A 57,671-nucleotide genomic window follows, 5' to 3' on the forward strand; every position below is an offset into this window, starting at 1 on the left:
GCTTCGCTTGGTGACGCCGGAAGAGAGCTAGGCAGTTCCGGACGGGCTGGCGCTTTGCCGGCCCGTCCGGGAACTCAGCGTTTTTTGGGGGCTCCCTATGGCGGGACTGAATCTCAACCCGCCTTCATGCACCGGATGGCCAAGACTTTCTTATGCTCAGGCCATTCTTGGATTAGCAACGCTTTTTGCTTGCTACGCTCTGCCCAGAAGCAAACACCTCTTCGAAAGGGCCGGGCTCCATGACCACTATCACCACCACTATCCTGCCGCGTGTCACCGCCGACAACGCCGAATGGATGACCCTGAAGGCTGCAGCCACAGCACTGCAGGCACTCCAGGAGCAGGACGGCTCCATTGCCGATTCCGCAGCCCACTCCGAGGCGGCAAGCCTCGTTGCCACAGTGACTGACGCCATCGCAGCCCTGTCACCGCACTTCCCCCACGATGCCCGGTACCTGGAACTCCTGGTGGAAGACTTCGGCCGATGGGTCGAGGGCGGCTTCGGGGTGCCGGACTTCCTGGACTCCCTCCAGGCGTTCCAGCCCCAGGAGCAGCGCATTGACGGCCTCCAGCACCTGGTGGTTTTCCCCATGTACACGCAGAACGGCAGCACCAACAGGTTGGTCGAAGCCGTCCTGATCGAGGTTATCTGGCCGGAGTTCATTGGCGGCCTGGAGGCCGGCGAGTACTCCAATAAGCTCTTCGTCCCCATCCGCTTCGTGGATTTCACTCCCGGGTACGACACGAACTCGGCTGTACTCTTCCCCGAGACGGTGGCCGTCCGCGAGACCCCTACCTTTACTTGGGGTGCCATCTTCGCCGACCGCGAGGCCGCTCGTTTCCGCCGCGTCCTCAAGGCAGCTGCGGCCACCACGTCGCTGGAACTTCCCGAGGATGCAGCGCAGCTCATCGAGGACCAGGAACTGACTCAGCGAACCTTTGTCATGTGGGACCTGATCCACGACCGCACCCACATGCGCGGGGACCTTCCCTTCGATCCGTTCATGATCAAGCAGCGGATGCCGTTTTTCCTTTACTCGCTGGAGGAACTGCGCTGCGATCTGACCGCGTTCCGTGAGTCCGTACGCATTGAAAAAGACGAAGAAGCCGACCCCGATGCCCGCAAACATGCAAAGCTCGTCCAGTACGCAGTGATCTTCGACCGGATTTTCCGTTTCGCCATCACGGGCAGCCGCGTCCGTAACTACGACGGCCTGGGCGGCCAGCTCCTGTTCGCATGGATGCACCAGCACCACGTGCTCCACTGGACAGACAGCAAGCTCTCCATCGACTGGGACGAAGCTGCCTCGGTTGTAGTGGAACTCGGTGCCAAAATCGAGGAGCTCTACTGGCGCTCGATCGACCGCCCGAAGGCTGCCCACTGGCTGGCAGCGTACGAGCTCATTTCGAGCACCGTGACTCCCCACCCGGCGTCGGTATGGGCCAAGGGCCCGGACGCGCTGCCCTTGGACGGTCCGCCCCGCGGCCTCACGGACCAGGTGCTGGATGACGAGTTCCCCCTGTCCATGTTCTACGAAGCACTGGAGAAGAAGATGCGCCCTGTCATCGAGTCCACCACCGGAATTACTGGCTCGACGGCGGCCTGATGACCACACTGACTATCCTTGTGACCGGCGGAAGCAGCGCATCGGGCATCGCCGTGGCGCGTGCGTTGGGGGCCGCCGGTCACAAGGTGCTCACCGTGGGTTCGGACGATGTCCGGATCAAAGCGGCCGCGGCTGAGGCCGGCAATGGGGCAACTCCCCTGGTTTCCGATCTCTCCAGCCTGGATTCCGTACGCGAACTTGCTGCCAGCTTCCGTAACCTCGGGATCGAGGGCATCGATGGCGTGATCCACTTGGTGGGCGGCTGGCGGGGCGCCAAGGGCATCGAAGACCAAACGGATGAGGACTGGGACTCGATGGAACGGAGCGCTGTGACCACACTCCGCAACGTCTCCCGGGTCTTCTACGGCCAGATTGAAGCATCCCCGCACGGCCGTTTTGCCATGGTGTCGTCAACCACCGCCGCTGCTCCAACAGCTGCAGCCGCCAGCTACGCGGCGGCAAAAGCAGCTGCAGAAGCTTGGACCTTGGCGGTAGCGGATGGTTTCCGGCGGGCGCAATCCGGAACAGCCGGGAACGCGGAAGCCCCCACCGGGCAGCACAGCGCGGCAGTAATTTTCGTGGTCAAAGCCCTCGTGGATCCAGCCATGCGGGAAGCCCATCCGGAAAGGCGATTCCCCGGCTTCACGGACGTTGAAGAACTGGCGGCTGCCGCCGTCGGACTCTTTGAACAACCCGCCGCCACCCTCAACGGCCAGCGCATCCTGCTGGCCCCATAGAATCCTGCCGGCCAAATAGACTTGAAAGCGTGAATGAACAAGTGACGAGCACAACAGAGGCAATCCACAGCGCCAACGAAACCCCCGGCGCGGGTCAACTGCATAACCCTGCGGTTCGTGGGTTCGCATCGGACAACTACTCCGGCGTACATCCGGAGATCCTCTCAGCACTGGCAACCGCCAACGGCGGGCATCAGGTGTCCTACGGTGAGGACGTCTACACGGCACGGCTGCAGGAGGTCCTGGAGCAGCAATTCGGCCCGGGCATCGAGACCTTCCCGGTCTTCAACGGAACCGGCGCCAACGTCCTTGCCCTGCAATCCCTCCTTCCCCGGTGGGGCGCGGTGATTTGCGCCTCCACAGCACACATCAATATGGACGAGAACGGTGCGCCGGAACGGGTGGGCGGGATCAAGCTCCTGCAAGTGCCCACCGAGGACGGCAAGCTCACGCCCGAGCTGATTGACCGTGAAGCCTGGGGCTGGGGCGACGAGCACCGCGCCCAGCCGCTGGTGGTGTCCATTACCCAAACCACTGAGCTCGGCACCTGCTACACGCCGGAAGAAGTGCGGGCCATCGCCGACCACGCTCACGCCAAAGGCATGAAGCTGCACATGGATGGCGCCCGGCTTGCGAACGCCGCAGCGCACCTGGACGTTCCCCTCCGCGCGTTCACCCGCGACGCCGGCGTGGACATCCTGTCCTTTGGCGGCACCAAGAATGGACTACTTTTTGGTGAAGTCGTGGTGGCCCTGAACCCGGAGGCGGCTGACGGCCTGAAGTTCCTGCGCAAGATGAACATGCAATTGGCATCGAAGATGCGCTTCATCTCGGCCCAGTTCATTGCCCTGCTGGAGGATGGCCTCTGGCTGCGTTCCGCCGCCCACGCCAACGCCATGGCCGCCCGCCTGCGAACGGCAGTGGAAGGACTCGACGGCGTGAAGCCAACCCAGGCAACACAGTCCAACGGCGTCTTCGCCATCCTTCCCGAAGGCGTGGCAGACAAGCTGCGTGAATCCTTTGCCTTCTACGACTGGGATGCCGCCCGCCGCGAAGTTCGGTGGATGTGTTCGTTCGATACCACGGAGGAAGACATTGACGCTTTCGTGGCAGCAATTAAGCGCGAACTGGCCTAACGCGTAACAGGTGCAATCCGGGGCGGCGAGCCTGCACAGATTCGCTGCCCCGGACGCATAATCTGCGATGGTGAACGCCCTCGCACAGGTTCCCTCGGAATTTCTCTCCGCCTTGGGATCGCTACGAAAAGCACAATGCCGCAGCGAACTGCGGCTTGACGAGATCCCCGCTCCTGCCCGCCTGGCTCCCTACGCAGTCGCCCTGGGCGCCGAAGTTTTCAGCCCCACTGCGGCCACCCGCCAGGTTCCCGTCCATGGACCGGCCGCCAAGGCCTTCGCCGCAAACCAAGGCAGCAGTTCCTCCAGCGAAGAGGACGACGAACTGGCCACTGGCCGCTTCATCCTCCTTTATGACCCCGACGGTTCTGCTGTCTGGGAGGGGGAGTTCCGAATCGTCACTTACATTCGGGCTCAAATGGACGCAGAGATGGGGAACGACTCCATGCTCGGCTCTGTTGCCTGGACCTGGCTCGTTGACGCCTTGGAGAACCGCGCCGCGCCCTATCGGGCTGCCGGCGGCACTGCCACCAGGATCCTGTCCGAAAGCTTCGGCACCTTGGCCGAACGGCCGGACACCATAGACATCGAGCTCCGGGCGTCCTGGACACCGGCCAGCCAGGATGTACAAGCCCACCTCGAAGCCTGGTCCGACATGGTATGCACCTTCGCAGGCCTGCCGCCCCTGCCGCCAGGGGTCACCGGACTACCCAACAGGAGACTCAATTGAGTGTGAGAAACGCGTCGGCGGGTACCCGCAAAGGACCTGAAACACCCCGCTGCGGCCGGAATCGGTAAGCTTAACTCACCATGACCCCTGAAAATCCGGAAAACACCACGGCCGGCGATCCGGTTGCTGATCCCACCACCCACATCAAGGTAGACGGCTTCGATAGCCACGTCCCTGAAATCATCGATCTCGATACTCCCCGCGAAGGCGTACCCCTGGTCATCGACACCCCGTCCGGGCTGGAGCGGTGCGCAACCGCAATCGCCGCCGGAACAGGACCTGCCGGAGTGGACGCAGAACGCGCTTCCGGCTTCCGCTACGGGCAGCGGGCTTTCCTGGTACAGATCCGCCGCGAGGGCGCCGGAACCTGGCTGATCGATCCCGAACCATTCGAGAACCTGGACATCATCAATGACGCCCTCCGCGGCGTCGAATGGATCCTTCACGCGGCGTCACAGGACCTCCCTTGCCTTTCGGAGCTCGGCATGTGGCCGGACAAGCTCTTCGATACCGAACTTGCCGCCCGCCTCGCGGGACTCCCCCGCGTGGGTCTTGCGGCCGTCATTGAACAACTCCTCGGATTCGGCCTCGCGAAAGAACACTCCGCTGCCGACTGGTCCACACGCCCCCTGCCGGAACCCTGGCTGCGATACGCAGCGCTCGACGTCGAAGTCCTCGCAGAACTCCGCGAGGAACTCATCGAGTTGCTGGAGGCTGACGGCAAGCTTGAATACGCCGAACAGGAGTTTGCAGGCATCCTCGCGGCAGGCCTTTCCGCCCCGCGTGTGGATCCCTGGCGGAAGACCTCCGGACTCCACCAGATACGCGACCGCCGCCAATTGGCAGCTGTACGTGAGCTGTGGCTTGAGCGGGACCAATTGGCTCGCAAACGGGACGTAGCTCCCGGCCGGCTCATCCCCGACTCGGCGCTGGTGGCTGCAGCCAAAGCCATGCCCACCACCGTGCCGCAGCTCCTGGCCACCAAGGGATTCCACGGCCGGTCCGCCCAGAGGGAAGCCCCGCGCTGGCTCCGCTGCATCACCAACGCCAGGACACTCACGGATCTCCCACCCCTGCACTTACCCACCAACGCCCCGCCTCCGCCACGGGTCTGGGCGGACAGGGATCCCGAGGCCGCAGCACGCCTTGCCACCGCCAGGCCGGCCCTGCAGGCAAAGGCAGATGAGCTGAAGCTGCCAGTGGAGAACCTGCTGACACCGGATTATTTGCGACGAGTTGCCTGGCGCCCTCCGGCTGATGTTTCCCTGGAGTCCGTCGCTGCAGAGTTGCGGTCCCTGGGTGCGCGTGAGTGGCAAATCTCCTTCGCCGCCCCGATACTCACCGAAGCATGCTTGAACCCGGCCCCGCTTCCCGGCAAGGAGTCCAAGGGGAAGGAAGTCCAAGCGTCCAAGGACGCGCTACCTTCCGGTAATGCCGGCTGAGCTCCCGCCCGCCTTGAGGCCTGTCACCCGAACTGAGGTTCGTGGGGCAGGCCTTTCGCGTCCCCGGGGACAGGTGGGTAACGCCTCCGCGGGCCTTGCAAGCTAAGTTACCCACGAGTAACATTGGACCCAATGCCAGCCGAAGCCCCCGCGACGCGGGACTCGGCGCCATGTCTCAACGAGGAGTTATTACATGAGTCCATCACGCAGTGCTCAGAGGAACGTCCGCGACGTCGTCTTCGTGGACGGTGTGCGCACCCCCTTCGGAAAGGCCGGCGAAAAAGGCATATATGCGGGCACCCGCGCCGATGACCTCGTGGTGAAGTGCATCCGCGAACTGATGCGCCGGAATCCCTCACTGCCCGCGGACCGGATCGACGAAGTTGCCATCGCTGCCACCACCCAGACCGGGGATCAAGGCCTCACCATCGGCCGCACCGCGGCGCTGTTGGCCGGGCTCCCCCGCACGGTACCCGGCTTCGCCATCGACCGCATGTGCGCTGGCGCCATGACGGCAGTAACGACGACGGCGAGCGGCATCGGTTTCGGTGCCTACGACGTCGTCATTGCAGGCGGCGTGGAGCACATGGGCAACCACCCCATGGGTGCAGGCGCCGATCCCAATCCGCGGTTCATGTCGGAAAGACTGGTGGACCCCGCGGCCCTGAACATGGGCAACACGGCAGAGAACCTGCACGACCGCTTCCCCGCGATCACCAAGGACCGCACGGACACCTATGCAGCGGCCTCCCAGGCCAAGCTCGCCGCAGCTTACTCCAACGAACAAATCCAGCATGACCTGGTCCCCGTAGCCACCATGAAGCCCGGCCAGGGCTGGGCACTGCACACCGCGGACGAGCCGCCGCGGCCTGGCACCACTGTTGCCGACCTGGCCGAATTGCGGACACCGTTCCGCGCCCATGGTCGCGTCACCGCCGGCAACGCTGCGGGATTGAACGACGGCGCCACAGCCGCGGTTCTCGCTTCGGCCGAAGCTGCTGAAGAACTTGGCCTCTCAGTCAAGATGCGCTTGGTCTCCTACGCTTTCGCCGGCGTCGAACCCGAGGTCATGGGAATCGGACCGGTTCCCGCCACGGAAAAGGCCCTGAAGAACGCGGGACTGGGTATCGAGGACATTGGACTCTTCGAAATCAACGAGGGCTTCGCCGTCCAGGTCCTCAGTTTCCTGGACCACTTCGGCATCGCAGATGACGATCCCCGGGTCAACCGCTATGGCGGTGCGATCGCCGTCGGACACCCACTTGCTTCCTCGGGCGTCCGCCTGATGAACCAGCTCGCGCGGCAGTTCGAGGAAGACCACTCTGTTCGTTACGGCATTACCACCATGTGCATTGGATTGGGCATGGGCGCCACGGTGATCTGGGAAAACCCGCACCATGCAGCCTACGAAGTGTTCGCCAATGACCAGGGCACCACCGAAGCCACCACCGAAGGAGCCGCCGCATGAGCGCCGCCGAATTCCAGAAGCTCGCCGCACTTTTCCCTGATGAGGTTGTCACGCACTCCTATGTGCAGGACATCAAGCTGCCGGGGGGCGCCGGGACCTTCGCGCTGATCACCTTGGATAATGGCCTTGACCACTCCAAGCCCACCACACTGGGGCCCAATACGCTCGTTGAACTCGGCGGGGTCTTGGAGAAGCTCAAGGAGCGGGCCTCGCGGGGAGAAATCGTCGGCGTCGGCGTCACCGGAAAGCCTTACTTCCTGGTGGCCGGGGCCGACCTTTCGGCCGTAAAGACACTCAAGGAACGCGAGCACGGGCTCTGGATGGCACAGCTTGGCCACGCCGTCTACAGCACGCTCGCCGACCTGGGTGTTCCGAGCTTCGCCTTCATCAATGGCCTGGCCTTGGGCGGCGGGCTGGAGATCGCCCTGCAGTCCACGTATCGGACCGTCTCCACGGGTGCCGGCGCGCTGGCCTTGCCTGAAGCGTTCATCGGCCTCGTACCGGGTTGGGGCGGCGTCTACATCCTGCCCCGCCTCATCGGTCCCGAGAATGCCGTCAAGGTGATGATCGAGAATCCCCTCAGCAACAACCGCACGCTGACCGGACCCCAGGCGTTCGAACTCGGCGTGGCTGATGCCATGTTCGAACCTGCCGACTTTGTGGAGCAGTCGCTAGCGTGGGCGGCCCGGGTCATTTCCGGCGAGGTGACGCCTGAGCGGAAGAACTCCGTTGATGCCACCGATGACGCAGTCACCGCCCGTTGGGCAGCTGCGGTAGCCGCAGGTCGGGCTTTCGTGGAGTCCAAGACCTCCAACGCCTCCCCTGCCCCGGGCAAGGTCCTGGACGTCATGGAGGCCAACCGCACCATGACCCAAGCCGAGTCGGCTGAACTCGAGTGCGAGACCCTCGCCGGGCTCATGCAAACCGACGAGTTCCGCTCCACCGTGTACGCGTTCCTGGACCTCGTCCAAAAGCGCTCCAAGCGTCCCGCGGGCGCCCCCGATCGCAAGCTTGCCCGCCCCGTCACCAAGATCGGCGTTGTGGGTGCAGGGCTCATGGCAAGCCAGCTGGCATTGTTGTTCGCCCGGCAGCTGAAAGTCCCGGTGGTCATGACCGATATCGATCAGGCACGGGTGGACAAGGGCGTCGCATACGTCCACGCCGAAGTCGACAAAATGCTTGCCAAGAAGCGGATCAAGCAGGACGCCGCCAACAGGACCAAAGCGCTCATTACGGGTTCCGTCTCCAAGGAAGCCTTCGCCGATGCCGACTTCGTCATCGAAGCCGTCTTCGAAGAACTGCACATCAAGAAGCAGGTCTTCGCCGAGGTGGAAGCGATAGTTTCTCCCGAGTGCATTCTGGCCACGAACACGTCCTCACTGTCCGTCACTGCCATGGCCGAAGATTTGAAGCACCCCGAACGCCTGGTGGGCTTCCACTTCTTCAACCCGGTGGCTGTCATGCCGTTGTTGGAGATCGTTCGGGCACCAAAGACCGACGACGCCGTCCTGGCCACCGCATTCGAACTCGCCAAGGGACTCAAGAAGACCGCCGTCCTGGTCAAGGACGCCGCAGCCTTCGTGGTAAACCGCATCCTGCTTCGCCTCATGGGCGAGGTTATCGCGGCGTTCGACGAAGGAACCCCGGCGGAGGTGGCAGACAGCGCGCTGCGTCCCATGGGGCTGCCAATGTCGCCGTTCACCTTGAGTGCAATGGTTGGCCTGCCGGTCGCCCAGCATGTCCAGGAGTCCCTGCACGCCGCGTTCGGCCACCGGTTCCCGGTCTCGCAAAACCTGCAGAAACTCATCGACAACGGAGTGAAGAGCCTCTGGGTCCCCGGGCCTGACGGAACTCCCGTCATCCCGGCGGAGACGCTGGCCATCATGTCCTTCGGCAACACCCCGTCCACTGGCGAAGAAGTCCTCCGGCGCACCCAGGATGCACTGGCCGAGGAGATAGGACTGATGCTCGAAGAAGGTGTCGTGGCCGGACCCGAAGACATCGACCTTTGCGTCATCATGGGCGCAGGGTGGCCGATGTTCCTGGGCGGCATTACGCCGTACCTGGACCGGGTGGGCGCATCGGAGCGTGTCAACGGCAAGAGGTTTCTCGCCCCTGGCGTTGCATCAGCGCCTGCTTAACTCATCCCTCTCTCAGATCCCGCCGCCTAAACCGGAACGCTCTCTCATATCCGCCGCTTAAACCGGAACGCTCTCTCACCTTGGTGGGAGAGCGTTTGCGCTCGTCAAGTTTTTGAGACAGGTTTCGTCGTTGTTGGTTAGGCTGCCAGGGGTTGCTGGCGGCCGGGGTTGTAGGTGGTGTGGGCGGTTAGTGGGGCTGCGCCGCCGGCCCTTCTGTTGGGTCGGCGGCGGTTGTACCAGCCCTCGATGTATTCCATTACTCCGGTCCGGGCGGCGAGCCGGGATGTGAAGCGTTGGTGGTGGTAGAACTCGGTTTTCAGGTGCGAGAAGAAGTTCTCCGCGACTGCGTTGTCCCAACAGACGCCGACTTTGCCCATGGACTGGGTGACGCTGTTGCTGCCGCACCAGTTCTGAAATTCGTCGGAGGTGTACTGGGTACCGCGGTCGGAGTGGAAGATGACCGAGGGCCCGCTGAGGTGTCCGTGGTTCCGGGCCATCTGCAATGCCGCGGTGCACAGGCTTGCCCGCATGTGGGCAGCCATGGACCAGCCGATGACCATGCCGGAAAACAGGTCGATGACGGTGGCCAGGTAGAGCCAGCCCTCACCGGTGCGCAGGTAGGTGATGTCACCGACCAGTCGGGTCCCGGGCACTGTGGAGGTGAAGTCGCGTTTTCCCTGGTCATCGAGCATGTGGTTCTCGATATGGGCGGTCTTGGCCTGCGGGTCCTGAACCGTGGTCTGTTTCCAGGCCTGGGTTCGGATGGCCCGCAGGCCCTTTTCGCGCATGATGGCCCCCACGGTGGGGGCGGAGACTTTGGTCCCGGCCGCGTTCAGCAAAAGAGTCAGCTGATCACGGCCGGCACGGCCTTCTTCCTTCTCGTACAGGCCGCTGACCGCCGTGACCAGATTCTCATGCCGCACCGTACGCGGTGAGGGCCCGGCAGGGTTGCGCCAGCGGTAGAACGAGGCCCGGGAGACCTTCAGCGCCCGGCATAGCCACACCACGGAATGGTTGGCCTTCTCCGCTTCGATGAACTCGTAGAAGTCCTCTACTTTTGCTTCGCGGCAAAGAAGGCGCTGACTTTTCCCAGGAACTCGACCTCGGCCTTCAACCGCTCATTCTCGGCCAAAGCCTTCCGGTGTTCCTCCCACGCCACGGGCCCACGATCGGGCACCGGGACCGGGACAGGCCCGTCCGAGGAACGCGCACGAGCCCGAGCGAGCCAGTTCCCCAACGTGCTTTCCTTTACCCCGATCTCCTCGGCGACCTGCTTCACCGACCGATCCGCGGACAAAACCAACCGCACTGCTTCCTCACGGAACGCGGCATCATATTTTCTTCTGGGCGTGCTCATCCGAAACGCAATCTCCCATCAAGCTGTCTCAGAAAACCATACGGCCGCAGTTCCGGTTTAAGGGCTGTTATGTGAGAGAGGGACACCTGTAAGAGTGGGTGGGATGTGGGAGAGGGTTAGAAGAGTGCCACCTTCGGCGCCCGCGGGAAGATCTCGTCCAGTTCCTCGCGATCCTCCTGCGTGGGGACCCAGCACACGGCTTCGGCGTTCTCACGGATCTGCTCCGGACGGGTGGCACCCGCGATGACGCTGCTGACCCCGGGCTGCGCGGCCAACCAGGAGAACGCCAACTGAAGCTCGCTGATGTCCCGTTCCTTGGCGAACTGGCCGAAGCGGCCAAGCTGCTCCCAGTCGGCGTCGTGTACGAGGTTGGTGCGGGTGTGGCTCAATCGTGAGCCTTCCGGGGCTTTCCCTGCGGAGTACTTTCCGGTGAGCAGCCCGTTGGCCAAGGGGAAGTACGGCAGGACACCCAAGGAGAAGGCCCCGGCTGCGGGAAGCACTTCGAGTTCGGCGCGCCGATCCAGGAGGTTGTAATGGTTCTGCGTCGAGATGAAGCGGACGCCACCTGATGGTGATTGTCGTGCTACATACTCAGCCTCGGCTATCTGCCAGCCGGCAAAGTTGGAATGGCCGATGTACCGCACCTTGCCGCTGGACACCAGGTCATCCAGGGCTGCCAAGGTCTCCTCGATGGGAGTCCGCGGATCCGGGGTGTGGAACTGGTAGAGGTCGATCCAGTCGGTGTCCAAGCGGCGGAGTGAAGCTTCGACGGCTTTGACAATGTATCGACGCGAACCCCGGGCGTCGAAGTCCCTGCCGTTGGCTCCGCGCATGTCCATACCGAACTTGGTTCCGATGACCACGTCATCACGGCGGCCTTTCAGCGCCTTGCCCAGCATGACCTCACTCAGGCCTGGCTCACGACCGTAAACATCGGCGACGTCGAAGAACGTTACCCCGGCGTCAATCGCGGCGTGGACAACAGCGTCCGTGCCTTCCTGGGACTCAGTGGGAGTATTGGCGCGGCCCAGGTTGTTGCAGCCCAGCCCCACAGCTGAGACGGTCAGTCCAGAACGGCCAAGGCGTCGGTATTCAGTCATGAATTCAGCCTATACGGGGCGCGGGGACCAGTTGGTCACCCGAGGCAACAAAAGCACTCCAAGCTAACGGGCGCCGTAGGAGATCCCTGATTCCTCCATGGCATCCTCAAGCTGCGCTATGGCTACCGGGCCCATGCCGTGGAGCTTGGAAAGTTTCAGCTCGCCGAACTCGGCCAGCTGCTCCAGCGTCTCTATCCCTTCGTGGGCCAGGGCGCGTTTCGCCGGCGCAGCGAGACCTTTGGGCAGCGGCGTATGTCCGGGCCAGTTGCTCTTGGACGACATGGAGATCCCTCCTGATGCGTTGGGTGCTACTTAGAGAGTAAAGCCCACACCCTGCTTGGGCGAGTGCTTCACCCGGAATGCCGTGGGGTCGCTGTGTGGCGCTGCTGCGACCGTGAGCTTGGTGAAGTCCAGATCCTCACCGCGGACGCAGATCTTGATGGCGTTCACAGCCTTATTGACGTCCGGGCAGAGGCAGAAAATGTTCAGATGGCCGTTGCCGATTTCCGAACGGTCCACCACGCCCAGCCCACGCCACGCCAGCTCACCGGTGAGGGCGGCTTTGGCTTTCCGCTCAAGATGCCGGTCACGTTCGGTGCCGTCCTTGGTTTTCAAGGCAATTTGGGCAACTACCCAGAACTGCTCGGACTCGGGAATCTCGGCGTAGCCGTCTTCCTCGCATTGCGCGGCAAAAGCGGCCATCAGGCCTTCCACGGCAGATTCGTCGTCAACGTTTGCTTCGTCGGTCTTGCTCTGGTGGCCCACTACACCGTGATTGACCACGAACTGCTGGTCTTCGTCGTCGTACCAGGCCTCCCGGAAGTGAAGTACTCCTTCGTCGTCGCGCTTGTACGCGCGGATGATGCCGCTCATGCTCGTCCTTTCCTGAACCACTCGGCGCTGGTGCTGGTGGCCCCATTGACGTCGAAAGGTGCTTTCATGGTGTCCACTGCCTCGAAGAGGGCTGCGCATTCTGCGCGCATTGCGTCCACCGTCTGTTGCGGATAGCCCATGGCCATCCGATGCTGCTCAAACTCGTCTTCATCGTCCACGAATACCCCGTGCCTGGTGGAACGGATGACGTCCAGATCCATGTCGATCATGTGGAACTCTGTTACACCCGGCTTGAGGGGGTTCCAAGCGTGGGCTGTGGCGAGGTCGACGTAGATCCTGAAGTCGCCCGGATAGCTGTCGTCATAGAACGTCGCAACAAACTCACCGGTCCGCGGGACCAACAAGACAGCATCAGACGCCGTATAGAAAGCCGCGCCCGGGCGTGCGCAAAACTCCCCCGCTCCCTGAAATATCCACCAACCGTGAATGTCCTCACCAAGGTAGCGGCCAGGCACCACCCAGTGGGCTTTGCCGTCCCACTTCCTGTTCCTCGACACCACGAGGTCGCCGGGCTGCAATGCGCCCGGCACGCGCTCGTCCGTCACAGGGTTGGCAGGCTGCCGGTGGTGGGGTGTTCCTGGCCCGGGAGGGGCCTGGCAAACGGGACCTTCGTCCCCAAAACCTGGGCTACGACGTCGTGGGTTATTTTCTGGGCGGTGAGGCCCACGCGTTCCAGTACCTGGCTGCGGGAGCCGTGTACCAGGAATTCAACGGGCAAGCCCACCTCGTTCAGTGCGGTGTCTACACCGGCAGCCCGCATTTCCTGCCGTATACGCGAGCCCACGCCACCTGCCCGGACGCCGTCTTCGATGCAGATCACCAAGCGGTGACGGGCGGCAAGGGCGATGATCGATTTCCGGACAGGGAGGACCCACCGGGGATCCACCACAGTGGAGCTGATGCCCTGGGCACCCAAGCGGGTAGCAACATCGAGTGCGAGCTCGGACATGGCACCGACGCTGACAATCAACACATCGTTCTCGGTAGAGCCCTCCGGGCGCCGCGCGAGAATGTCAACGCCGTCATGAAGCCTCTCGATAGCTTCAACCTCGGAACCGACGCTGCCCTTGGAGAACCGCACCACAGTGGGAGCATCGTTGATCGCCACCGCCTCACGCAGTTCTTCGCGGAGCCGGGTGGCATCGCGGGGAGCAGCCAGATGGAGCCCGGGCACGATCTGGACCATCGCCATATCCCACATCCCGTGATGGCTGGGTCCGTCCGGGCCTGTCACACCGGCACGGTCCAGGACTATAGTGACACCGGCTTTGTGGAGCGCGACATCCATGAGGAGCTGGTCAAACGCGCGGTTCAAGAAGGTTGCGTAAACGGCCACCACCGGGTGCAGGCCACCGAACGCCATTCCTGCGGCGGACGTCAGCGCATGCTGCTCCGCAATGCCGACGTCGATCACCCGCTCCGGATGGCGCTCAGCGAACTTGTGCAATCCCACAGGGATGAGCATGGCGCCGGTGATGCCCACGATGTCGGGGCGCTCATCAGCAATATCCGCGATTTCTTCAGCGAATACCGAGGTCCAGGACCGCGCGCCAGGCATTTCGGTGGGCTCGCCCGTTTCAGGGTCGATGATTCCTACGGCGTGGAATTGGTCTGCTTCATTGGCCAGGGCCGGAGCATAGCCGTGGCCCTTTTCCGTCATGGCATGAACAATGACGGGTCCGCCGTAAGCCTTGGCCGTGTTGAGGGCATGCTCCATGGCTTGGAGGTTATGCCCGTCAACCGGGCCGATGTACTTCATGCCAAGGTCCTCGAACATGCCCTGCGGGGCCCACCAGTCCTTGATGCCCTTCTTCATGGCATGCAGGCTCTTATAGGTGAACTGGCCGGCGGGGCCGCCGTTCTGGAGCTTCTTCTTCCACCAGTCCAGCATCCGCTCGTAGGCCGGGGTGGTGCGGAGGGAGTCGATGGTGGGACGCAGTGAGGCAAGGTAGTCAGCAAAACCGCCCACAGTGGGAGCATAGGAGCGTCCATTGTCGTTGACAACTATCACGACGCGACGCCGCTTATCCGCGGCAATGTTGTTGATGGCTTCCCATGCCATTCCACCGGTCAGCGCCCCATCGCCAACAACGGCGACGACGAACCGGTCGCCCTCGCCGGTCAACTGCCGGGCACGCGAAATGCCATCTGCCCAGGACAAGGAGGAGGACGCATGTGAACTTTCCACGATGTCGTGCTCGGACTCCGCGCGGTCCGGATAACCGGACAGGCCTCCTTGCTGGCGAAGCGTGGTGAAGTCCTTGCGTCCCGTAAGCAGCTTATGGACATAGGACTGGTGCCCGGTATCGAACACCACGCTGTCCCGCGGGGATTCGAAATTCCGGTGGACAGCGAGCGTGAGTTCAACAACGCCCAGGTTGGGACCAAGGTGTCCACCCGTTGCGGCTACGTTGGTGATCAGGAATTCCCTGATTTCGCCGGCCAGTTGTTCCAGCTCCGTGCCGGACAGTTTGGCCAGGTCCCGTGGATCCTTGACGGTTTCCAAAAGTCCCAACGGCCCTCCTTAGGGTGAATGACGTGCTTGTTAACTCTAGCGCGTGCCCGGGCCCACGCGTTGCGCCCTCGATCCGGGCCCCGGCATCGTTCTTCCTGGCAGGGTCCCGGGACGCCAACAGCCCCGGCTGGTCAGGCGACCAGCCGGGGCTGTCCGGCTTCTGGATCAGCTGGAGACCAGCCGGTCCGTTATGCCGAGATCTGGCGCAGGACGTACTGCAGGATGCCGCCGTTGCGGTAGTAGTCCGCTTCACCCGGTGTATCGATGCGCAGAACGGCATCGAAGGACTTGGCGGTACCGTCTTCAGCCGTGGCCGTTACCTTGAGCGTCTTCGGCGTGGTGCCGTTGTTGAGCTCGGTGACGCCTTCCACCGCGAAGGTCTCCGTACCCGTCAGCCCCAGCGTTGCTGCGGACTCTCCGGCAGGGTACTGCAACGGAAGGACGCCCATGCCAATGAGGTTGGAGCGGTGGATGCGCTCGTAGCTTTCAGCGACGACGGCCTTGACGCCCAGGAGCGCGGTGCCCTTGGCCGCCCAGTCACGGGACGAACCCGAACCGTATTCCTTGCCTGCCAGGACAACCAGGGGCGTTCCCGCTGCCTGGTAGTTCTGGGCTGCATCGTAGACGTAAGCCTGGGGCGCACCTTCCTGGCTGAAGTCGCGGGTGAAGCCACCCTCTACGTTGTCCAGGAGCTGGTTCTTGATGCGGATGTTGGCAAACGTACCGCGGATCATGACTTCGTGGTTGCCACGGCGTGAACCGTAGGAGTTGAAGTCCTTGCGCTCCACACCGTTGGCCAGGAGGTACTGGCCCGCGGGGGTGTCCGACTTGAAGGAACCGGCCGGGGAGATGTGGTCCGTGGTGACGGAATCGCCGAGCTTCAAGAGCACACGGGCGCCCGAGATGTCCTTGACGGGATCCGGCTGGGCCTTCATGCCCTCGAAGTATGGGGGCTTCCGCACGTAGGTGGAATCTTCGGCCCACGCGAAGGTGTCACCGGCAGGGGTGTCGAGTGCCTTCCAGCGCTCGTCGCCGTCGAAGACGCCCTCGTAACCCTTGGCGAACATAGCCTCGTCGATGGAGGAGTCGATGACTTCCTGCACCTCGATGGGGTTCGGCCAGATGTCCTTCAGGAAGACTTCGTTGCCTTCGGAGTCGGTGCCCAGGGCATCGGTATCGAAGTCGAAGTCCATGGTGCCGGCCAGTGCGTAGGCGATGACCAGTGGCGGCGAGGCCAGGTAGTTCATCTTCACGTCCGGGTTGATGCGGCCTTCGAAGTTGCGGTTACCCGAGAGGACAGCGGTGACGGAGAGGTCGTTGGCCTGGATGGCCTCGGAGATTTCCGGCTCCAGCGGTCCGGAGTTACCGATGCAGGTGGCGCAGCCGTAACCCACGATGTAGAAGCCAAGCTTCTCCAGGTAAGGGGTCAGACCGGACTTTTCGTAGTAGTCCGTGACGACCTTCGAACCCGGGGCAACAGAGGTCTTGACCCACGGCTTGGAGGTCAGGCCCTTGTCCACGGCGTTGCGTGCAAGGAGGGCCGCAGCCAGCATGACGGACGGGTTGGACGTGTTGGTGCAGGACGTGATCGAAGCGATCGACACTGCTCCGTGGTCCAGCTCGAACTCGCGGCCGTCGGCCGTGGTGACCTTGACCGGCGACGAGGGGCGGCCATGCGCACCGTTGGCGGCGGATGCAACGCGTGCCGTCTCCGTGGTGTGCGAATCAGCATGTGTGAAGGACGGCGAATCGGAAGCCGGGAACGACTCATCCAGGGCCTCGTCCACGCTGCCGTCTTCGATGGCGACGTAGTTGTGGATGTCCTTGCGGAACTGTTCCTTGGCATCCGTGAGCTCAATGCGGTCCTGGGGACGCTTGGGGCCTGAGATGGAGGGAACAACGGTGGACAGGTCCAGCTCGAGGAACTCGGAGAACCGCAGTTCGCGGGAGGGATCGTGCCAGAGGCCCTGTTCCTTGCTGTATGCCTCCACGAGGGCGACATTTGCTTCGGAGCGGCCGGTCAGGCGCAAGTAGTCCAGGGTGACGTCGTCGATCGGGAACATGGCAGCCGTGGAACCGAACTCCGGGCTCATGTTGCCGATGGTTGCACGGTTGGCCAGCGGCACAGCGGCGACGCCCTCACCGTAGAACTCAACGAACTTGCCAACAACACCGTGCTTGCGCAGCATTTCGGTGATGGTCAGCACCACGTCAGTCGCGGTAGCGCCTGCGGGGATGCTGCCCTTGAGCTTGAAGCCGACAACGCGGGGAATCAGCATGGAAACGGGCTGGCCGAGCATTGCAGCTTCGGCTTCGATACCGCCAACGCCCCAACCCAGGATGCCCAGGCCGTTGACCATGGTGGTGTGCGAGTCGGTGCCAACACAAGTGTCGGGGTAGGCGCGGACAACACCGTCTACCTCGCGGGTCATGACCGTGCGTGCCAGGTACTCGATGTTGACCTGGTGTACGATGCCGGTTCCCGGGGGAACAACCTTGAAGTCATCGAATGCGGTCTGGCCCCAGCGAAGGAACTGGTAGCGCTCACCGTTGCGCTGGTATTCGATCTCCATGTTGCGCTCCAGTGCGCCGGAGTTTCCGAAGGCATCGATCTGGACGGAGTGGTCGATGACCATTTCCGCAGGCGCCAACGGGTTGACGCGCTTGGGGTCACCGCCGAGCTCCTTGACGGCTTCACGCATGGTAGCCAGGTCCACGACGCAGGGAACGCCGGTGAAGTCCTGCATGATGACGCGGGCGGGGGTGAACTGGATTTCCGTGTCGGGCTCCGCATTGGGATCCCAACCGGCCAGGGCGCGGACATGGTCAGCCGTAATATTGGCGCCATCCTCAGTCCGCAGGAGGTTTTCAAGCAATACCTTAAGGCTGAACGGAAGGCTGTCTGCGCCCTCTACGGAGTTCAACCGGAAAATTTCATAGTCGGTGCCGGCTACATTCAGTACGCCTTTGGAACCGAAGCTGTCCACAGTGCTCATGGCAGGACTCCTCTCGCAACAGTTTCATCTTTGTCGCGTGGTTGGCCGCTAGCCAGTTAGGCGCACCTTACTTAGCCGGGCGGCATCTCTCGTGGTCACCCCGGTCCGCGGCGTTGAATACTGCGGACCGGGGCTACTACAGCCATCGTAGTGGCATACTCCGGCGTTGCGTCACTGATCAAGCTTCGCGACGGAAACAGGCTGTTCCTCCTTCTGCACCATGGCAGTCGGGCGGTCCGTCGTCTAAGCGGCGGGGACGATCAGCCCTACCGTTTCCAAATGATGGGTGTTCGGGTACAAATCGAAGGCGCGCAGCGACTCGAGTCGCCAACCACCTTCATGGAAGTAACCCAGATCACGTGCGAAGGATGCCGGATCACACGACACATAGGCGATTGCGCGGGGCCCGGTGGCCATCAGTTGCTTGACCACAGCCTTGCCGGCTCCGGCGCGGGGTGGATCCAGCACCAGCGAGTCGAAGCTGCGGGAGCGTTGGTGCAGGACCCGCTCAACACGTCCCTGAACGATTTCCACCTGGGCTTCACCGTGCAGGTTTTTGCGGGCGTCGCGGCTGGTGCCCGGGGCGCCCTCCACGGAAAGTACCGAACCGGTCACTCCGACGGCGTCCGCCAGAGGTGCCGTAAACAGGCCCGCACCGGCGTAGAGGTCGGCAACTGCGGCGCCGGGCTGCAGGTACCCGCCGTTGGAAAGATAGCCCGTTACAGCGTCCACCAGCGTGTCCGGGGCGTCCTTGTGGATCTGCCAAAAACCCTCACCGGTCACACGGTATTCATGCCCTGCCGCACTCTCCTGCACCCAGGTTCTCCCCCGCAGCTGCAGGACCTCGCCCTTGCTGGGATCGAAGCTCGCAACCGAGACGTCGTGCGGCAACTGCGACAGGATGCTGTGCAATCTCTTGGGGCTCGTGGATTCTTCCGGAGCCAGCAGGATCAGGGGCCGCGAACCGTTGGCGGGCACCGCGACCTCCACGCGGGCAATGCCGGACAAGTCAAGGTCCCACAGCTTCAGCTCGTTGACTCCTGCAAGCGCCAACGGCATCTCCTTGATGGGAAGCACGACGTCTGAACGGTGCGCATGCATCCCCAACCGACCCTTGGGGGTCACCGCGAAGCTGGCGCGCGTACGCCAGCCGAGTCCGCCGTCGTGATTGTCTCCCACAGCTTCCACCTCTGTGGCCAGGTCCAAACCGGCAAGCCGCTTGAGCTGTTCGGCAAGCACCTCGGCTTTCAGGGCCCGTTGGCGCTGCAGGGAAATGTGTCCGAGCTCGGCGCCGCCCACCGGCGGAGCCCCGCGGCTCCATGAGCCCAGCGAATCGGCCTGCTTCCAAAAGTGCGGAACGCGGTCAGGTGAGGCCTCCAGGACCTCGACGACGTCGGCACGCCAGAAGCGCGACGAGTCGCCGGAGTCAGTCAACCGGACACGGACCTTCTCCCCCGGGATCGCATGCCGGACGAAGATGACGCGCCCTTCGTGCCTGGCGACGAAGTGCCCTCCATGGGCTATGGGGCCGACATCGACCACCAGTTCAGTGGGGGCTGCACCCTGGTCTCCGGTGCGTTGGGGTTGGGGGGTATTGCTGTGGGAAGTCATTAAGTATCCTGCAGTGCCTTTGCTTCTTCGGAGGACTTCAGCTGCCAAGGAACACTGGCAACCATGACTCCGGATTCGAAATGGAGCCTTGTCTTTATTCTGAGTGCTGTTTGGTTGTGGACGAGTTGTTCCCACCATTTACCCACCACATATTCGGGGATGTACACCACGATCAGGTCCCGCGGGGAGTCGCGGCGCACGTTCTTGATGTAGTCCATGATGGGGGTCACGGTTTCGCGGTACGGGCTGGCCAGTACGGTCAGGGGGACGGGAATTTCCAGCTTTTCCCAATCCCGGACAGTTTGCTCGGTCTCTTCCGTGTTGATGTCCACCGTCACTGCATCCAGGCGCGATGGCCGGGACGCCCGAGCATAGGCCAGCGCACGAAGCACCGGTTTGCGGACGTGCGAGACAAGAAGTACCGCGTGCACCCGCGTGGGAAGTGCCCGCGGTGACGAATCCTCGTCCACGGCCAATTCCTTGGCCACATTGTCATAGTGGGCGCGGATGCTCCACATGATGAGGAAGAGGACAAACATGGCCAGCAACGCTATCCAGGCGCCCTGCTCAAATTTGGTGATGAGGACGATGACGAGGACCAGCGCCGTCATGCCAAATCCCACCATGTTGATAGTGCGCGACTTGAAGATCCGGCGACGGACAGCTTTATCCCTGGCCAGTTTCAGCTCTCGCCCCCAGTGCCGGACCATGCCGAGCTGGCTGGCCGTGAAAGAGATGAAGACGCCCACAATGTACAGCTGGATCAACTTGGTGACATCTGCGTTGAACGCGAGAATCAGGACCAGCGCCCCGGCTGCCAACGCGAGGACGCCGTTGCTGAACGCAAGCCTGTCACCGCGAGTGCGGAGCTGGCGTGGAAGGTAGCCGTCCTGGGCAAGGATCGAGCCCAGCACGGGGAAACCGTTGAAAGCTGTGTTGGAAGCGAACACCAGGATGATGCCGGTGGCCGCAACCACGATATAGAAAAGGATGGAGCCGGAACCGAAAATGGTGTCGGCTATCTGGCTGATGGCCGGGGTCTGGATGTAGTCCTCCGGAAGCGGCTTGCCGTCAACCAGGAATTCCCGGGCCGGATCGAGGACGATGTGGACCTTTGTAGCGTTAGCCAGATAAATGATGCCCGCAAGCATGGCCGAGGCAATAACGCCCAGAAGCAGCAGCGTGGTGGCGGCGTTCTTGCTCTTCGGCTTCTTGAAATTCGGCACCCCGTTGCTGATGGCTTCGACGCCGGTCAGCGCCGCCGCCCCCGATGAAAAGGCACGCAGAAGCAGGAAGGCCCCGGCCAGCCCTACCAGGCCCTCATCGAAGCCAGGCTCAGGAACGATGGTGAAGTTGGCGGAAGGCGCCTCCCCCAAGGTGCCGGTGGCAGCCTGGAAGATGCCCACCGCGGTCATTCCAAGGATGGACGCCATGAAGATGTACGTAGGGACAGCGAAGAGCGTCCCGGCTTCCTTGACCCCGCGAAGATTGACCAGGGCCAGGATGATCACGCCAATAGTGGCGATCATTGCCTGCTGGCCATGCAGTGCCGGGATGGCGGTAGTCAGGTATGTCGCCGCTGATGACATGGACACTGCAACAGTGAGGACGTAGTCCACCAGCAGCGCAGAAGCGACCGTGAGACCGGCGTACTTACCGAGGTTGACGTTGGCAATCTCGTAGTCGCCGCCGCCGGAGGGATAGGCGTGCACGTTCTGGCGGTAGGAAGCCACGACTGTGAGCAAAACCACCATGACGGCGAGGCCCACCAACGGGGAGAACGCCACTGCGCTCACGCCCGCAAGGGCAAGCGTCAGGAGGATTTCATCCGGGGCGTATGCCACCGAGGACAAAGCGTCCGAGGCGAAGACGGGCAAAGCGATGCGTTTAGGCAACAAGGTGTGGGACAGGCGGTCGTTCCGGAATGGCCGGCCCACCAGCACCCGCTTCGCGGCATTCAAAATTGTCAGCACTCCGCAAAGCTACTCTGAATCCACAGGGATGTCATGACGGTTGTCGCCGGCTTACCCGCGCTGCACCGGTAAAGTCATACCGAGCGGGATGGACAACACACATAAGGAGACACGGTGGCTCACTTCGTGATCATGGGTTGCGGCCGTGTTGGCGCAACCCTGGCACACACTTTGGAGGATGCAGGCCACTCAGTGGCCATCATCGACCAGGACGAGCGGGCCTTCCGCCGGCTTCGCAACACCTTCACGGGTCGCAAAGTCACCGGGGTCGGCTTCGACCGGGACACCCTGAAGCAAGCAGGAGTGGAGGAGGCCTACGCCTTCGCCGCCGTTTCCAGCGGCGACAACTCCAACATCCTCGCCACACGCGTAGCCCGCGAAACATTCCATGTTGCCCATGTGGTGGCACGCATCTATGATCCCGGCCGCGCCGAAATCTACCAGCGGCTCGGCATCCCCACCGTCGCAGCCGTCCGCTGGAGTGCCGACCAGGTCCTGCGCCGAATACTCCCCGAGCAGCACCTCGCCGGTGACTATCGCGAGCCCTCAGGCCGCCTGGTACTGGCCGAAGTGGATCTGCACGAGGATTGGATCGGACACAGCATGGAGTCCATCGAATCCGCCGCCGGGATCCGTATCGCGTACCTCACCAGGTTTGGTGAAGGCCTGTTGCCGCAAGCCGGCACCGCATACCAGGAGGGCGATACCGTCCACGCGATGGTGAGCCTGGACAGAACCTCCGAGATCAGCCGGATTCTCGCCAAAGCACCCGCCAAGGAGTCTTAGTGAAAGTTGTCATTGTTGGCGCAGGCAGCGTCGGCTCGTCCATCGCGCGTGAATTGCTCGCCCACAAACACGAGATTCTCCTCATTGACCTGAAGCCCGAAGTCATTGGGCGCAGCGGGCTTCGAGGTGCCCGCTGGCTGGTGGGCGACGCCTGCGAACTCAGCACCCTGCAGGACGCCAAACTCGAGGATGCCGACGTCGTGGTTTCTGCCACAGGTGACGACAAAGTGAATCTGGTGGTATCCCTGCTTGCCAAGACCGAATTCGGCGTGGGGCGGACCGTGGGGCGCGTCAACAACCCCAAGAACGACTGGATGTTCAATGACTCCTGGGGCGTAGACGTGGCCGTCAACACCCCGCAGCTCATGACGGCCCTCGTAGAAGAGGCTGTTGAGATTGGCGACATCGTGCGCCTGTTGACCCTGCAGACAGGGGTGGCCTCAATCGTTGAGTTTACTGTTCCGCATGATTCCCACGTCATTGGCAGCACGGTAGGCGGCATCGACTGGCCGGAAGACGCCACGTTGGTGGCAATCCTGCGCGACCACGCCCCCATCACGCCTACGCGTGATGATGTCCTGGATGGCGGCGACGAACTCTTCTTCGTCACCACCATCGTGGCCGAGGACGGCCTGAGGGCGCTGTTGTCACCCGGTTCCGACGACGGCCGGGAACCCCGTGACGATGCTGCCGAAGCAGCCGATCAATCAGCCGAGGACGACGGTTTCGACGGCTGAGGTGCCGGCTCGCCAACAGCAGGCTTAGTGACAAGCCACGCCACCCAGAGGCCCAGGATGTACAGCGGAGCTCCCATCAACAGCCTGGTGGTTGCCAACGCCGTCAGTCCTGGCTCCCCCATGAAGTACAACGGCACCTGAACCACCAGGCGGAGGGCAAGCACCGCCACTACGATCCACGTACCCAGGCTGTAGGCGCGAAGCCTTTCGGGGTCCTTTCGCCACTCAAGTCCCTCGTTGCGCACGAAACCGAACAAAAGCCCCGCAACCGGCCACTTGAGCACGATGGAAAGCACCATGCCCGCGATATAAGCAATGTTGGTGAAGAATCCGAGGACGTAGAAGTCCTCTGCCTTGCCTGTGGTGTTGGCCAGCCAAGCGGAAATGCCCACGCCCACTACGCCTGCCAGCGCCTGCGTCAAAGGACGCCGCTGGATCAGGCGCACCACGGTGAAGACGGCGGCGGTAGCCAGCGCTGCGATGAGCGACAGTGTGAGATCGCGGGTGATGGTGAAGGCGACCAGGAAGACAAGTCCGGGGAGGATGCTCTCGGCGATACCCTGGACCCCGCCCGCTGACTTCAGCATATCCACGTGCCCCGCGCTGTTCCGGTGCAGACCGGCTTTTTCGGCATAACCCGCAGCGAGTTCAGACACACTCGGTGAGTCAGCACCGGGGCTGGCAGCACCTGGCTTGGCCTCCCCTGGCTTGGCCGCCCCTGGGTTGGCCTCTCCGGGCAGCGAAACTTCTTCCTGCGGCGGCGTCGGGCGCCCTGTGTCCTTCGGTTCTGATCCGTTGGCCACGGTCATAGGTGCTCCTGACGGGAAAGTATTTCGTATCGGGGATTGAACATGGCCGGAAGGCCATCAACCTGGGTTACCATGCCGTTCAAGCGAAGTTCCACACCGGCTTCAATGCCGGGGACCCGCGTCCTGCCCAGCCAGATCACGCGGAGACGGTCATAGGGCTTTTTTCCCCCGGAAGCGCGCTGGTCTCCCTGCCTCAGGGTATCCACCACCACAGCAGAGAAGAACGGCTGTTCGCTGGGCGGCTGATGAGTCACGGACTCGATGAAACCGGTACAAACGGCCCTGCCCCGCGCAGGAAGATCCCGAACTCCCTGCTCAGGGGGCCTCTGACCGGATGTTCCGCTGTGCCCGGAGGAATCAACCAATCTGGGTAATCTCCGGCCCTCGCTCCGGCTGCTGCATTGCGGGCTCTTCCGGGGGAACGGCGCCTTGGGGAGCGCCGGCCTGGCCCGGTACCGCAGCATCCTTGGGCAGGCGCAGCTGCAGCAATTCGCGGGGAGGCATCGGATTATCGCCACGGACCACCACGACCTTGCGGAACAGATCTTCCAGACCTGCTGCGGCATCGCGTTCCAAGGCAGCCTGCCCGCCAAGGACACCACGGAGGAACCATCGTGGCCCGTCCACGCCCATGAAGCGGGCAGCACGGAAGCCACGGCTGCCGTCAGTAGCTTCAGCGGGTAGTTTGGCTACCAGTTCCGTGCCGAAAGCTCCGGAAACCTCTTCGGTTTCTCCGCCTTGGCTCGCTACAGACTGATTAATCTGTTCGCGGATCTCGTCCCAAAGGCCTTCGGAACGCGGTGCCGCAAACGCCTGGAGCTGCAAGCTGGAGCCGTTGAGGTCCATGGTCACAGCGACCACGCGTTGGGTGGCTTCTTCCACCTCAAGCCGCAACTGGAGACCTTCGGCCGGTGCGATCAGCAGTGCACCGAGGTCAACGTAGCCATCGCGGCTTTCGATCTCGTCTATGTCCAAGGGACCTTTGCCGAGCCGGAAGTCACCGGGTGTGCCGGACCCGCCTGATACGGAGTCGTGTGCCTCGGCACCCGACTCATCGACGGTGCCGGCGGTTTCCGACCGCTCGTCCTTGGACTTCTTGCCGCGCCCAAAAAGCATTGGGTTTTCTCCTTAGTAGTGGTCTATCCCCAAGTAAACCGCAACCACGTTAAACCGCGCTAAACCGCGCCAATGCGTCAGGCGTTGGTCTGCGGCACACGCCGGGTCCAGTAGTTTCTTAGGCCTTCGGTGCGTTGAAGCCGCCCGTGGACCCGAAGCCGCCGGTTCCCCGAACGGAATCGGACAGTTGGTCAACAGATACGAACCGCGCGTACTCGACGCGCTGAATCACCATTTGTGCAATTCTATCGCCGCGTTTGAGGTCAATCGCATTTTTTTGGTCGGTGTTCAGGAGCGTGACCGCGATCTCGCCGCGGTAACCGGCGTCCACAGTGCCAGGAGCATTGACCACCGTGAGGCCATGCTTGGTTGCCAGTCCGGACCGGGGATGGATCAGGGCCACGAATCCGTCCGGCAGCGCTATGGAGACACCGGTTGGAACCAGTTTTCTTTCGCCGGGGGCAAGGTGCACGTCCTCGCGGGCACGGAGATCGGCACCCGCATCGCCAGGGTGTGCGTAGGACGGTGCTTCCAACCCGGCGTCGAGCATTTTCAGCTGCACCTCCAAAGTGGGGGCGCCGTACGCTGCCGTGCTTTCGCCATTATCCGCGACTGCGGAGGTTGCCTCTGTACTGAATACTGCGGTCTCGTTGCTCACAGTGATTCATTCTACTGGGACCTTCCGGTACAAGGCCCGGTCGGTCCGGGGCGAAGCCCGTTGCCGATGCCCGATAAGCTGGACCCATGCCTACGCCTGACCAGTCTTCCCCTGTGCCTGCCCGGAACACCCCTTCGGCCTCAGAGGTCCTGTACACCGAGAAGCTGTGGCCGTCCGTTTGGATCTGGGTTGTGGTTGTGGGCCTCTCCGGCGCAGGCGTCCTGATGTTTGGTCCCATCAGCGCGGCAGCCGGCATCACCGCCGCCTTGGTGCTGCTGGCCATCATGACCATCATGTTGGTGCTCTCTACGCCAACCATCACGGTCACCGCTGACACCGTCAGGGTGGGTCGTGCGAGCATCGACCGGAAGTACGTAGGTTCCGTCCAGGCGTTCAAAAAAGGCGAAGCCACCGCTGAGCGAGGTCCACGCCTGAATGGACTTGCCTACATGTGCTTCCGCGGCTGGATCGATCCGGTCGTCAAGATTGAAATCACGGACCCTGCAGACCGGACCCCCTACTGGCTGGCATCCTCGCGCCGGCCCGATGAGCTCGTTTCGGCACTCACCACGCCACGGGTCTGACACCGGGACGCTGCGCCTAGCTTTCGCACTCGGTGCAGTACTGGTGCCCGTCCCGTTCAGCGGCTATTTGGGACCTGTGCTTCACCAGGAAACAGTTGAAACACGTAAATTCGTCAGGCTGGGGTGGCATGACCTGAATGAGTAGCTCTTCACCGGAAAGATCCGCGCCCGGCAACTCGAAGCCATCGGCAAGGTCGGTCTCATCGACGTCCACAGCGGAGGACTGCTTCCCCGACTGGCGCGTCTTGAGCTCTTCCAGCGAATCCTCGCTGACGTCTTCCTCGGTCTTTCGAGGGGCATCGTAGTCCGTGGCCATGGTCCTTCTTCGTCCTCCGTACCTTTTCCGGGATGAAAACCCGGCCGCAGGAACTTCCCTGTCGCCGGCTTATGGGTGCAAACGCCGGACGCCCCGGATTTGTGCCCGATCTCGGCCAGATTGTCCTCCCGCAGGTCCGAAAAGTCCATAGATGCACTTTTGCTGTGGATTCGGTTGAAAAGCCTTCCGGAATGAACCCGGTTTCAGCGGAATATCACGGCACGCCCTTTGCCCTAGTAGGAAAAGCCCCCCGCGAGTGGCAGAGTTTCGAATGTCAGTTATGCCATGTGGTGGAGGGTGTTATGCAGGATCTACGACTGGTAGGCGTCCACGACGACGGCGGGCATCTGCTCTTGAGCGGCCCCGGTGGTGCGATGTTCCAGCTTCCGATCGACGAGGCCTTGAGGGCCGCGGCGAGCCGTACCCCTGCCCAGGTGGCCGCTCGCGCCTCCAACACGCCGATTTCCATGTCGCCCCGCGATATTCAGGCCCGGATCCGCAGCGGAGCCACGGCCATGGAAGTTGCAGAGCTTTCCGGCCTCCCCCTTGCCAACGTCCAACGTTATGAGGGCCCTGTGCTTGCAGAGCGTGAGTACGTAGTGCGACAGGCCCGAAACATCGAGGTTGCCGCCCCTGCTCCCGGGCATGACATCTACCGCTCCGCTTTCGGCGACAACCCGGCCACACTTGGCGAGATGGTTGATTACCGGCTTTCAGCGCACGGTATTGATTCCTCCTCCGTGGATTGGGATTCCTGGCGCCGCCCGGACGGTACCTGGACCGTCGTCGCACGTTTCGAAGCTGTCCCCGGCGCTCACGGAAGCATTGGCGAAGAACCGCCTGCCATGTGGACCTTCAGCCCCCAGCGCAAGTCGCTGCAGAATGCCAACCGTTGGGCCCAGCAACTCAGCGAACTTGAGCCGATGGACGGCCCGGTCCCGGCCCGGCGGCTTGCTGCCGTCTCGGACAGGCCGTTCGATTTCGAGAACGACGCCGAAACAGCAGCACGCGCGTCCGCGAAAGAATCCGACAGCCTGCTGGAAATGCTCCGTTCGCGGCGCGGACAGCGCCTTGGCGTGGATGAAGACGGCGACGACGCCTTGGCAGTCCTCTTGAGCAACGTTCCCGCAGCACACCCGCGACCCGGTGAGGAAATAGACGAGGCCGAGGCACCTGGTGTTACGGATGTCGAGCCGGTGGCTCCTGCTGCGGAAGAGCCCACACGTAAAGACGGGCGTCCTTCGATGATGTCCAGGCTAAGCCTCGCTCCGCGGCACTTCGAGTCGCCCGACGACGGCGACGACTCCCTGAAGCTCCACAACGGAGTCAGCACAGACACGCGTGAAATAACGGTGGTAGCCAGCCCGCTTCGACCTGTGACTTCACTGGCAGGACGCAAGCCTGCAGGACTTGACGAACTCCTCGGCGGCAGCGGTAACCCGCAACCCCGCGCAGAAGACGAAGCCGACCGTGCGCAATCTTCCCAGGACGCCCATCAGGACGAAGTGCCTGCAGAGGACCAGAAAGACGCTGACGTGCGTAAGGATGTGGATGCCCCTGCGGAACGCCAGCCGTCCCGCCCCAAGCGGTCCAGCATCCCGAGCTGGGACGAGATAGTTTTTGGGGCCCGCGGCGACTAGCCGCGCCTAAGGGCCCCTGCACCGGGCCAGAGGCACGCATCGACGTCGAACGGCAGCGGCTGGTCTGCGCCGGCCATCAGGTTGGCGCCATGAGCCGTGACACGCCTCATGTAGTGCCGGCGGCACAACGTCTCGTAGCCCACTGCGTCAGCAGGACCTGCTTCTGCGGGCGGACTCCCGGCGGATGCACCCTCCGCAGGCCCGGCTTCGTCGCCGCTGTTTTGCGGGGCAACGTCGCCCACCATCACCTGGTCGCCCTCCACCACCATGATGCCGTTTACGGTGCGGGCGTTCTGCGTTGCCCGGCGGCCGCACCAGCACAAGGCTTCGACCTGCAGGACCTGCACTTTGTCGGCGAGTTCGATGAGCCGCTGCGAGCCAGGGAACAGTCTGGTCCGGAAGTCGGAAGTGATGCCGAACGCAAAGACGTCCACCTCCATCTCATCCACAACCCGCGCCAATTGCTCCACTTGGGTGGGCGAGTAGAACTGGGCCTCATCACAAATGAGGTAGTCCACCCGCAGTCCGTTGGTTCGCCGGGCCACCACTTCGTCCCAGAAATCGGTGTCGCCCACAACCTCCACGGCGTCGGTTTGCAGGCCCAGCCTGCTGGAGATCCTTGAATCACCTGCGCGGTCGTTGCAGCTGAACCGAACACCTCCGCGACCGCGTGCACGGTGGTTATGGTCCATTTGGAGGGCCAGGGTGGACTTGCCACAGTCCATGGTGCCTGAGAAGAAGACCAGCTCAGCCACGTTTGCCCTTCTTGCCGGCAGCGGCGAAGCACAGCAGTGGTACTTCGCGTTCGGCCTTGGTCAGTGAACCGTGCTGCCCTACAACCTCCAGGGCTGCCGGGCGGGCCCTCCGCGTGTCATAGAGGGCCAACGTGTCACGTGCTGCAATCATGACGTCGCCAATGCGCGGAGCCACCTCAGGGCGAACTGTGCCGAACAGCCCTGCATCCACGGCTTGCTCCCGCGTAAAGGCCCAGATCCTTTCACCAAAGCGGTGACGCCATGCCTCAATCAGGGATTCCCGGTGGGCCGGAGTGGCATCCGGTTCAAGATAGAGGTGGACCATGCGCGGCTCCCCGGCAGTGTGGCGGACTCCTGCTACCAGCTTTTCATCAGCGGAGTAGTCGATTCTCTGGGATTCCGGGACGTCCAACATGCCGTGATCGCCGGTCACCAGAATGGTGGTGCCGGCGGGCAGCGTAGCAGACAGCCTCTTGACCGTAGAGTCGAGCTCTTCGAGTTGGTGCTCCCAACGATCCGACTGGCAGCCGTAGCGGTGGCCTGCTTTGTCCAACTCGTTGGCGTAGAAGTACATAAGGGAACGTCCTCCACCGGACATTGCCTCAGCGGCGGCGGCGGTGCGGGCATGCAGCGTGGTGCCGCCGACAAAGCGGCTTCCCCGGAGAGCAGCCTGGGTCATCGGGGAGTTTCCGAACTGAGGCAGGCTGACGGTCACGACGTCCAGCTCTCCGGCAAGCCGCTCAAAGACCGTCGGGTGAGGCTGCCACTGTGCAGGGTCCACTTGGGAATCCCAATTGCCCAGGAGGTTCACTACTTTGTCCTGATCGGGATCGAGGACGTCATAGCCCACCATTCCGTGCTGGCCGGCCGGCAAACCGGTGCCGAGGCTCGCGAGGGATGCCGCAGTGGTGCTGGGGAAGGCGGCGTCTACCCACGTGGGAACGTTGCGTTGTCCCCCGGCCATGACTGTCCGGAGGAAGGGCGTGTGGGAGGACTTCTGCTTCAAGAGGGTACGGCCGAGGCCGTCGGCAAGGACCACGCAGACACGCTGCGCTGGCGGCAGCTGCAGGTGGTTGGTGAAGCCCGGCATGCCCAGGGATGCGGCAGCGCTGGTCAGGACTTCCGCTATGGACTTGCTTCCGAAAAGCGGGGGCGATGGGAGGTCAGCGGCCAGGTTGGTCCCCGAAGACGTGCTCACCGGGTTCTGTGCGGTTTCCCTCAACGCTGGTGTCCGCGGCTGAGGCGGTTGCTGAAGACGCCCGAACGCGGCCTCGGTGCAGGGATGCTGGCGTGTTGGGCCGGGGAAGGATTGCCCGTGTTGACCGCACGCAGCGCACGGGCAAAAATCTTGGCGTCCTGGACCGCCTGGAGTCCGTCCGCCTCAGCGCTGATCCGCAGGACGATATCTTCCTGGGCGATGGTTCCGCTGTAGCCATGATCGGCCTCGCACTGGGGATCCCCGCAGCTCGCCGGCCCCATGTCCAGGCGCTGCCCGCCGGACCACGCGATGGACAAGGTCATTTCCCGGACAGGATCGGACGGCTTGTAGTCCTGGGGTTGCGAATACATGTAGCTAAGGACCACCGAGCGGATCTGGGCCACGGGTACAGACTCAGTGGAGACTTGCGCAACGATCTGCTCTCCGGCCTCATCCAGCTGCTGGTCATCAACGTGAGTGATCACCAGCATGTCCTCCGTGAGCACCAGCACTGTGATGTGCCTGCGGACCTCGGCACGGTCGAAATGAGTCTCCAAGTGGACCAGGTGGGAGAGGCACTCCCGGCCATCCAGGGCGTCATCGACGACGTCGGCCACCAGCCGTGGGTAGAAACCTGCCTGCTGCAGCGCCTGGTCCAGGCTCTGTCCCTGCGAGCTGTGATGATGGGAGGTGTGGTGCCCGGCGTTGGACGGACGGGATTGAGGCGTCGGAGACTGGGTGCTCATTCCCCCATTTTCACAGATCGCTTGGTGACTACCTAACCGCGAGGTCCAGTCCTGTGGCTAACCCCGCATCGCGCGCCGGGCACTGTCCGTGCGCTGTGCCGCATTGCCGATCCATACATCCGCGCCAAGGATGGTGGCACCCGAGGGCCCCGCCAGTACGGGGTTGAATTCCACCAACGCGATTCCTGGATGGTCATCTTTTAGCTTGGCGAGCCGGGCCGCAATGTCCTCCAGAGCTTCAACATCCACGGCGGGCAGGCCTTGGTAGCCGAACAGTTTTCGGGACGCCCGTGGCGAGCGGATGACATCGTGCAGGTCCGCAGCTGATAGCGGCGGGACCCGATGCGCCCAGTCGTCCAGCAGGTTCACGGCATCCCCGGCCAAGCCGAACGACAGGACCGGCCCCAGCAAGGGGTCCTCCATGGCACGGAAGGTGCAGGCCTGCCCCACCGGCGCCATGGCCTGCACCTCAAGCGAGGGCGATCCATAAGGTTCCAAAGCACGGCGCATTTGGGCGATGTTTTGACGGAGGGATTCGGCGTCCTGAATATCCAGCCGAACGCCTCCGAGATCCAGCCGGTGCCGCAGTGCGGGATCCGTGGTCTTGAGGACCACGGGCCATCCCACAGTCTCCGCGGCCTGCACCGCCTCGTCAGGGGTACCAAATCCGAGAGTCGGCACCACATCAATCCCGTAGCCCAACAGCAGTGCGGCGGCTGCACCGGCGTCGAGCTTCCTGATCTTTTCGCCCGTGACGCCGGCCAGCATCGCGTGCAGCGTTTCTTTGGTGCCGTCGACATCGCAGCCGTCGGGCTCCACGAAAAGCCCTTGGTCACGGTCGCGCCACTGCGCGTAACGGACGATCGCCGCCAGGGCCGCCACGGCGGCACCGGCATTGGAGTAGCACGGAAGCACAGGCTTGCCAGCTCCGCCCACCATGCCCTCGACTTGCACGGAGGGATCCAGGATTCCGGTGAACGCCGCCACCACAGGCTTGCCAGCCTCGGCAGCGCATTCGGCCAGGACGCCCGCGAGTGATTCCACGGTAAGCCCGCGGGCCGGGAGGAGAGCCGCCACAACGGCGTGCACGGAGTCGTCCGCGAGGCTTTCCTGCAGACTTGCCCGAAGTGCAGGAAGCGCCAATGACATACCTGCGTCCAAATCAATGTCCGTCACAAGGCGGCCCACATCCAACCCGAGGGGTCCTGCACTGTCGGCCACCACTTTGGCCAGCGCGACGGAATTTGAGTAGACGGCTACGCCCGGTCCTTTGGGCAGCGCCTGGGAGGACGCGATCTGGGCGATGTCCATGAGTTGTTCGATGGTTTCAACCCGGATCACGCCGGCCTGCCGCATCATCGCGTCCACTGCCGCGGCTGGCGCCTGGGTGGTGCGAACCTCGTGCCCGGGTGGCAGGCTGAGGCCGGTGACGTCGGACTTGGCAACGATCACGGGTTTGTTGCGGGACAATCTGCGCGCCAAGCGGGAGAACTTGCGGGGGTTGCCGATGGACTCAAGGTAGAGGCCCACGGCGGAGGTATCGGCGTCGTCCTCCCAGTACTGCATGACGTCGTTGCCGGAAACGTCTGCGCGGTTTCCTGCGGAGAGAAACGATGACAACCCGAGCCGGCGGCGGCTGGCGGCTGCGTAAACCGCCACACCCACGGCAGCCGACTGGCTGAACAAGCCCAGGCTGCCGCGCGGGGGCATCGTGGGTGCCATGGATGCGTTTAATGAGACCGCCGGGTGCGTATTCAGGATCCCGAGGGATTCCGGGCCAATGACGCGCATTCCGTTCGCCCTGGCCCGCCGCACCAACTCGTGCTGGCGGGCGAGTCCCCGCTCGCCGTCGTCGGCAAATCCGGCGGTGGCCACCACGATGCCCTTGACGCCCGCAGCGGCGCAGTCGTCCACTACCTTGGGCACTTCCTCGTAGGGAACAGCGACGATGGCCAGCTGCACCGGCCCCGGGATCTCGGACAAGTTTCCGAACGAGATCATCCCGGCGAGTTCGAATGCCTCCGGGTTGACGGCGTAGACCGGACCTTTGAAGCCGCCTTCAATAATATGCTCCAGGAGCTGGTAGCCCACCGTCCCCCACTTGCGGCTGGCACCGATGACAGCCACCGACGACGGCGACAACAGGTCCCGCACGCTGCGCGCCTCCGCGCGGTGCTCGCGGGATTCCATGACGGCCCGCGATTTCTCCGTGGGATCGATGTTGAATTCAACGCTCACAACGCCGTCGTCGAATTGTCGTTTGACGTCGTAGCCGGCGTCGGCAAAGACCATCAGCATCTTCCGGTTGTCCGGCAGGACCTCTGCCGTGAAGCGGCGGATGCCGTTTTCCCGGGCGGCAACCGCCAAATGCTCCAAGAGGATGGAGCCGATTCCCCGTCCCTGGTGTGCGTCGGAAATGTTGAAGGCAACCTCGGCCTCGGTGGGATCTTCAAGCCTGTCGTAGCGGCCAATCCCCATGATTTCGCCGCCGATGGTGATGACGAACGCCACGCGGTTGATGTGGTCCACTTCCGTGAAGCGCCGAACCTCCTTGCCGGAGAGCTTTGGCTTGAAAGAGAAGAACCTCATGTAGATGGAGGCCTGCGACTGACCCGCATGGAACGCCTGCAAAGCATCGGCATCTTCGGGTCGTATTGGCCGAAGGTGGGCTGTCCCGCCGTCGCGCAGCACGACATCAGCTTCCCAATATTCCGGATAAATGCCGACGCCGGGCTGATCCACCATAGGCTTAGCCTAGCTAAAACATCCGCAGTACATCTTTAAGGATCCACCGACCCCATGGCCCGCAGCCAAAAATCCGCACGCACAGCCGAGCCCCTCGGCGATTTCACCGAGAACATCGTCGACATCGACGTCACGTCCGAGATGGAAGGCTCCTTCCTGGAGTACGCCTACTCGGTGATTTACTCGCGTGCCCTCCCGGACGCCCGCGACGGACTGAAGCCCGTTCAACGGCGCATCCTGTACATGATGTCCGACATGGGCCTCCGCCCGGATCGAGGACACGTCAAGAGCGCCCGCGTGGTGGGCGAAGTCATGGGTAAGCTCCACCCGCACGGCGACACCGCCATATACGACGCCATGGTGCGCATGGCGCAGGATTTTTCCCTGCGCCTGCCCCTCATCGATGGTCACGGCAACTTCGGATCGCTCGACGACGGCCCGGCAGCACCGCGTTACACAGAGGCACGTTTGGCGGCCGCCGCGTTGACCATGACGGACCACCTGGACGAAGACGTGGTGGACTTTGTCCCCAACTACGACAACCAGCTGACGCAGCCGGATGTGCTCCCCGCCGCTTTCCCCAACCTGCTGGTCAACGGCACCACGGGCATCGCTGTTGGTATGGCCACGAATATGCCTCCGCACAACCTGGTGGAGGTCATCGCCGCTGCTCGTCACCTGATCGCCAACCCCGGTGCCACGTTGGACGAGATCATGCGGTTCATCCCGGGGCCCGACCTCCCCACAGGTGGCCGCATCGTGGGATTGGACGGAATCCGTGACGCTTACGCCACGGGGCGTGGATCCTTCAAGACCCGCGCCAAGGTTGAAGTGGAACAGCTGTCCGCCCGCCGCACCGGCCTGGTGGTCACTGAGCTCCCCTACATGGTGGGCCCGGAAAAGGTCATCGAGAAGATCAAGGATGCCGTCAACTCCAAGAAGCTGACCGGCATCAGCGACGTCGTTGACCTCACGGACCGCAATCACGGCCTCCGCCTGGTCATCGAGTTGAAGAACGGCTTCAATCCCAACGCCGTCCTCCAGCAGCTGTACCGCTACTCGCCCATGGAAGATTCCTTCGGCATCAACAACGTCACCCTGGTGGACGGCCAGCCGCAGACGCTGGGCCTCCTGCAGCTGCTGCAGGTGTACGTTGAACACCGCCTCAATGTGGTGCGCCGCCGCACGTCCTTCCGCCTGGGCAAAAAGAAGGACCGCCTCCACTTGGTGGAGGGCTTGTTGATCGCGATTGTGGACATCGACGAAGTCATCCAGATCATCCGTTCTTCGGACGAGGCTTCGGCCGCGCGTGAACGCCTCATGTCCATCTACGACCTCACCGAAATCCAGGCCAACTACATCCTGGAACTGCGCCTGAGGCAGTTGACCAAGTACTCCCGCCTTGAGCTGGAGAAGGAACAGGACGAACTCCGCCGCGAGATCGAGGCCCTGGAGGCCATCCTGGCTTCGGATGAACTGCTCCGCGATCTTGTCTCCGGTGAGTTGGCCGTGGTCGCCGAAAAGTACGGCACCCCCCGCCGCACGGTCCTCTTGGAATCAGAAGCCGTCTCCCCCACGGTGGCTGCGGCCTTGGCAGCGTCAGTACCCGGGCCGAAGGGCAAAGCCGCAGCGCTACCCTTGGAAATTCCGGACGACCCCTGCTGGGCCCTGCTGAGTGTGTCCGGACAGATCGCCAGGACGTCCAACCAGGAACCGCTGGCCGAATCGGGTCCCCGGACCAAGCACGATGTCTTCCGCTCAGTGGTCAAGACCACCGCCAGGGGAGAAATCGGTGCGGTCACATCCCAAGGCCGCATGCTGCGGCTCCAAGTGATGGACATGCCCGTGTTGCCTCCGGTCTCCGGTCTCCCCAACTTGGCCGGCGGCGTCCCCGCCAAGGACTTCATCACCTTGCTCAAGGGTGAAACCTTGGTTGCCTTCGTCCCCCTGGACTCCGTCCTCGCCATCGGTACGGTCCAGGGCGTGGTCAAGCGTGTTCAGCCGGACTACCCGCTGAACCGTGAAGACTGGGAGATCATCGCCCTGAAGGACAAGGACTCGGTGCTCGCGGTGGAACCGGCGCAGGAGGACAACGTCGACCTTGTCTTCGTGACACGGCAGGCCCAATTGCTTCGATTCAGTGCCTCCAATGTCCGCCCCCAAGGACGTACGGCCGGTGGCATGGCCGGCATCAAGCTTGCGGCCGGCGACGAAGTGATCCACTTCGGTACCGTTCGCGCGGACGACCCTGCCGCCGTCGTGGTGACCATTGCCGGAACGAACGGCGCCTTGCCGGGGACGGCACCGGGCACTGCGAAGGTGACCGCTTTCGAGGAGTATCCCGTGAAGGGCCGGGCCACCGGCGGGGTGCGGGTCCACCGTTTCCTCAAGGGCGAGGACACACTGCTCCTGGCTTGGGCAGGTCATGGTCCGGCGAAGGCTTCCTCGACGGCGGGCGTCGCAAGGGCACTTCCCCACGAACATGGCCGCAGGGATGGATCCGGCGTTCCGTTGTCCCAGCCCGTGGAAGCCATCGGTCCGAGCATGGCATGGGCTGATGCCGCGGAATAACGCGGAATAATCACGAGGTACCCGAACAGCACGCCAAAGGCCGGGGGTTACAGACCTCCGGCCTTTATGCTGCCGTGGCTGTGAAGCCACCGCACGGGCTAGCCGGTTTGGTTGATGCTCAGTATGTTTCCCTCACTGTCGAGGAACCATGCTGCGGCGCTTCCATCAGGCATCGTAGCGATGCCGTCTTCAGTCTTCAGGCCCGGGAAGTCGTAGTCTTCGAACTTGACTCCCTTGCCGCGCAGCTCCTGCACTGTGGCCCGGACATCGCTGACCGTCCAGCCCATCTGGGTGTTCTTGGCAGTCCCTGCATTGGACGTTTGATAGACAAAGAATCCGGTTCCGTCGCCACACCTGTACTGGAGGTTGTCGTCGTCGTCCGGATTTTCGGGTTCCAGTCCGAGTTTTTCGCTGTAGTACGCGCGTGCCCGGGCTATGTCCTGTGCCGGTAGGACGGCACCAACCTGCTGATCCTTGAGCATTGCTTTCTCTTTTCCGGCTCTCCCCCCGGAACGAACTTTACTCTTGGCAGGGTCCGTAAGTAATTGGAAAACGACACCATATTTCGTGGGCTGTAGAGGGGCCCGCACAGGTTCAGCTTAGACTGGCCGCATGCCGATCATCCCCGATGAAAAAGACTGGACCTGGGTGCTGTCACAGCCCTGCCCCGAGTGCGGTTTCGACCCCGCAACGGTGACCCCTTCCACGGTGCCCGGCACCGTTCTGAACATGCTTCCCCGGTGGCGGGCCGTGCTGCGCCGGGAGGATGTAGCAAAACGTCCCAACGACCACACATGGTCCAACCTGGAGTACGCCTGCCACGTCCGGGACGTCTTCAGCCTCTTCGACCAGCGCCTGAACCTGATGCTCACCGAGGATGGCGCCCGGTTTGCCAATTGGGACCAGGACCAGGCCGCGATCGACGGTGAGTACGGTTCCGCTGATCCGCGCACGGTGGCCGACGAGCTGGAGGCAGAGGGCAAGGAGATTGCCGAGTCCTTCGCCCGCGTCACTGAGGATGATTGGCAACGCACCGGAACGCGCAGCAACGGATCCTCATTCACCGTGCTGACGTTCTCCCAGTACTTCCTCCACGATGTTGTTCATCACCTTCATGATGTGGACGGCTAAAAAACTAGAGCATCTTCTCCCACGTCATACTGCGGTTCACTGGCGCATAACCCATGCCCAAGTAGAGTTCCAACGCCCCCGTGGGGTTGGCCGAGTCCACGTCCAATGAGGCCACGTCCATTCCCGCTGAGGCGTAGCGGTGCATGGCATCGGCGAGCAGTGCTTGGGCTATGCCCCGACCGCGATAGGCCCGCCGCACGCCAAGGAGCTCTGTGTAGCCTTCCTTGAAACCGCGATCGGCGGCAGAGTCGGGATCAAAGCTGGTTAGCTGGTATCCGGCCACCTCCCCCGTGCCGGAATCAATAACCACCGCACTGAGATCGTGCCGGGCCGTCGGTTCCTCAATGGTGAAGCGCCACGCTTCTTCATCCCGTGGCTCGCTCCCCCAGTGGTCCCTGAACGCATCGTTATGGGCTTGGCGCACGGGTTCAAAGAGCGATGGATCCAGCGTCCTGAGCTCAAGTCCCGCACTCAGGGGCGCCACGGGCAGTTGCTGGGACAGGGGCCGGTGCATTTCGTTGAACCAGCGCACAGCACCGTAGCCGTGACCCATCAGGAGTGTTGCCTGGTGCTCGTGCTGTTCCTCCGTCTGGATGCGGAGACGCGGCGGTGCTGTGGTGTGTCCGGCAGCTTGATCGGACTCGAACCGGGAGCGTACTTGTCCTTCCTGCCACATCAGCACTGCAGAGCCGATGCCCCGTTGTTGCCATTCCGGGTCAACGCACGCCATTCCGGTGGCTTTGTCGCCCTCGGGATTCTTGGCGATTCGGCCGTAGGCACGCGCCACACCGTCTGAGTCGATGCCCAGCAGCGTGCTCGTTTCCGCCGGGTTCTTGGTCGACTCGAGGATGTGGACCAGGTCGCCGCGCTTTTCGTACCAGACGGGATGTTCGACGGCGGCCGTCCGGGCAATCAGGCCCGCCCAGTTCCCGAGGTCTTCCATGGTGGCTGGTCGCCAGCTCAGGCCGGTTGCAACGGCGTCGGGCATGACTTGGCGCGCGGTTTCGAAAGGCATGCCAACAGGCTACTGAGGAGTAGACCTTCCCACCAGTTCCGCCGCGCCCGGGCTTCGCTTCACGGCACCCTGGGTTGCAGGCAACTCCAGCCGCCCATCTGCCGGATCAATATCGTCCGGATTATGCGTGACCAGGACAACGGTGACGTCCTTGAGTCCATTGCGCAGAATGGCCATCATTTCCCGCGCCGAGCCCGCATCCAGGTGGGCCGTAGGTTCGTCAAGCAACAAGACGGTGGCTCCGGTCAGGAGCGTCCTGGCCATGGCAAGCCGCTGACGTTCGCCGCCGCTCAGGAAAGAACCGCCAGGGCCGATACGGGCATCGAGCCCTTCCGGCAGTGCCGCCACGACTGAATCAAGCCCGACGTCGGCCAGCGCATTGCGCATCTCTGACTCGCTGGGCTTCGCTGCCGCCGGGCGGCTCAGCAGGAGGTTGCCGCGGATAGTGGAGTCGAACAGGTGTGCCTCCTGGGGGCACCACGCAGCTTTTCCAGTGAGCTTCACAGTTCCTTCTGTCAGGGGCAGGAATCCGAGAAGTACCGAGAGGAGCGTGGACTTCCCTGCACCGGAGGGGCCGGTCACGGCAAGCCAGCGGCCGGGCTCGGCAACAGCATTCACACCGGAAAAGACGTTCGGGCCACCCGGCCAGGACGCTGACGCACCCCGCAACTCCAGTCCCGTCCGGCCGGGCCGATCAGGCAGGCGACGCGTGCCGCCGTCGTGCTCTTCCGCTTGGCTCCCTGGGGTGGGGGTGTCCAAAGCGCCGGATGCTGCCACCCGGCCGAGCACGGCTGCGAGCGCCGGGGCTTGGCGCACAGCGGACACGATGCCACCAAAGGGTTCAACCAGGGCTAGTTGCATGAGGACAATGACAGCTGCCAGTTCCGGTGCGACAGTGCCGTTCAGTACGGCGGGTGCGCTCAGGACGCCCGCCCACAAGGCGGCCATCGAGCAAGCCAGGACAATCACTGCCTGGCCGAGCCCTTCAGCCCATGCCGACCGTTGTGCAGAGAGGGTGGCGGTGCGGTCTTTGTCGCGCAGTGCACCGAGGACAGGCTCCCCCACCCCGTTGGCGCTCAGTTCCGCACGGGCATCGAGGGCTGCGGCCACTCCCCGAAGCACCACTGAACGCATCTGCTGTTCAGCCTTGGCGGCGTTCCTGTCAGCCAGGACCGCAAGGGTCGGGGCAAGGACCAGGCCGACGACGGCGGCTGCCACCACCGCTGGCAGGGCAGCCGGCAAAACGATGGCTGTAGCGAGGATCGACGCGGCCCCGACTCCAAGGGCAGTCACGGGAGGGAGGACAACCCTGGGCAGAAGATCGCGGAGGGTGTCCACGTCGTCCACGATGGATCCCAACACGTTGCCGCCTTGGAGGAGGCGCCGGAGGGACAGCGCCCTGCGGCTCAGCGATGCCCACAGGGCACCGCGGAGCCGGGTCATCGCAGCGAAGACAGCATCATGGGTCAAGAGCCGCTCGCAATAGCGCAGAACGGCCCTTCCTATACCGAAGAACCTGACTCCGACGATCGCGCCGAGCAGGTAGAGAATGGGCGGTTGTTCGCTGGCGCGGATGATCAGCCACCCGGACAGACCTGACAGTGCCACTGCGAAGAGGGCGGCCAGGACGGCCACGACACCTGCGGCAAGGAACTTCCAACGTACGGGTCGCAGAGTCCGCAGGAGACCATGCAGGCTGCTGGTAGTGGGAGCGGGCGGGAGGCCGCGTTGGGGACTGGCTTCCTTCGCTGGGACTGTAACAACCCCGCCACGGGTACCGCGCGGGCTGCTCGGCCCGGCCACTATGGGCACCGAGGTCACGTGGCGGTGCTGGTGCTGCTGCCCTACGGGTACCAGGTGGTCGGCGAGCGCCCGGGTGGCGGCGTCGTGGGCCACCAGGATCACGGTGACGTTGCCACGAAGCGACTCTATGGCGCGACGGACCACGCTGGCGGAGTATTGGTCCAGATGGGCGGTGGGCTCGTCGAGCAACAGGACCGTAGCGCCTGCTTCCACGCGGGCCAGTCCACGGGCGAGGGCGATCCGCCGCAGCTCTCCGGGGCTTAGTTCCGCTGGGTTCCTGGCAGCCAGGTGCTCTGCAGAGACCTTCCGAAGGACACGGGTGACGGCCTCGGAGACGTTCCCCTTGTACCCGTCAAGATAGAGTTCAATCTCTTTCTGCACAGTTTCGGTGGCCATGACAGGGTGTTGCGGAACCCACGCCACTGTCCCTGGGTCCGCACCGGTGATGGTCCCTGTGACCGAGGCGCCCGGCCCTTGGCCGATGAGCCCGGCGAGGACACCCAGGACTGTGCTCTTCCCGGAGCCGCTGTCGCCGTCGAGGGCCGTAACGCGCCCGGGCGCGGCAGTGAAGCTGAGGGGCCCGACGGAGGCTGCTGACCTTCCGTGGTACTTCACGGACAATCCGCTCACAACTACCCCGGCCTGCGCAGTGTTGGAAGGCCCATGATCCTGCAGGCGCTCGTGTGCGGGGGCATCCAGTACGGCGTTGGTGGTTTCGAGGGCTGCCCTGCCGTCATCGCTTGCGTGGTGGGCGGTGCCGAGTTCCCGCAGCGGAAGGTAGCAATCCGGGGCCAGGATCAGTGCCAGGAGACCGGCTTCAAGGGCCATGTCGCCATGCACCAGCCGTACGCCGATGAATACAGCCACTACGGCCACGGAGATCGTCGCTATGAGTTCCAGGGCCAGCGCGGAAAGGAACGCCGTGCGAAGTGTGCCCATGGTCCGGGTCCGGTACTGCTCGGAGATATCTTCCAGGGCTGCGCGCTGTTCGGTGGCACGTCCCAGACCCACCAGGACGGGAAGGCCTTTGGCGAGTTCAAGGATGTGGCCGGACAGTTTCCGGAGCGTGCTTTGCGCCTCCCGGACGGTGTCTTCGGTGTGCCTGCCGATGAGGACCATGAACAGCGGCACCAGTGGAACCGTCAGGACGATCACCACAGCACTTACCCAGTCGGCGAAGAGGATCCGGGCTCCGATCAGGAGCGGGACCGTAGCGCAGTTCACGATCGCAGGCAGGTATTGGGTGTAGTAGTCGTCCAGTGCGTCCAGGCCCCGCGTGGCAAGGATCGCCAGGCCGCCGTCGTTCATTCCCGCTACGGGCGACGAAACGCCGTCGGACAGCGAGCGCCTCAACAGCCGTGCCCGCAGTTCCTCTTTGACGCCCAGGGCAGCCCGCCTGGAGGCAATGCCTTGGCCCCACACCGTCAGCGACCTGAGGACCGCTCCCACCGCGCCCCAGATGAGCCCGTTGTTCCAGTCCGCCAGGCCGGAGTTCCCTGCCCCGGACGTTAGTCCGGCCAGCATCCCCGCCACAGCCTGGGCCATGAGCACCAGGGACAGTGCTTTGAGGGTGGACATCAGGCCAAGGGCGTAGAGCGCCGATCGTGTGGCGGGGCCGGTAGGGAACACGGGTTTCATGGGGCGGCTATTCTCCCGATTTGCGTGGTGTGGCCGGCGAGCTGTCCTCGGGGATCATCACCTTGGCGGCGATGGCTGGCAGGAACCCGTGGGCTTCGGGGATGTGGGCCGCGCTTACGCGCCTCCGGAACACCCAGTACGTCCATGACTGGTAGGCAATCACGAGTGGCAGGCCAACGGCTGCAACGATGCTCATGAGGCCCAGCGTGTAGTCCGAGGACGAGGCGTTGGAGATGGTCAAGTTGAAGGCGGGATCGATCGTGGAGGGGATGACCACCGGGAAGGCAGCTCCGAAGATCGAGGCAGTGGCGCACACAATGAACGCGCCGAGGGCACTGAAGGCGCGTCCTTCAGACCCGGCTCGGGCCAGCCGCCACGCCAGGACCACTGCGACGATAGCTGCTGCCACCAGGGCCCAGGTCCAGGGCTTGCCGCTCAGGAACTGCACGGCCACCATCCAGCCGAACATCGGCAACACCGCGAACGGCACCAGTCGAATGAACCAGCGGCGGGCGCGATGCCGCACGTCGCCGTCGGTCTTAAGGGCAAGGAACGCCAGGGCGTGTACCAGGGCAAACGCCACCACACCGAAACCGCCAAGGAGTGCGTAGCCGCTGAACCAGGACATTGGGCCACCGACGCGGTCCCCATTGGCATTCAAGGGCAGGCCCGTGGTGGTGAGCGCCAAGGCTGCGCCGATGCCGAAGGCAGCCCCGAAGGATCCGATCGCGATCGCCCAGTCCCAGCGGTTGCGCCACCGCTCGGAGTCCACCTTGCCCCTGTATTCGAAAGCGACTGCCCGGAAGATCAAGGCGGCCAGGACTGCCAGTAGCGGGAGGTAGAGGCTGGAGAACAGCGAGGCGTACCAGAGAGGGAAGGCTGCGAAGGTGGCACCGGCTGCGGTGAGCAGCCACACCTCATTGCCGTCCCATACCGGGCCTATGGTGTTCAGCAGCACGCGGCGGTCGGTGTTGTGGCGGGCAAACAGCTTCATGAGCATGCCGACGCCGAGGTCGAAACCCTCCAGGAAGAGATAACCGGTCCACAACACGGCGATGGCTACGAACCAGATGGTTGGCAACAGTTCCATTGTCAGTACCCCTTGGCCTTAGTAGGCGAATGCCAGGACGTCGTCGCCGGACTTGTCCGGTCCGGTGCCGTCGTCGTTCTTGTCATGTTGGTTGTCTGAGTCCTGCGCGTGGCCCAGTTCGGGCATCGCCGAGGCCACGCCACCGCGGATGTACTTGACCAAGAGCTTCACCTCCACCACCAGCAGCACGGCATAGATGGCGGTGAGGACTACCAGCGAGGTCATGAGCTCTCCTGCGCTGACCCCCGGAGATACCGCGGCAGCGGTGAACATGAAGACCTGGTCGATTCCGTTCATGTCAGGGTTGGGGGCCACCACGAACGGCTGCCTGCCCATCTCGGTGAAGATCCAGCCTGCTGCGTTGGCGCCGAACGGTGCGAGGATCCCCAGGACGGCAAGACGCATGAGCCATTTTGACTCGGGAACCACGCCCTTGCGGGTGACCCAGAGGGCCAACAGTGCGGCGAATGCGGCGAGCCCACCGAAGCCGATCATCATGCGGAAGCCCCAGTAGGTCACTTCCATGACAGGCAGGTATTGGATTTCCTGTCCGGCGCGCTCACCGTACAGCGGGTTGTCCGGCAGGTGGGTGCCGTACTTCTCCTTGTACTCACCCAGCAGGCTGTTCACGCCCTTGACCTCGGTGGTGAAGTCGCCCTTGGCCAGGAAGGAGAGGATGCCGGGTACTTCGATGACAGCCACGATGTCGTCGCAGTTGGTGGCACCGAGGTTGCCGACGCTCAGGACCGAGAAGCCCGTGCCGTCGTGGCAGGCAGCTTCCGCTGCAGCCATCTTCATGGGCTGCTGCTCGAACATCAGTTTGCCCTGGAGGTCACCTGTGATGGCCGTTCCCGCGAAGGAGATCATGGCCACCACTGCACCAATTCGCAAGGATGTCATCCATACGGTGTAGTCGGCTTTGTCACGGCCCGGGATTGCGGCCTCGCCGGGAACCAGCTTGCCGTCCTTGCCCACCACATCAATGCCATCGTGGCGGCGACGCCAGAGGTGGTACCAGGCGATACCCAACAGGAAGGCGCCCGCGACAGCCAGTGCACCGAACAGTGTGTGGGGCACCGCAACCAGTGCCGTGTTGTTGGTGAATACAGCCCAGGCATCGGTCATCACGGGCCGGCCATCCACCATCTCAACGCCCACGGGGTGCTGCATCCAGGAGTTGGCCACGATGATGAAGTATGCGGAGAAGACTGAACCAATCACGGCGATCCACAAGCACGCCAGGTGGACGCCGCGCTTCAGTTGCTTCCAGCCAAAGATCCACAGTCCCAGGAAGGTGGATTCAACGAAGAAGGCCAACAGTGCTTCGAGGGCCAGGGGCGCACCAAAAACATCCCCGACGAAACGGCTGTACTCACTCCACGCCATGCCGAACTGGAATTCCTGGACGATGCCGGTGGCTACGCCCATGATGAAGTTGATGAGGAAGAGCTTTCCCCAGAACTTGGTCATCCGCAGGTACTCGGGCTTGCCGGTGCGGTACCAAATGGTCTGGATGATGGCCACTACCAGGCCGAGGCCAATGGTGAGCGGCACCATCATGAAGTGGTAGACGGTAGTGATACCAAACTGCCAGCGTGCGATTTCCAAGGCGTCCATGGCTGTCCTTTGTGCGGTGGACCGAAGTACGATGACCTTACTTCTACGTCACGTAGAAAACTTCTCTTCTACACAGTGTAGAACAAATGGAGGGAGACGAAACCCATTCTTCAAGTGGCGTAACCCACGCGCAAGGGATCGCTCATGGGCGCGGCGCGCCGATAGTTCTACCTCACGTAGAATGAAGCTCTGAAAAGCGGTAGATTTATTGTGGAATGTTGGATCATCGCTCCCGGCAGCAGCCACCCTGCACCGGGAAGCGGAAGGTAGGGACGTATAAATGGCAAGTCTTGGGGAACTGGAACGGGCAGTGATGGATCTGCTCTGGGCAGGCCAGGAGGCTGCAACCGCCAACACACTGCGCGATCTCCTGGCGCAGGATTCCGAGGCCGGTGACGGCACCGCGGGTCATCAAGGCAAGGATCTGGCCGTAACCACGGTCCTCACTGTGCTCTCACGCCTGGAAAAGAAGGGCCTGGTGGAGCGCGAACGCGGAACGCGGCCACACCGCTACCAAGCCGTCTCCAGCCGCGCCGATCACACCGCCGAACTCATGCACGAAGTCCTGGGCTCGGCTCCGGACCGCGAGGCCGTCCTGGCACGCTTCATTGGTTCCGTCACCGAAAGTGAAGCCGCTACCCTGCGCAAACTGCTCGGCTACAATTAGCCACTATGTTCTGGACCTCATACCTGCTTGCGGTCCTGGCAATCATTCTGGCGTGGCCAGTACCCGTACTCCTGTCGCGCGCACAGTGGCCGGCACGATCCCCCTTCACCGCCATGGTGCTGTGGCAAGCGATCGCCCTCGCTGGTGGCTTGTCCATGATCGGGGCCATGCTCGTTTACGGACTCGAGCCCATCGGGGACAACCTCATTGCGGGACTCAAGAGCCTGGCCGGGATGGTCTTCAACAACGAACCCACTACGGCGCTGGGCTTTTGGCACCTTTTTGCGCTCTCCGCAGCGGCACTGTTGACCGCCCACCTGGTCTTCACCCTGCTTCTGACCTATTACAAGATTGAACGCCAGCGGCGACGCCACCGCGAGCTGCTGGCCCTCCTGGCGTCACCGTCGGACGACGGCCCCGGCACCGTAGTGATCAACCACGACTCCCCCGTCGCCTACTGCCTCCCTGGCGGCGCCCGATCCGTAACGGTACTCTCCGACGGCCTGATGGCAGCACTGGAACCAGCTGAACTCCGGGCTGTGTTGATTCACGAGAACGCGCACCTGTCCCAGCGCCACGATCTCCTCCTTTGGGCCTTTGCTGCCTGGCGTCAGGCCCTGCCATGGTTCCCCACCACCCGGCTCGCCCAGACCGCGGTGAACTCCCTGATCGAAATGCTGGCCGACGACGTCGCCCTCCGCACCGAAAGCAAGGGCACCCTCATCAAGGCCATCGCCATCGTCGCCAGCGGCACCACACAGCCCGCCCTGGACGGGCAGTCCGTCAGCGGGCGTCAGGCACTGGCCGGCAGCCAGGCACTCAGCGCAGGGGGCGCCGTCGTCGAGGGCAATGCAGTCAGCGCCACCGGCGGTGCCGACTCCCCACGCACGACGGCGTCACGCGTCAGCCGCCTGCTCTCACCTAAGCCTCCACTCACCAGGGCTGCGCGGGCACTGGTCCTGGCCGCCTCCGCCTTGCTGCTTGCGGTGCCCACTGCACTGTTGATCGTTCCGGGACTACTGGGCTGACGGATTGCCTGGCTTGACCGGCTACTGGGGCAGCGTCGCCTTGTACACCAAGGACGCGTAGCCTTCCAAGGCCTCGGCGCAGCGAGCCAGGTGCTCTGAGGCAACCGCCGCCTGCGGCAAATGAAGCACATCGCGCGACTTCAACTCCCTGTACCAGCGTCTCAAACGCTCCAGGCTTTGTTCTTCTTCCTCCAGTTCGGCGAAAGTGAACTTCTCCCTCGAGATCTCTTTGGCTATCTCCTGCTCAAATTTGCCGCAATCGGCCGTGAACTCGTTCCACTCCTCCAGCCGGGCAGCTTCGAATGCGCTGCGGAACGTTTCCGCGCCTGCGCCCCGGGGCGCAGCGTCCACCAACGTCCAGGATCCATCGCCCTTTGCCACCAGTGCCGAAGCTCGCGCGAGGCCTTCATCGAAGGCCGGATGGGCAGGCAGAACCCAAGTACCCGGCGACAAAGGAACAGCCCCGATCCGGCGCAGTTCGCGCCACACTGCCACCCTGTGCCGGGATGGCTGCGCAGGAACCTGCACCAAAATCAACAACCACTGTTCTTCGATCACAGTTACGAATGTAGCAGCTGTTACATTCGTACTGTGAAAGCCACGAACACTCTTAGACCTTCCGGTGCAGCCAGCCAGCGTTGGCCCCTCTACGCCGCGGGATTTACCACCGCCTTTGGCGCCCATGCTGTCGCAGCGGGCCTTGGGGCGGAAAGCGCGGACATCGGTTTGAGTTTGCTTGCCCTGGGCGTTCTGCTGGCTTTGTACGACATCGCGGAAGTGTTCCTCAAACCCGTTTTCGGCGCCCTCAGCGATCGCATCGGGCCCAAGCCGGTCATCGTGGGTGGGCTGGTGGCTTTCTCCGCGGCCTCCCTGATTGGATTATGGGCGGATCAGCCCGCCATGCTCGCCGCCGCGCGACTTGGCCAAGGGATGGCAGCTTCAGCCTTCTCCCCGGCTTCGTCCGCTAGCGTTGCCCGGCTGGCAGGCGGCAAGACCGGGCACTACTTTGGCCGCTACGGCTCCTGGAAAGGACTCGGCTATGCTATCGGACCGCTGCTCGGAGCCCTGGCCATCATCACCGGCGGATTCAGCCTGCTGTTCGGGATCCTGGCAGCCCTGGGCCTGGCAGTGGCAGTGTGGGCCCTTGCTTCAGTGCCCCGCCTGCAGCCGCTTCCCCGCCCCCGGTACACCATCATCGATGTTTGGCGACAAAGCACCCAGCGGTCGTTTCTTGGACCAACCCTGGTGTTGGCCGCTGCCACGGGGGCACTGGGTGCCGCCGTCGGCTTCCTCCCTGCGCTGGCAGCACAGGAAGGGCTTGGCACGGCCGGCAGCGTTGCCGTAGTCACAGTGCTCGCAGTAGCTTCCGCGCTGATACAGCCCCGCGTCGGCCAGCTGCGGGACCAAGGAAGAATCGCCGACAGGCCCGGCATGGTGGCCGGCCTCCTCGCCATCTCCATTGGCACCCTGATAGCCGGCTTGTTGCCGGGAGCAGCGGGGATCTACGTCGCGGCCGTGCTCATCGGTACGGGAATCGGCGTGTCCACACCTCTCGCATTCGCCCACCTGGCCGATGCAACACCGGCCGAACGCCTCGGTAGAACCATGGGCTCAGCCGAGCTGGGCCGTGAACTTGGCGACGCCGGTGGGCCGCTGCTGGTGGGAGGCGTTGCCGTAGCGGCCGGGCTGCCCTGGGGTCTGGGCGCCTTGGCCTTGGTGGTGGGAGCGGCTACGTTCGCCGCCCCGGGCGCCCCCACGCCACAGGCCGCTGATGGCGCCCCGGTTCCGTCAAAGCCGAGCTAGGCGTCGATGCGCTCCCGGTCCAGGGTGGCCGCGCCGGCAATAATGAACTCCTTACGCGGCGCCACGTCCGAGCCCATCAAAAGATCGAAGACTTCCTCGGCACGTTGGGCGCTATCGATGCCCACCTTCCGGAGGGTCCGGTGTCGTGGATCCATAGTGGTCTCGGCCAGTTGCTGAGCGTCCATTTCGCCCAGACCTTTATACCGCTGGATAGGTTCCTTGTAGCGTTTGCCTTCCTTGGCAAGGTTGGAGAGAAGCACGTGAAGCTCAGCCTCTGAGTAGGTGTAGATCATCTCATTGGCCTTCTGGCCGGGGTTGATCACTTCCACGCGGTGCAGGGGCGGGACAGCGGCAAACACGCGGCCGGCCTCGACCATGGGACGCATGTATCGGAAGAACAGGGTGAGCAGCAGTGTGCGGATGTGCGCACCGTCAACGTCGGCGTCAGTCATGAGGATGACCTTGCCGTAACGGGCAGCGTCAATATCGAAGCTTCGACCCGAGCCGGCGCCCACAACCTGGATCAACGCCGCGCACTCAGCGTTGGACAACATGTCGCCTACGGATGCTTTCTGGACGTTCAGGATCTTGCCGCGGATGGGCAGCAGTGCCTGAAAGTCGGATGAGCGGGCAAGTTTGGCAGTACCGAGCGCCGAGTCACCCTCCACGATGAACAGTTCAGAGCGCGCGACGTCATCAGTACGGCAGTCTGCAAGCTTGGTGGGCATTGACGAAGTTTCCAGGGCGTTCTTGCGGCGCTGGGTTTCCTTGTGCACGCGGGCAGAGATGCGCGACTTCATCTCGGCGACCATCTTCTCCAGGAGGAGCGCCGACTGGGCTTTGTCGTTGCGGTTGGCCGAGTTCAGCCTTGTAGTTATTTCCTTCTCAACCACTTTGGCCACGATTGCCCGTACCGCCGAGGTACCAAGGATCTCCTTGGTCTGTCCCTCGAACTGCGGCTCCGCAAGCCGGACAGTCAGGACGGCAGTCAGCCCGGCGAGAATGTCGTCTTTCTCAATCTTGTCGTTGCCGGCTTTGAGCTTGCGCGCGTTCGTCTCCACGGCCTTGCGGAAGGTCTTCAGCAGGGCGGCCTCAAAACCGGACTGGTGCGTTCCGCCCTTGGGCGTTGCGATGATGTTGACGAAGCTGCGCATAGTGGTCTCGTAACCGATGCCCCAACGCAGGGCGATGTCCACCTCGCAGTCACGTTCAACTTCCGCGATCTTGCTGTGCCCGTTCTCATCGAGGACCGGAACGGTTTCCTTGAATTTTCCAGAACCGTGAAGGCGCCAGACATCCGTCACTCCGGAATCGGCAGCGAGGAACTCGACAAACTCGGAGATGCCGCCATCGTGATGGAACACTTCCTCATGGACACCGGCCTCTCCAGGCGTTCCGGCCAGCTTGCGCTCGTCGCGCACGGTGATTTTCAGGCCGGGCACAAGGAACGATGTTTGGCGGGCCCGTGCTGCCAGGTCGTCGTATGAGAACTTGGCGTCAGGGGTGAAAATTTGACGGTCTGCCCAATAACGCACGCGAGTTCCCGTGACGCCACGCTTTGCCTTGCCCACAACATCCAGCACCGAGTTCTCAACGAACGGCTCGAAGGGTGCATTGGGGCTTGGTTTTGCACCGGAATCCACGAAGCGTCCCGGCTCGCCGCGGCGGAACGACATCTGGTAGGTCTTGCTGCCCCGGTCAACCTGGACATCAAGGCGGCTGGACAAGGCGTTCACCACCGAAGCTCCGACGCCATGCAAACCGCCCGAGGCTGTGTAGGAACCGCCGCCGAACTTGCCGCCTGCGTGCAGTTTGGTGAACACGACTTCGACACCGGAGAGGCCTGTCTTGGGCTCTACGTCCACGGGGATACCGCGGCCGTCGTCGTGGATTTCCACGGAGTTGTCGGCATGCAGGATGACTTTAATGTCATGTCCAAAGCCTGCAAGAGCCTCATCCACGGCGTTGTCGATGATTTCCCATAGGCAGTGCATGAGGCCGCGCGAGTCAGTGGAGCCGATGTACATGCCCGGGCGCTTGCGAACGGCTTCCAGGCCCTCAAGGACAGACAGATGCCGGGCGTTGTATTCAGAACTCGGTGCCACTCGCGGTGTGCTCCTTCGGGGTATATCTCCGGGTGCTTCCCAGCCGTGTGTTGACTGGTAATTCAAGGCAAACACTGCCCGTACAAGCGTAGCCGGGGAAGTCATCAGGCGCCGTTTGCCACTCCAGCGCGGGCGCTGCCTGCCTGGTTACGTTACGCACATGTGATACGCGGACAGCGAAAGTGACCCATCCTTGCCATGGATCTGCCTCGAATGCTGGTTATATGGATGTACAGAACTACTAAGGAGGCCGACATGACAACAGCAGTTGCAGACCGCACGCTGAACGCAGCTGACCGCTGTGACCGTTGCGGAGCCCAGGCGTACGTCCGCGTTGTACTCGAGTCCTCCGGTGGTGAGCTGCTCTTCTGCGGCCACCACGCACGTGCAGTTGAAGCTACGCTTCGGCCAATGACTTCCGGCTGGCACGATGAGACCGAGCGCCTCAACGAGAAGGCTCCCGTCCCCGTCGACTAGGCAGTCCGGTTAGCCGGAAACCCTTTTTGATTACATGACAAGGCTCCTCCCACACGGGAGGGGCCTTGTTGCGTTGAGCTGGTTGCGTTGAACTTGTTGCGTTGAACTTGTTGCGTTGAACTTGTTGCGTTGAACTTGTTGCGTTGAACTTGTTGCGTTGAGCTTGTTGCGTTGAACGTGCTGTGGCCAACAGGAAAAAGCGGCCCAGCCGGAATTCCGACTGGGCCGCTCTCAACACCGGTTCTGGGATGTTATTAGTCCAGGTAGTCCCGCAGGACCTGCGAGCGGGACGGGTGCCGCAGCTTGGACATGGTCTTGGATTCGATCTGGCGGATACGCTCGCGCGTGACGCCGTAGACCTTGCCGATTTCGTCTAAAGTCTTCGGCTGGCCGTCGGTCAGGCCGAAGCGCATTGCCACAACTCCGGCTTCGCGCTCGGACAGGGTGTCCAAAACGGAGTGCAGCTGCTCCTGCAGGAGCGTGAAGCTCACGGCGTCGGCAGGGACCACAGCCTCGGAGTCCTCAATCAGGTCACCGAACTCCGAGTCACCGTCCTCACCCAGCGGGGTGTGGAGCGAAATCGGCTCGCGGCCGTACTTCTGGACCTCGACAACCTTCTCAGGCGTCATGTCCAGCTCGAGTGCCAGCTCTTCAGGCGTCGGTTCGCGGCCGAGGTCCTGAAGCATTTGGCGCTGTACGCGGGCCAGCTTGTTGATGACTTCCACCATGTGCACCGGAATACGGATGGTGCGGGCCTGGTCTGCCATGGCGCGGGTAATCGCCTGACGGATCCACCAGGTTGCGTAGGTGGAGAACTTGAAGCCCTTGGTGTAGTCGAACTTCTCAACTGCACGGATAAGGCCCAGGTTGCCTTCCTGGATCAGGTCCAGGAAGAGCATGCCGCGGCCGGTGTAGCGCTTGGCCAAGGAAACGACCAGGCGCAGGTTGGCTTCGAGCAGGTGGTTCTTGGCACGCTTGCCATCGTGAATGACGAATTCAAGCTCACGCTTGAGCTTGGGATCCATGGATCCGTCGTCAGCGTTGATCTTTTCCTCGGCAAAGAGGCCGGCCTCGATCCGAAGGGCGAGGTCAACTTCCTGCTCTGCGTTCAGCAGTGCGACCTTGCCGATTTGCTTCAGGTAATCCTTGACGGGGTCGGCAGTAGCACCGGCCGACATGACCTGCTGGACAGGAGCGTCGTCGTCGTCGGCATCGGAGTAGACGAATCCCGTACCTGAGGGAGCAGCCTTGTCCTTGGTAGCCGTGGCGCCGTCCTCGACGTCATCTTCTCCGACTTCGACTTCCTCGGCAGCTGCGGGATCAAAGTCTTCATCCTCGCCGCTGGAATCCTCAGCGTCGGATCCTGAGGACTTGTTCGCGGCCTCAGCGGCGGCCTTCGCGCCGGGCTTGGGTCCACGCTTCTTGGGTGCCGGCTTGTCAGAGTCGCCCTCTGAGGCCTTGTTGGCAGCACGTGTCGCTGCGCGCTTTGCCGATGTTGCCGCCTTCTTTTCCTCAGCGGACAATTCGGCCTGGGCGGCGGGTTCCTTCTCGACGGAAGACGGGGTCACAGAAAACCTTTCTAGCGGCGGTCTGTGGAATCACCATACGGGCAACACCACTATGACCCTGTCAAGTCCGCGATCAATTTCAAATGCGATCGCCGCCTGCAGAGTCTCTATAGAGAACTCCCGACGACACTGTTTTGTTCCCGATGAAGGGGCCAATTCAGGCATTCGAACGCGGACCCAACCGGGTCTCGGCATCCATTGTCTCACGGTTTTGCGAAACGCATGCCTAGGGAAATTTCAAACCCCCTAGGCCACCGTGTCCTTGAACCCGCGCCATGCGGTCTCGGAGCTCCGCGCCCACGTGCAAATGGTCCCCTGTCCCAGAAGGTCCATGAGCAGTTCGGCCAGTCGGTATCCCGGTTGCGCAGCCTCCGCCCGGCCAAGGCAGGCGTGCGCAACGGATCCACGCCCCTTGCACCAGGAAATCCAGCCCTGAAGGGTCAGTGCCGCCGCAGGCACTACGCCGGATTCGTCGTCGACACATAGCCCGGAAAGAACCTGTTGCAATGCGTCAAGGGTGTTCCAACAAGGCATGTAGGGTTGCATGCCCAGTAGGACATCTCCGTAGGTGAAGACGTCCCCCGACGTATCGGGCTCATAATGAACTTTGGCAACCGGAACGGCCGAGGCCGGTATGCCGAGTTCTTGTGGGTCGAAAGGCGTGCCCGCGTCGTCTTCGATGAAAAGTCCGAACGCCGCAGCACCGGACTTTGCGGACTCCATGCCTGCTGCCGCCATGACAACCACAGCGTCCCGCCACGCAGGGACTCTCAGGGTGGTTCTGAGGAAGCCCAGAATTTCCGCGTCAACCCCGGGCTGCAGCGGATCATCCGCTTCGCATCTCTTAAGCACGTGGTGCCACACGGCAAGGACGGCGTCCAGACACCGCTCGCTCCGCCACCCACCGAGAATCTGCTTCCCGTAGCGTGTCTCTGCTGCCAGCACCAGAGGGTCCAACGTCCCCGGACTTGAAAGCCGGGGCTGTCCGGGCCCGCTCCTCGGCGACGGCCCGATGGAGCTCCCCCGGTACACGAGTTCTGCACTGAGCCTGCTGTTCTTGATGCGATCAACAGGCAATCCCGGCACCGGGCAACATTGAAGATCTGTGCAGTAGGCGCTGCGCCAGTACTCGGAGCCAACCAGCCAAGCGTCCCGGACCGATAAATCAACCTCGTCCAGACTCCGCTGGAGGGCTTCGAGCAGCGGAATTGCCTGCCGGACCACGTCGCCGTCCTCCCATCCGGAGTCGGTGTAGAGGGCAAGCACCACCCCGTTGGCGTCCTCATCGGCGATCAGGAAATTGCGGATCTGGTCCGCGAAACCCGAGCGGGCTTGTGGTGAATCAAGGTTCGGCAGGTCCACCCGCAGTGTGGCGCCAAGGACCTTCCCTTGCATGGTGATGGCCACAAGGCTGTCCTCGGGCCAGTAACCCAGCATGTGGGGAATGTAGCCAAGAATGTCTTCGGGTTGGTGGATGCTAAGTGTTCTGTTGGAAGTCATGGTTCCACCCTGCTCAAGTCCTGCCGGAGGAGACAGTAACCATCGCGCCTATGTGGAAAAGCTGCCGCAGCAGCGCGGACCGCCTAGTGCTCGTCCGGAGAAACGGTTCGTGCGGCACGTCGCCGCTCGATCCGTTCCCGACGCTGCCTGGCCAGGGCGGCCAGCAGCGGCTGCACGTGAATCCCCTGGGATGCCATCTGGCGTCGCACCTTCCGCCGTGTTACCAGGATGAGCACCGTACCAAGGCCAAGAAGAACGAACTGAACACTGAGGGCAATACGGAACGGCGCAAGCCCGTACAAATCACCGCCGGAGAAGCCACTGGCGTACAGGAGGTCGAGTACCAGACCGATGAGGTAAATGGCGACGAGCGCCGCAATAAAACCGCCAACGTTGACGATGCCGGTTGCCGTGCCGATTCGATGCGAAGGATTGAATGTCCTGGCGAAGTCGAATCCGATCATGGACCCGGGCCCACCCACAGCCAGTACCACCACCAAGACGGCCAGGAGCCACAGCGGGGCGCGCTCAGGAAGAACCAGCACGGCGGCCCAGGCCAAGGCTGTAGCCAACGCAATCAGCAGGACCATGGCGGATCTTCGCATGGGATGTTTAGAGACGAACCGGCCAAAACCAGGGCCGGCAACGATCGCCGTCGCAACAAATAGTGCCATGAGGCCGGAGACGGTCCCGGCATCGAGTCCCTGCGCGGACAACAGGAAGGGATAGCCCCATGTCATGGCAAACAGGTTCCCGCTGAACTGCACTGTGAAGTGGCTCCAGAGACCCAGCCGGGTGCCGGGCTGTTTCCACGCGCGGGACAGCGAGATACCGGTGGCACGGAGGCCCTGGCCGGTGTCCCGGGGCGGGTGCCCGGGTGGTGCGTCCCGAAGCACTGCGAGCACGAGGACTACTGCCAATACGGACATGGCTGCCAGGGTGAGGAACGCGGGCGTCCATCCGGCCGAGTGAAGAAGCAGCGCGAACGGAACCACACTGAAGAGTTGGCCGAGCTGGCCGCACATGCCAGTCAGTTGAGTGACCAGCGGAACCTTGGCAGGAGCGAACCACAACGGGACCAGGCGGATCACCGAAATGAAGGTCATCGCATCGCCGGCTCCCACCAGGACGCGGCCCACGACGCCACCGGGAACACTGTCCGCAAAGGCCAACTGCAACTGCCCCAGTCCCATGAGCACGGCACCACCTGCCACCATGGCCCGCGAACCGAACCTGTCCACCAGAACACCGACGGGGATCTGCAGCCCTGCATAGACCAGGAGTTGAAGCACCGTGAAGAAAGAGATGGCAGCGGCGCTGGCATGGAACCGCTCAGTAGCTTCCAGCCCCGCGACGCCAAACGAGGTTCTCTGCGCCACCGCCACCAGGTAGGCGAACACGCCGATCGTCCAGATGAGCCAGGCGCGGGGAGCATTCACCCAACAATTATGCCTGCCGGCAACTCAAAGCTGATTTATTGAGGCGAGTCTTTACGCGCCAGATAGGCCTCTACGGCAGCTCCAATATCCTCGGCGTTAGGCAGCTCATCATTCTCATCTGCCAGCAGCGAGCGGCGGACGATGCCCTCGGATTTCTCGTCATAGCGCGTCTCGAGATTTGTGACTACTGCCTGGACTTCTTCAGAAGCCTCGATCTGCTCCGCGATCTGGCGGCCCACTTCACGCCCCGCTTCCCGGAGCCTGTCCGTTGGCAGCATGAGGGAGGTTGCCGCCCCCAGGTATTCCAATCCGGCGACGGCGGCCGGCGGGTACTCCGCTTCAGACAGGTAATGCGGGACATGGATGACGTAGCCGGCCACATTGCGTTCCGCTTCGGTGAGCCGGAGTTCCAGGATGTGTCCAATGGCAGCAGGAACATCTACCGTGGGTTTCCAACTTGAAATTCCCTCAATGAGTTCAGGCATGTTGCCATGAACCGTCACTCCAACGGGCCGCGTGTGCGGGACGGGCATGGGGATGGAATGGATCCAGGTCACCAGGTTGACGTCCAGCTCTTCAACAATTCCGACGACGGCCCTCGAGAAGCGCTCCCACTGCAGGTCTGGTTCAAAGCCGGCAAGCAGCAGGAACGGCTGGCCAAGGCCGTCATTCAGCTTGTAAAGGCCGAGCTTTGGCGCTTGGTAGTCCTGCAGGTGGTCTTCCACGAAGCTGATGTGGGGCCGCCTCGAACGGTAGTCGATGAGTTGGTCGGCATCGAACATGGCCACCACCTCCGCACCCAGTTCGTCCAACAGTTCCGCGTTGATCTGCCGGACTACGTGACCGGCATCGGCAAAGCCCGTGAACCCCATGACCATGTTCAGGCCGCGAAGCTCGGGGCTGTGGAAGGTCTCAATGTTTCGCGCGTACAGCGATTCGGGGTCCAGGAGGGAGCCGGATATCCGTTCAAACACGGCGTGTTCCTTTCGCAATGACAAAGTTAGGGGAAGTCCCGGGCGCCAACCACATGGCACATGGCCCATGACACCCAGCGATATGGGCACGCCGGGCACCATTGTTTGGCTGCGGGACTCTATTAATCCATACAACGCTCCACGCCATGACGGCATTCCTGCCCCCGATGTGCCGCAGCTCTCATTTAATTGCCGTCCGCAGCGTTCAAGAGACTACGATCGAAGCGGGCCGACGTCCTTTTGCGACGCTGGACCTGAAGACCAAGGCCGCCGTAGCAGAAAGACGTCGGGCGCGTACCGGGGCAGGCCGCCAAACATGCGGGCCGCCATGCAATGCAGAGAGAAGTGAGGACACATCCTCGTGGTCAAGACTACTGACATCATCCTGGGCATCATTGCCAAGGACCTGAAAAAGTCCCCCAGCGACGCACTTGTGATTGGCGTTGCCCAAGGCGCGGACGGGCCGGTACTGCTGTCCAACCCGTTGAGTGCGAAAGCCGCCGAATCCGTTGCGGGCTCCCTGCAGCTTCTGGGGATCACCGGGGCCGCGGACCAGGTTCACCGGCTTCCGGGCCTGCCGGAAACAGGCTCGGGGATTCTTGTCCTTGCAGGCGTAGGAAAGCTGTCCGATGCGGGCAGCCTCAGCGAAGAAGCGCTCCGGCGTGCTGCAGGATCCGCTGTTCGCCAGCTTGCCGGAGCCTCTTCAGTCACTTTGGCCTTCCCGACGGCGACCCTCACCGACGTCGCCGCGGTCGCCGAAGGAGCCGCCCTGGGCGCTTACTCCTACACGGAGCACCGATCCAGCAAGGATGGGCTGAAGGCCCCAGTGGCCAAGGCCTTCATTTTCTCGGATGTCGATGCCAAGTCCGCCCAGCCCGCACTGGACCGGGCAATTGTGCTCGCCCGCGCGGTCAACGCGACCCGCACCTTGGTCAACCAGCCCCCGAGCCACCTGTACCCCGAGTCGTTCGCCGAGTCCGCCAAGGAACTCGCCAAGGGCCTTCCGGTCAAGATCACGGTCTGGGATGAAAAGCGCCTGGAAAAGGAAGGCTTCGGAGGCATCCTCGGCGTCGGCAAGGGCTCTACCCGCCAGCCCCGCCTCGTCAAGGTGGAATACGCTCCCGCGAAAGCCACGCAGAAGATCGCCCTCGTCGGCAAAGGCATCACGTTCGACACCGGAGGCATCTCCATTAAGCCGGCCCTCGGCATGGGTGACATGAAGAGCGACATGGCGGGCGCCGCCGTCGTGCTTAATACCGTCCTGGCCATCGCCTCACTCGGCCTGCCGCTCAAGGCCACCGCCTGGCTCTGCATCGCGGAGAACATGCCCTCGGGCGCCGCAGCGCGGCCCGCGGACGTCTTCACTATCTACGGGGGCAAGACTGTTGAGGTTCTGAACACGGACGCTGAAGGGCGTTTGGTGATGGCCGACGGCATCGTCGCTGCGAGCA

Annotated in this window: 48 protein-coding genes (2 of these 48 only partly in view); 19 read left to right on the forward strand and 29 right to left on the reverse strand. The window is 63.0% G+C overall.

The window, feature by feature from the left end:
* From msrB to AC6CH8_RS16090, 8 genes are all read left to right on the forward strand, one after another.
* Positions 1–31: the 3' end of a peptide-methionine (R)-S-oxide reductase MsrB gene (gene msrB / locus AC6CH8_RS16055; RefSeq protein WP_091467647.1), read on the forward strand. It extends 410 nt beyond the left edge of the window; 31 of the gene's 441 nt are visible here — the last part of the coding sequence; its start codon lies beyond the left edge, outside the window; it ends in the stop codon at positions 29–31.
* Between the two features lie 208 nt (positions 32–239).
* On the forward strand, positions 240–1,607 hold the full coding sequence (locus tag AC6CH8_RS16060; RefSeq protein ID WP_498191472.1) for a DUF6421 family protein: 1,368 nt from the start codon (positions 240–242) through the stop codon (positions 1,605–1,607).
* Positions 1,607–2,344 (forward strand): SDR family NAD(P)-dependent oxidoreductase, encoded by a 738-nt coding sequence (locus AC6CH8_RS16065; RefSeq protein WP_498191473.1) that lies wholly within the window; start codon positions 1,607–1,609, stop codon positions 2,342–2,344. Before AC6CH8_RS16060 ends, AC6CH8_RS16065 begins: the two co-directional genes overlap by 1 nt.
* A gap of 29 nt (positions 2,345–2,373) precedes the next feature.
* Positions 2,374–3,480, forward strand: a complete 1,107-nt coding sequence (locus AC6CH8_RS16070; protein ID WP_498191474.1) for a threonine aldolase family protein — start codon at positions 2,374–2,376, stop codon at positions 3,478–3,480.
* 67 nt (positions 3,481–3,547) lie between these two features.
* A complete protein-coding gene (locus AC6CH8_RS16075; protein WP_091466756.1) occupies positions 3,548–4,207 on the forward strand; it encodes a DUF3000 domain-containing protein in 660 nt (219 codons plus the stop codon).
* 80 nt (positions 4,208–4,287) lie between these two features.
* On the forward strand, positions 4,288–5,649 hold the full coding sequence (locus AC6CH8_RS16080) for an HRDC domain-containing protein (RefSeq protein ID WP_091466754.1): 1,362 nt from the start codon (positions 4,288–4,290) through the stop codon (positions 5,647–5,649).
* Positions 5,650–5,842: 193 nt separating this feature from the next.
* Complete coding sequence (locus tag AC6CH8_RS16085; RefSeq protein ID WP_498191475.1) at positions 5,843–7,117, forward strand: thiolase family protein; 1,275 nt, start codon at positions 5,843–5,845, stop codon at positions 7,115–7,117.
* The gene (locus tag AC6CH8_RS16090) at positions 7,114–9,258 is read left to right on the forward strand and encodes a 3-hydroxyacyl-CoA dehydrogenase NAD-binding domain-containing protein (protein ID WP_420180789.1); all 2,145 of its coding nucleotides are present in this window, start codon (positions 7,114–7,116) and stop codon (positions 9,256–9,258) included. The genes AC6CH8_RS16085 and AC6CH8_RS16090 overlap by 4 nt, the downstream gene beginning before the upstream one ends.
* Before the next feature lie 137 nt (positions 9,259–9,395).
* Here AC6CH8_RS16090 and AC6CH8_RS16095 read toward each other — a convergent pair.
* From AC6CH8_RS16095 to AC6CH8_RS16135, 9 genes are all read right to left on the reverse strand, one after another.
* Positions 9,396–10,615, reverse strand: a protein-coding gene (locus tag AC6CH8_RS16095) for an IS3 family transposase (RefSeq protein ID WP_498191476.1) whose coding sequence is annotated in 2 segments (ribosomal slippage) — positions 9,396–10,348 and positions 10,348–10,615 — 1,221 coding nt in all. Because the reading frame shifts where the segments join, the coding sequence is not laid out codon by codon here.
* Positions 10,616–10,731: 116 nt separating this feature from the next.
* Complete coding sequence (locus AC6CH8_RS16100) at positions 10,732–11,715, reverse strand: aldo/keto reductase (RefSeq protein ID WP_474660341.1); 984 nt, start codon at positions 11,713–11,715, stop codon at positions 10,732–10,734.
* Positions 11,716–11,778: 63 nt separating this feature from the next.
* Complete coding sequence (locus tag AC6CH8_RS16105) at positions 11,779–11,997, reverse strand: helix-hairpin-helix domain-containing protein (protein WP_091466748.1); 219 nt, start codon at positions 11,995–11,997, stop codon at positions 11,779–11,781.
* 30 nt (positions 11,998–12,027) lie between these two features.
* A complete protein-coding gene (locus AC6CH8_RS16110) occupies positions 12,028–12,588 on the reverse strand; it encodes a hypothetical protein (protein WP_091466746.1) in 561 nt (186 codons plus the stop codon).
* Positions 12,585–13,154, reverse strand: a complete 570-nt coding sequence (locus AC6CH8_RS16115; RefSeq protein WP_420180787.1) for a DUF402 domain-containing protein — start codon at positions 13,152–13,154, stop codon at positions 12,585–12,587. Before AC6CH8_RS16115 ends, AC6CH8_RS16110 begins: the two co-directional genes overlap by 4 nt.
* The gene (gene dxs / locus AC6CH8_RS16120) at positions 13,151–15,124 is read right to left on the reverse strand and encodes a 1-deoxy-D-xylulose-5-phosphate synthase (protein WP_498191477.1); all 1,974 of its coding nucleotides are present in this window, start codon (positions 15,122–15,124) and stop codon (positions 13,151–13,153) included. The genes AC6CH8_RS16115 and dxs overlap by 4 nt, the downstream gene beginning before the upstream one ends.
* A gap of 188 nt (positions 15,125–15,312) precedes the next feature.
* Positions 15,313–18,120 (reverse strand): aconitate hydratase AcnA, encoded by a 2,808-nt coding sequence (gene acnA / locus AC6CH8_RS16125; protein WP_091466740.1) that lies wholly within the window; start codon positions 18,118–18,120, stop codon positions 15,313–15,315.
* A gap of 243 nt (positions 18,121–18,363) precedes the next feature.
* The gene (locus AC6CH8_RS16130; protein ID WP_498191478.1) at positions 18,364–19,731 is read right to left on the reverse strand and encodes a class I SAM-dependent RNA methyltransferase; all 1,368 of its coding nucleotides are present in this window, start codon (positions 19,729–19,731) and stop codon (positions 18,364–18,366) included.
* Positions 19,731–21,704 (reverse strand): APC family permease, encoded by a 1,974-nt coding sequence (locus tag AC6CH8_RS16135; RefSeq protein WP_498191479.1) that lies wholly within the window; start codon positions 21,702–21,704, stop codon positions 19,731–19,733. The genes AC6CH8_RS16130 and AC6CH8_RS16135 overlap by 1 nt, the downstream gene beginning before the upstream one ends.
* A 114-nt stretch (positions 21,705–21,818) precedes the next feature.
* Between AC6CH8_RS16135 and AC6CH8_RS16140 the strand changes: the two genes are divergently transcribed.
* On the forward strand, positions 21,819–22,490 hold the full coding sequence (locus tag AC6CH8_RS16140; RefSeq protein ID WP_091466734.1) for a potassium channel family protein: 672 nt from the start codon (positions 21,819–21,821) through the stop codon (positions 22,488–22,490).
* The gene (locus tag AC6CH8_RS16145) at positions 22,490–23,227 is read left to right on the forward strand and encodes a potassium channel family protein (RefSeq protein WP_498191480.1); all 738 of its coding nucleotides are present in this window, start codon (positions 22,490–22,492) and stop codon (positions 23,225–23,227) included. Before AC6CH8_RS16140 ends, AC6CH8_RS16145 begins: the two co-directional genes overlap by 1 nt.
* On the opposite strand, the gene AC6CH8_RS16150 is transcribed toward AC6CH8_RS16145, so the two are convergent.
* The 4 genes from AC6CH8_RS16150 to dut form a co-directional block, all read right to left on the reverse strand.
* Positions 23,194–24,036 carry a DUF3159 domain-containing protein gene (locus tag AC6CH8_RS16150; protein WP_498191481.1) on the reverse strand — a complete coding sequence of 281 codons (843 nt, stop codon included), beginning with the start codon at positions 24,034–24,036 and terminating at the stop codon, positions 23,194–23,196. The two genes, AC6CH8_RS16145 and AC6CH8_RS16150, sit on opposite strands and share 34 nt — an antisense overlap.
* Entirely contained in the window at positions 24,033–24,290 is a 258-nt protein-coding gene (locus AC6CH8_RS16155; protein ID WP_091467644.1) for a hypothetical protein, read from the reverse strand. Before AC6CH8_RS16155 ends, AC6CH8_RS16150 begins: the two co-directional genes overlap by 4 nt.
* Before the next feature lie 103 nt (positions 24,291–24,393).
* Positions 24,394–25,152 (reverse strand): DUF3710 domain-containing protein, encoded by a 759-nt coding sequence (locus AC6CH8_RS16160; protein WP_498191482.1) that lies wholly within the window; start codon positions 25,150–25,152, stop codon positions 24,394–24,396.
* Between the two features lie 118 nt (positions 25,153–25,270).
* A complete protein-coding gene (gene dut / locus AC6CH8_RS16165) occupies positions 25,271–25,810 on the reverse strand; it encodes a dUTP diphosphatase (protein ID WP_091466729.1) in 540 nt (179 codons plus the stop codon).
* Between the two features lie 86 nt (positions 25,811–25,896).
* On the opposite strand from dut, the gene AC6CH8_RS16170 reads away from it, so the two are divergent.
* Positions 25,897–26,394 carry a DUF3093 domain-containing protein gene (locus tag AC6CH8_RS16170; protein WP_178995522.1) on the forward strand — a complete coding sequence of 166 codons (498 nt, stop codon included), beginning with the start codon at positions 25,897–25,899 and terminating at the stop codon, positions 26,392–26,394.
* 16 nt (positions 26,395–26,410) lie between these two features.
* On the opposite strand, the gene AC6CH8_RS16175 is transcribed toward AC6CH8_RS16170, so the two are convergent.
* Positions 26,411–26,710: a DUF4193 domain-containing protein gene (locus AC6CH8_RS16175; RefSeq protein WP_017198899.1), complete on the reverse strand. Its 300-nt coding sequence runs from the start codon at positions 26,708–26,710 to the stop codon at positions 26,411–26,413.
* Positions 26,711–27,012: 302 nt separating this feature from the next.
* Between AC6CH8_RS16175 and sepH the strand changes: the two genes are divergently transcribed.
* Complete coding sequence (sepH, locus tag AC6CH8_RS16180) at positions 27,013–28,350, forward strand: septation protein SepH (protein ID WP_498191483.1); 1,338 nt, start codon at positions 27,013–27,015, stop codon at positions 28,348–28,350.
* On the opposite strand, the gene AC6CH8_RS16185 is transcribed toward sepH, so the two are convergent.
* Genes AC6CH8_RS16185 through AC6CH8_RS16200 form a run of 4 tightly spaced genes read right to left on the reverse strand, consistent with a single transcriptional unit; the run spans position 28,347 to position 33,794 of the window.
* The gene (locus AC6CH8_RS16185) at positions 28,347–29,105 is read right to left on the reverse strand and encodes a thymidine kinase (protein WP_091466724.1); all 759 of its coding nucleotides are present in this window, start codon (positions 29,103–29,105) and stop codon (positions 28,347–28,349) included. The two genes, sepH and AC6CH8_RS16185, sit on opposite strands and share 4 nt — an antisense overlap.
* Positions 29,098–30,327: an alkaline phosphatase family protein gene (locus tag AC6CH8_RS16190; protein WP_498191484.1), complete on the reverse strand. Its 1,230-nt coding sequence runs from the start codon at positions 30,325–30,327 to the stop codon at positions 29,098–29,100. The genes AC6CH8_RS16185 and AC6CH8_RS16190 overlap by 8 nt, the downstream gene beginning before the upstream one ends.
* The gene (locus tag AC6CH8_RS16195) at positions 30,324–31,049 is read right to left on the reverse strand and encodes a DUF5998 family protein (RefSeq protein ID WP_017198895.1); all 726 of its coding nucleotides are present in this window, start codon (positions 31,047–31,049) and stop codon (positions 30,324–30,326) included. The genes AC6CH8_RS16190 and AC6CH8_RS16195 overlap by 4 nt, the downstream gene beginning before the upstream one ends.
* Before the next feature lie 57 nt (positions 31,050–31,106).
* Positions 31,107–33,794 carry a bifunctional acetate--CoA ligase family protein/GNAT family N-acetyltransferase gene (locus AC6CH8_RS16200; protein ID WP_498191485.1) on the reverse strand — a complete coding sequence of 896 codons (2,688 nt, stop codon included), beginning with the start codon at positions 33,792–33,794 and terminating at the stop codon, positions 31,107–31,109.
* Between the two features lie 54 nt (positions 33,795–33,848).
* Between AC6CH8_RS16200 and AC6CH8_RS16205 the strand changes: the two genes are divergently transcribed.
* On the forward strand, positions 33,849–36,365 hold the full coding sequence (locus AC6CH8_RS16205) for a DNA gyrase/topoisomerase IV subunit A (protein WP_091466719.1): 2,517 nt from the start codon (positions 33,849–33,851) through the stop codon (positions 36,363–36,365).
* 98 nt (positions 36,366–36,463) lie between these two features.
* Here AC6CH8_RS16205 and AC6CH8_RS16210 read toward each other — a convergent pair whose 3' ends face one another.
* Positions 36,464–36,847 (reverse strand): VOC family protein, encoded by a 384-nt coding sequence (locus tag AC6CH8_RS16210; protein WP_091466718.1) that lies wholly within the window; start codon positions 36,845–36,847, stop codon positions 36,464–36,466.
* A gap of 130 nt (positions 36,848–36,977) precedes the next feature.
* On the opposite strand from AC6CH8_RS16210, the gene AC6CH8_RS16215 reads away from it, so the two are divergent.
* Positions 36,978–37,496: a DinB family protein gene (locus tag AC6CH8_RS16215; RefSeq protein WP_498191486.1), complete on the forward strand. Its 519-nt coding sequence runs from the start codon at positions 36,978–36,980 to the stop codon at positions 37,494–37,496.
* A gap of 4 nt (positions 37,497–37,500) precedes the next feature.
* Here the strand turns inward: AC6CH8_RS16215 and AC6CH8_RS16220 are convergent, their stop codons facing one another.
* The 4 genes from AC6CH8_RS16220 to AC6CH8_RS16235 are packed head-to-tail and all read right to left on the reverse strand — an operon-like array spanning position 37,501 to position 44,659.
* Positions 37,501–38,511, reverse strand: a complete 1,011-nt coding sequence (locus AC6CH8_RS16220; RefSeq protein WP_498191487.1) for a GNAT family N-acetyltransferase — start codon at positions 38,509–38,511, stop codon at positions 37,501–37,503.
* Positions 38,512–38,520: 9 nt separating this feature from the next.
* On the reverse strand, positions 38,521–41,952 hold the full coding sequence (gene cydD / locus AC6CH8_RS16225; protein ID WP_498191488.1) for a thiol reductant ABC exporter subunit CydD: 3,432 nt from the start codon (positions 41,950–41,952) through the stop codon (positions 38,521–38,523).
* A gap of 7 nt (positions 41,953–41,959) precedes the next feature.
* Entirely contained in the window at positions 41,960–43,042 is a 1,083-nt protein-coding gene (gene cydB / locus AC6CH8_RS16230) for a cytochrome d ubiquinol oxidase subunit II (protein WP_498191489.1), read from the reverse strand.
* An 18-nt stretch (positions 43,043–43,060) separates the two neighbouring features.
* Entirely contained in the window at positions 43,061–44,659 is a 1,599-nt protein-coding gene (locus AC6CH8_RS16235; RefSeq protein WP_498191490.1) for a cytochrome ubiquinol oxidase subunit I, read from the reverse strand.
* Positions 44,660–44,939: 280 nt separating this feature from the next.
* Between AC6CH8_RS16235 and AC6CH8_RS16240 the strand changes: the two genes are divergently transcribed.
* Together AC6CH8_RS16240 and AC6CH8_RS16245 are read left to right on the forward strand one after the other, a co-directional pair.
* Entirely contained in the window at positions 44,940–45,326 is a 387-nt protein-coding gene (locus AC6CH8_RS16240; RefSeq protein WP_011774471.1) for a BlaI/MecI/CopY family transcriptional regulator, read from the forward strand.
* A 5-nt stretch (positions 45,327–45,331) separates the two neighbouring features.
* Complete coding sequence (locus AC6CH8_RS16245) at positions 45,332–46,354, forward strand: M56 family metallopeptidase (protein ID WP_420180774.1); 1,023 nt, start codon at positions 45,332–45,334, stop codon at positions 46,352–46,354.
* 21 nt (positions 46,355–46,375) lie between these two features.
* On the opposite strand, the gene AC6CH8_RS16250 is transcribed toward AC6CH8_RS16245, so the two are convergent.
* Entirely contained in the window at positions 46,376–46,912 is a 537-nt protein-coding gene (locus AC6CH8_RS16250) for a Chromate resistance protein ChrB (RefSeq protein WP_498191491.1), read from the reverse strand.
* Between the two features lie 33 nt (positions 46,913–46,945).
* Here AC6CH8_RS16250 and AC6CH8_RS16255 point away from each other — a divergent pair, with 33 nt between their 5' ends.
* Positions 46,946–48,157 (forward strand): MFS transporter, encoded by a 1,212-nt coding sequence (locus tag AC6CH8_RS16255; protein ID WP_498191492.1) that lies wholly within the window; start codon positions 46,946–46,948, stop codon positions 48,155–48,157.
* Here AC6CH8_RS16255 and AC6CH8_RS16260 read toward each other — a convergent pair.
* Positions 48,154–50,262 carry a DNA gyrase/topoisomerase IV subunit B gene (locus AC6CH8_RS16260; RefSeq protein WP_017198883.1) on the reverse strand — a complete coding sequence of 703 codons (2,109 nt, stop codon included), beginning with the start codon at positions 50,260–50,262 and terminating at the stop codon, positions 48,154–48,156. The two genes, AC6CH8_RS16255 and AC6CH8_RS16260, sit on opposite strands and share 4 nt — an antisense overlap.
* Before the next feature lie 255 nt (positions 50,263–50,517).
* Here AC6CH8_RS16260 and AC6CH8_RS16265 point away from each other — a divergent pair, with 255 nt between their 5' ends.
* Positions 50,518–50,739: a DUF7455 domain-containing protein gene (locus tag AC6CH8_RS16265; protein ID WP_054809363.1), complete on the forward strand. Its 222-nt coding sequence runs from the start codon at positions 50,518–50,520 to the stop codon at positions 50,737–50,739.
* A gap of 254 nt (positions 50,740–50,993) precedes the next feature.
* On the opposite strand, the gene AC6CH8_RS16270 is transcribed toward AC6CH8_RS16265, so the two are convergent.
* The 4 genes from AC6CH8_RS16270 to AC6CH8_RS16285 form a co-directional block, all read right to left on the reverse strand.
* Positions 50,994–52,307, reverse strand: a complete 1,314-nt coding sequence (locus tag AC6CH8_RS16270; RefSeq protein WP_091466703.1) for an RNA polymerase sigma factor — start codon at positions 52,305–52,307, stop codon at positions 50,994–50,996.
* A 246-nt stretch (positions 52,308–52,553) separates the two neighbouring features.
* Positions 52,554–53,807, reverse strand: a complete 1,254-nt coding sequence (locus tag AC6CH8_RS16275; protein WP_420180770.1) for a DUF4192 domain-containing protein — start codon at positions 53,805–53,807, stop codon at positions 52,554–52,556.
* An 83-nt stretch (positions 53,808–53,890) separates the two neighbouring features.
* Entirely contained in the window at positions 53,891–55,246 is a 1,356-nt protein-coding gene (locus AC6CH8_RS16280) for an MFS transporter (RefSeq protein WP_498191493.1), read from the reverse strand.
* A gap of 35 nt (positions 55,247–55,281) precedes the next feature.
* Positions 55,282–56,220 carry a proteasome assembly chaperone family protein gene (locus AC6CH8_RS16285; RefSeq protein ID WP_091466697.1) on the reverse strand — a complete coding sequence of 313 codons (939 nt, stop codon included), beginning with the start codon at positions 56,218–56,220 and terminating at the stop codon, positions 55,282–55,284.
* A gap of 361 nt (positions 56,221–56,581) precedes the next feature.
* Between AC6CH8_RS16285 and AC6CH8_RS16290 the strand changes: the two genes are divergently transcribed.
* Positions 56,582–57,671, forward strand: the 5' portion of a protein-coding gene (locus tag AC6CH8_RS16290; protein WP_498191494.1) for a leucyl aminopeptidase. 434 nt of this gene lie beyond the right edge of the window; 1,090 of the gene's 1,524 nt are visible here — the first part of the coding sequence; it begins with the start codon at positions 56,582–56,584; the stop codon falls past the right edge of the window.

It is taken from the genome of Paenarthrobacter sp. GQ52 (assembly GCF_059759005.1).

Excerpts from the sequence above, each read along its gene's own strand:
- AC6CH8_RS16060 (WP_498191472.1), top strand. The coding sequence starts at position 240 with ATGACCACTATCACCACCACTATCCTGCCGCGTGTCACCGCCGACAAC.
- AC6CH8_RS16065 (WP_498191473.1), top strand. The coding sequence starts at position 1,607 with ATGACCACACTGACTATCCTTGTGACCGGCGGAAGCAGCGCATCGGGC.
- AC6CH8_RS16075 (WP_091466756.1), top strand. The coding sequence starts at position 3,548 with ATGGTGAACGCCCTCGCACAGGTTCCCTCGGAATTTCTCTCCGCCTTG.
- AC6CH8_RS16080 (WP_091466754.1), top strand. The coding sequence starts at position 4,288 with ATGACCCCTGAAAATCCGGAAAACACCACGGCCGGCGATCCGGTTGCT.
- AC6CH8_RS16085 (WP_498191475.1), top strand. The coding sequence starts at position 5,843 with ATGAGTCCATCACGCAGTGCTCAGAGGAACGTCCGCGACGTCGTCTTC.
- AC6CH8_RS16090 (WP_420180789.1), top strand. The coding sequence starts at position 7,114 with ATGAGCGCCGCCGAATTCCAGAAGCTCGCCGCACTTTTCCCTGATGAG.
- AC6CH8_RS16100 (WP_474660341.1), bottom strand. The coding sequence starts at position 11,715 with ATGACTGAATACCGACGCCTTGGCCGTTCTGGACTGACCGTCTCAGCT.
- AC6CH8_RS16105 (WP_091466748.1), bottom strand. The coding sequence starts at position 11,997 with ATGTCGTCCAAGAGCAACTGGCCCGGACATACGCCGCTGCCCAAAGGT.
- AC6CH8_RS16110 (WP_091466746.1), bottom strand. The coding sequence starts at position 12,588 with ATGAGCGGCATCATCCGCGCGTACAAGCGCGACGACGAAGGAGTACTT.
- acnA (WP_091466740.1), bottom strand. The coding sequence starts at position 18,120 with ATGAGCACTGTGGACAGCTTCGGTTCCAAAGGCGTACTGAATGTAGCC.
- AC6CH8_RS16130 (WP_498191478.1), bottom strand. The coding sequence starts at position 19,731 with ATGACTTCCCACAGCAATACCCCCCAACCCCAACGCACCGGAGACCAG.
- AC6CH8_RS16150 (WP_498191481.1), bottom strand. The coding sequence starts at position 24,036 with ATGACCGTGGCCAACGGATCAGAACCGAAGGACACAGGGCGCCCGACG.
- AC6CH8_RS16160 (WP_498191482.1), bottom strand. The coding sequence starts at position 25,152 with ATGCTTTTTGGGCGCGGCAAGAAGTCCAAGGACGAGCGGTCGGAAACC.
- AC6CH8_RS16170 (WP_178995522.1), top strand. The coding sequence starts at position 25,897 with ATGCCTACGCCTGACCAGTCTTCCCCTGTGCCTGCCCGGAACACCCCT.
- AC6CH8_RS16175 (WP_017198899.1), bottom strand. The coding sequence starts at position 26,710 with ATGGCCACGGACTACGATGCCCCTCGAAAGACCGAGGAAGACGTCAGC.
- sepH (WP_498191483.1), top strand. The coding sequence starts at position 27,013 with ATGCAGGATCTACGACTGGTAGGCGTCCACGACGACGGCGGGCATCTG.
- AC6CH8_RS16195 (WP_017198895.1), bottom strand. The coding sequence starts at position 31,049 with ATGAGCACCCAGTCTCCGACGCCTCAATCCCGTCCGTCCAACGCCGGG.
- AC6CH8_RS16200 (WP_498191485.1), bottom strand. The coding sequence starts at position 33,794 with ATGGTGGATCAGCCCGGCGTCGGCATTTATCCGGAATATTGGGAAGCT.
- AC6CH8_RS16205 (WP_091466719.1), top strand. The coding sequence starts at position 33,849 with ATGGCCCGCAGCCAAAAATCCGCACGCACAGCCGAGCCCCTCGGCGAT.
- AC6CH8_RS16210 (WP_091466718.1), bottom strand. The coding sequence starts at position 36,847 with ATGCTCAAGGATCAGCAGGTTGGTGCCGTCCTACCGGCACAGGACATA.
- AC6CH8_RS16215 (WP_498191486.1), top strand. The coding sequence starts at position 36,978 with ATGCCGATCATCCCCGATGAAAAAGACTGGACCTGGGTGCTGTCACAG.
- AC6CH8_RS16220 (WP_498191487.1), bottom strand. The coding sequence starts at position 38,511 with ATGCCTTTCGAAACCGCGCGCCAAGTCATGCCCGACGCCGTTGCAACC.
- cydD (WP_498191488.1), bottom strand. The coding sequence starts at position 41,952 with ATGAAACCCGTGTTCCCTACCGGCCCCGCCACACGATCGGCGCTCTAC.
- cydB (WP_498191489.1), bottom strand. The coding sequence starts at position 43,042 with ATGGAACTGTTGCCAACCATCTGGTTCGTAGCCATCGCCGTGTTGTGG.
- AC6CH8_RS16235 (WP_498191490.1), bottom strand. The coding sequence starts at position 44,659 with ATGGACGCCTTGGAAATCGCACGCTGGCAGTTTGGTATCACTACCGTC.
- AC6CH8_RS16240 (WP_011774471.1), top strand. The coding sequence starts at position 44,940 with ATGGCAAGTCTTGGGGAACTGGAACGGGCAGTGATGGATCTGCTCTGG.
- AC6CH8_RS16245 (WP_420180774.1), top strand. The coding sequence starts at position 45,332 with ATGTTCTGGACCTCATACCTGCTTGCGGTCCTGGCAATCATTCTGGCG.
- AC6CH8_RS16265 (WP_054809363.1), top strand. The coding sequence starts at position 50,518 with ATGACAACAGCAGTTGCAGACCGCACGCTGAACGCAGCTGACCGCTGT.
- AC6CH8_RS16275 (WP_420180770.1), bottom strand. The coding sequence starts at position 53,807 with ATGACTTCCAACAGAACACTTAGCATCCACCAACCCGAAGACATTCTT.